Origin of the sequence: Kitasatospora sp. NPDC092948 (assembly GCF_044754805.1) — a bacterium.
Taxonomy (GTDB): Bacteria; Actinomycetota; Actinomycetes; order Streptomycetales; family Streptomycetaceae; genus Kitasatospora.
Genome location: NZ_JBIVPU010000002.1, coordinates 339,489 through 394,804, shown reverse-complemented (window position 1 = coordinate 394,804; position 55,316 = coordinate 339,489). Strand labels below are relative to the sequence as shown.

Sequence of the window (55,316 nt, the reverse complement as noted above, 5' to 3'; positions counted from 1 at the left end):
CCACGTGGAGGCTGCTGTTGGTGTCGATGCTCGGCATGGTCAGGTTGCTGCCGCCGAGGGTCACCTTGGTGTCGGCGCCGGCGGTCTGGCCGTCGAACACCGCAGTGGTGTGCAGCACGGCCGAGTTGCCGGCCTGGCCGCCGCCCTCGGGGGCGTACAGGTCGAACCCGATGTTCGACTGGCCGTTGTACATGGTCTGCTGGTCGCAGGTCAGCACCTGGCCGACGATCGTGCAACCGCCCAGCGGGAAGACCGAGGCGACGCCCTGCAACGGGGTCAGGTCGATCGTGACGCGGCCCGTGGCCGGCTCCGGGTGGTTGCTGAACGTCAGGTTCACCGGCACGTAGGTGTAGTTGGCACCGTGCTGGTTCGGGCTGGTGGAGGACGGGTCGACGGCGACGGCGGCCGGGGCCTCGACGGTCAGCGTGGCGTCGGCGGCGTGGGCCGGAATCGCTGCCGCACCGCCCAGGGCGAGTGCGGCAAGGGTCGTGGCCAGCCCGAGCGAACCGGGGCGTGAGATGCGCATGTTCCCCCCATGGGACTCGTGTGCATTCTGTGGAGTCTTGACGATAGGCGGTCAATGTGGCGGTCGGCCCGAGCGGAAGCGGACAGTTCGGGACAGGGCTGTTCGTATCGGTCCGACATCGTTACCCAAGCGTTGGTAAACCCACCTCCGTTGAGGAGCAAGGGAAGTGACGGACAGTCGACCGGGATGCGGATGCCGGCGGACGGCGAAAAGCCCCCTCCGGGGAGGGGGCTTCGCGGCGGCGGGCGGCCGTCAGCCGTCCGTGCCGGTGGCGAGTTCGGGGTGGTCGGTGTCGGCGGGGGGCTCGGGGGTGGGGCGGGGGCGGCGGCCGAAGAGTTCGGCGGGGGTGGGCATCCGGCGCTGGCGGGGGCGGTCGGCGGCGGCGGGGGACTGCGGGTGCTGGTCGCTCATCGGGAACCGTCCTCCAACTGGGATGGCGGGGTGGGGTTCTGGCGCGGGGTTCGGTACGGCGGCGAGGTGGCGCTGCCCGGAGCCGAGGGAGAGCCGCTCGCGGACCTCCGCCTCGGCGAGGGCGTGGCAGCGTCCGGCGAGGCGGGAGCGGCGGGCGTGCTCGTGCTGTCCGCAGGGCTGGCGGGACAGGGCGCGCAGGGCGGAGAGGTCCTCGGCGGTGGGCAGGTAGCCGTCGGTGACGGCCTCCTCCAGCCGTTCCAGGTAGCCGACCGCGCTGCCGGGCAGCGCGGAGCGGTAGCGACCCAGGTCGGCCAGCAGGAAGGAGCGCAGCCGCCCGCCCTCCTGAACCGCCTCGTCGATGGCCTCGGTGAGCCGAAGCGCGTCCTGGACGTCCTCGGCCCACAACTCGCCGGCGGCGGTGGGCAGCGGGAGCCGGTCGGGCGCGGCGGGATAGAGGGCTTGGGCGAGGGCACGGCGCAGCACCCGGACTTCGTCGGCGCTGAAGGCCATGCCGCCGCGCGATCCGTGTGGCGTTGGCATGGATCGACAGTACGTGGCGTACGTCCGACTTATGGCGATTGAGGACGTGTTTGTCCCGATTGGCCTATGAGATGGTGCATCTGACGCCCGGTCGGCGGTCAGCGGACGGCCGACCGGGCGTGAGCGGCCGTCAGGCGGTGGCGGGCCGGTTGCGTTCGAAGATCAGCCGCAGGCCGATCAGGGTCAGCCACGGCTCGTGCACGTCGATCGAGTCGGCCTCGCCCAGGACCAGCGGGGCGAGCCCGCCGGTGGCGATCACCTGGACGTCGTTGGGGTCCTTGGCCAGTTCCTTGGCCATCCGGTTGACCAGGCCGTCGACCTGCCCGGCGAAGCCGTACAGGATGCCCGACTGCATGCCCTCCACGGTGTTCTTGCCGATCACGTTCCGCGGGCGGGCCAGCTCGATCTTGCGGAGCATCGCGGTGCGGCCGCCCAGGGCGTCGACTGAGATCTCGATGCCCGGGGCGATCGCGCCGCCCACGTAGTCGCCGCGCGCGTTGATCGCGTCGAAGGTGGTGGCGGTGCCGAAGTCGACCACGATGCACGGCCCGCCGTACAGGTGGTTTGCGGCCAGCGCGTTGACGATCCGGTCCGCGCCGACCTCCTTCGGGTTGTCCATCAGCACGTGCACGCCGGTCTTCACGCCCGGCTCCACGATCACCGCCGGCACGTCCCCGTAGTACCGGCGGGTCACCTCGCGCAGCTCGTGCAGCACCGCCGGTACCGAGGAGCAGATCGCCAGGCCGGCCACCCGGTCGTCCGCCGAGACGATCGGGTGGGCGCCCATCAAGCCCTGGAGCAGCACCGCCATTTCGTCGGCGGTGCGGCGCGGGTCGGTGGAGATCCGCCAGTGCTCGACGATCTCCTCGCCGTCGAACAGGCCGAGCGTGGTCTGGGTGTTGCCGACGTCGATGGTGAGGAGCATGGGGCGCTTTCTGCTTGGAATGGTCAGGAACTGCGGAGGTCCAGGCCGATGTCCAGGATCGGCGAAGAGTGCGTCAGGGCGCCGACGGCCAGGAAGTCGACACCAGTCTCCGCGACCTCGCGCGCCGTGGCCAGGGTCAGACCGCCGGAAGCCTCCAGCTTCGCCCGGCCCGCGACCAGGGCGACCGCCTCGCGCAGCTGCTCGGTGCTGAAGTTGTCCAGCAGGATCAGGTCCGCGCCGGCCTCCAGGACCGGGGCGATCTGCTCGACGGTGTCGACCTCGACCTCGATCGGCAGCTCCGGGAACGCCTCCCGGACGGCGGTGAACGCCTCGGCGACGCCGCCGGCGGCGACCACGTGGTTGTCCTTCACCAGCGCCGCGTCGGAGAGCGCCATCCGGTGGTTGGCGCCGCCGCCCGCGCGGACCGCGAACTTCTCCAGCGCGCGCAGGCCCGGGGTGGTCTTGCGGGTGTCGCGGACCACCGCCTTGGTGCCCTCCAGGGCGTCCGCCCAGGCGCGGGTGGCGGTGGCGATGCCGGACAGGTGGCACAGCAGGTTCAGCGCCGAACGCTCGGCGGTGAGCAGGTCGCGGGTGCGGCTGCGCACCGAGAGCAGCACCTGGCCGGCCTCGACCGCGGCGCCGTCCTCGACGTGCCGCAGGACCTCGAACTCGTCCTCGCAGACCAGCGAGACGACCGCCTCGGCGACCCGCAGGCCCGCGACGACGCCCGCCTGACGGGCCGTGAAGTCCGCGGTCGCGACGGCCTCGGCGGGGACGGTCGCCACCGAGGTGACGTCCTCGCCGCCGGCCAGGTCCTCGGACAGGGCCATCATCGCCACGTCCTCGACCTCGACCGGGTCCAGGCCGGCCGCCTCCAGCAGCTCGGCCAGCGCCGGGTCGAGACCGGTCTCGTACACCTCGCCGTCGCCGCAGGCGCAGCCGTCGCCGCAACCGCCCTCGGCGGACTCGGCGTTGAGGAGAGGGAGTTCGTCGTGGGACATGGGTGAGGCTCCAAGGGGGTGCGGATCCGGGGCGGGGGTGGGCGTGAAACCGGGGGCGCCGGGAGGTACCGCCGGCGAAGCGAGGGGGCGGAACTGCGCGAGGTCGGAAGCGACGGTGGGTCGGATCCGGGATCGGCGGTGGCTCGGCTCCTCGGGCGGTGCAACTGGCTGTCGGGTCAAAGGTATTCGGTCGGTCGTCTTCCGCTTCGCGCGGTTCCCCGCGCCCCCTGCGGGGCGCGAAGAACGCGCGGGCGGAACGTCAGCCGCCGAGCGGGTGGGCGATGTGGCGCCGCCAGTGGGTGTCGTCGCGGTCGGGGAAGTCCTCGCGCCAGTGGCAGCCGCGGGTCTCCTCGCGGAGGGTCGCGGCGGCGGTGAGGGCGGTGGCGACCTGGTGGAGGTTGGTGGCTTCCCAGGTCTCGACGGACGGGGAGGCGGGGTCGGCCGGGTCGGCCAGGGCCGCCAGGCCCTTCCCGGTGGCGGACAGCGACTCCGCCGAGCGGATCACGCCCGCGCCGGTGGACATCAGGTGCTGGATCGCGCCGCGGCTCTCCGCGGGCAGCAGCGGCACCGGCACCGCGGCCCGGGCGGCGTCGGTGGTCACGGTGCGGGCGGGCAGCTGCCCGGCCTCGGCGAGCTCCGCCAGGTCGGCGGCGATCCGCTCGGCGAACACCAGGCCCTCCAGCAGCGAGTTGGAGGCCAGCCGGTTGGCGCCGTGCACGCCGGTGCAGGCGACCTCGCCGCAGGCGTACAGGCCGGGGACGGTGGTGCGGCCGTTCAGGTCGGTGCGGACGCCGCCGGAGGCGTAGTGCGCGGCGGGGGCGACCGGTATCGGCTCGGTGACCGGGTCGATGCCGTGGGCGCGGCAGGCGGCCAGGATGGTGGGGAAGCGGTGCTCCCACATCGCGGCGCCGAAGTGCCGCCCGTCCAGGTACATGTGCTCGGTGTCCTGGGCGTGCATCCGGCGGGTGATCGCCTTGGCGACGATGTCGCGCGGGGCGAGTTCGGCGAGCTCGTGCTGGCCGACCATGAAGCGCACGCCGTCGGCGTCGACCAGGTGCGCGCCCTCGCCGCGGACGGCCTCGGAGACCAGCGGCTGCTGGCCCTGCGCGTCCGCGCCGAGGAACAGCACGGTGGGGTGGAACTGGACGAACTCCAGGTCGGTGACCTCGGCGCCGGCCCGCAGGGCGAGCGCGACGCCGTCGCCGGTGGAGACCGCCGGGTTGGTGGTGGCGGAGAACACCTGTCCCATGCCGCCGGACGCCAGCACCACGGCGCGGGCCAGGATCGCGCCGACGCCGTCCCGCTGGCCCTCGCCCATCACGTGCAGGGTGACGCCGGAGGCGTGGCCGCCGGCGTCGGTGAGCAGGTCCAGCACCAGGGCGTGCTCGATGAGTTCGAGGCCCGGGTCGGCCTCGACGGCGGCGACCAGGGCGCGTTCGATCTCGGCGCCGGTGGCGTCGCCGCCGGCGTGCACGATCCGGTCCCGGTGGTGGCCGCCCTCGCGGGTGAGGACGATCTCGCCGTCCTCGTCGAGGTCGAACTCGGCGCCCACCTCGATGAGTCGGCGCACCGCGTCCGGGCCCTCGGTGACCAGCGTCCGGACGGCCTCCTCGTCGCACAGGCCGGCCCCGGCGACCAGGGTGTCCTGGAGGTGCTGCTCGGGGGTGTCGCCCTCGCCCAGGGCGGCGGCGACGCCGCCCTGGGCCCAGCGGGTGGAGCCGTCGTCGAGCATCGCCTTGGTGACCACCATGGCCCGCAGCCCGGCCTTGCGGATGTTGAGCGCGACAGTGAGCCCGGCCACGCCGGAGCCGACCACGACCACATCGGTGCTCGTGGTCCAGCCGGGGGCGGGGGCGGTCAGGCGATGCGGCATGACTTCTCCTTCAGTGCGCGGCGACGGCCGCGCCGTCGGCCCCACCGTACGCGGCGTCGCCGCGCAGCAGTCCGCTGCCCTCGGGGGCGTGCGCGGGGTCGCCGCCCAGGCCGGAGATCCGGTTGTGCTCGTCCACGAACACCACCTTCGGCAGGTAGGCCTTGGCCTCGGCGGTGTCCATCTGCCCGTAGGCGATCAGGATCACCAGGTCGCCGGGGTGGACCAGGCGGGCGGCGGCGCCGTTGATGCCGATGATGCCGGAGCCGCGCGGGCCGGCGATGGTGTAGGTCTCCAGCCGGGCGCCGTTGTCGATGTCGACGATGTGGACCAGCTCGCCGGGGAGCAGGTCCGCGGCGTCGAGCAGGTCCTCGTCGACCGTCACCGATCCCACGTAGTGCAGGTCGGCCTGGGTGACGGTGGCACGGTGGATCTTGGACTTGAGCATGGTGCGGAGCATGTGGTCACGCCTCTCTGAGTGCATGCCTCGGGCTACACGGCCCGTTATCGGACGATGATGCTCACGTTGTCGATCAGCCGGGTCGGACCGACCGCGGCCGCGAGCGCGAGCACCGCCTCGCCCTGGAAGTCGTCCGGCGCCTCGGTGAAGGACATCGGATCGATCAGGGCGAGGTAGTCGAGGGTGATGCCGTCCGCGCCGTCCGCGCCGTCCAGCACGGCGGCGGCCGCCTCGCGGACGGCCTTGGCGCCCTGGGCGCCGGCGTCGCGGCCGGCGAACAGCGCCCGGGAGAGCGCGAGCGCCCGGGTGCGCTCGTCGTCGGACAGGAAGCGGTTGCGGGAGGACAGCGCCAGGCCGTCCTCCTCGCGGACGGTCGGGACGCCGACGATCTCCACGTCGAAGTCCAGGTCCGCCACCATCCGGCGGATGATCGCCAGCTGCTGGGCGTCCTTCTCGCCGAAGACCGCGAAGTCCGGGTCGGTGATGTGCAGCAGCTTGGCGACGACGGTCAGCATGCCGTCGAAGTGGCCGGGGCGGGACGCGCCCTCGAAGCCCGCGCCCATCGGGCCCGCGGAGAGGCGCACCAGCGGCTCGCCGTTCGGGTACATCTCGTCGACGGACGGGGCGAACACCACGTCCGCGCCCATCTCCTCGGCGAGCGCGACGTCCGCGTCCAGGGAGCGCGGGTAGCGGTCCAGGTCCTCGCCGGCGCCGAACTGCAGCGGGTTCACGAACACCGTGACGGCCACCCGGCCGTCCTTGCCGACCTGCCGGCGGGCCTCCCGGACCAGCGCCGCGTGGCCCTGGTGCAGCGCGCCCATGGTCATCACCACGGCGTTGTCCACCGGCTGCTCGTCCGGCCAGAACGCCGCCTCGAACTCGTCCACGGTGCGGGTCAGCACCGCCTTGCGGACCTTCGCGGCCTTCGGGGCCTTCGCCGGGCGCCTGTCGCGTGCCATCAGTGCTTCTCCTCGTTCAGTACATCCAGCAGCGCCGCCGCCGGTTCCGGCTTCAACGATCCGTTGGCGACCGCCCGTTGCGCGGTCGCCTTCGCCATCGCCCGGTACGCCTGGCCGATGTCCGGGGTCACGGTGGCGAGTCGGTCGAGGTGCTTGCGCACCGTCCCCACGTCGCCCCGGGCGACCGGGCCGGTGAGGGCCAGGTCCCCGGAGCGCAGGGCGTTGTCCAGGGCCGCGCCGAGCAGCGGGCCGAGCATCTGGCCGGGCTCGGCGACGCCTGCGGTGCGCAGCAGCTCCATCGCCTGCGCGACCAGCGTGACCAGGTGGTTCGCGCCGTGCGCGAGGGCCGTGTGGTACAGCGGCCGGACGTCCTCGGGAATCCAGGACGGCTCGCCGCCCATCTCCACCACCAGCGCCTCGGCGACCGGACGCAGCTCCTCGGGCGCGGTCACCCCGAACGGGCAGCCGGCCAGCCGGGCCACGTCCACCGAGGTGCCGGTGAACGTCATCGCCGGGTGCAGCGCCAGCGGCAGCGCGCCCTTGCGGGTCGCGGGCTCCAGCACGGCCACGCCGTGCGCCCCCGAGGTGTGGACGAGCAGCTGGCCCGGACGGACGGCGTCGGTCGCGGCCAGCCCGCTCACCAGGTCCGGCAGGACGTCGTCCGGGACGGTCAGCAGCACCAGATCCGCCGCGGCCATCACCTGCGGCGGCGTCACCAGCCGGACGCCCGGCAGCAGGGTCTCGGCGCGACGCCGCGAGGCGGCGGACACACCGGACGCGGCAACCACCCGGTGCCCGGCCAACTGCAGGGCCGCACCCAGGGCAGGACCGACCCGGCCGGCCCCGACCACCCCGACAGCGAGCCGGGCCGGGCGGTTACCGGGGTCGGAGGGGTCTCCGAAGTCGTGCAGCACTCTTCCGTTCCAGTCCTCGGCGGGTACCAGACGTACCGCTCAATGGTACGGGCTGCGGGGGTGACCGTTACTGCGCCCGCCCACCCGTCCGCGACCCTCCGGCGCGAGGGGGACCGCCGGGGAGAGCACCGCCGGGGGCGCGGGGAACCGCGCGGGGCGGGCGGCGCCCGTCCGTGGGGTCGCGAGGCGGGCGCAGCGGGGTGTCAGGGGGTTTCGCCGGCTCGGACGAGGCCGTTCTCGTAGGCCAGGACGACGGCCTGGACGCGGTCGCGGAGGCCGAGCTTGGCGAGGATGCGGCCGACGTGGGTCTTGACGGTGGCTTCGGAGAGCACCAGGCGGGCGGCGATCTCGCCGTTGGAGAGGCCCTGGGCGACCAGCAGGAAGACCTCGCGTTCGCGTTCGGTGAGCGGGCCGACGACGGCGGAGCCGGGCGTCGCGGTGGGGGTGGGCAGCACCTCGGCGAAGCGGTCGATCATGCGGCGGGTGGTGGTGGGCGCGACCACCGCGTCGCCGCCGTGCACGGCGCGGATCGCGGCGACCAGCTCGGTCGGCGGCACGTCCTTGAGCAGGAAGCCGGACGCGCCGGCCTTGAGCGCGGCGAAGGCGTACTCGTCCAGGTCGAAGGTGGTGAGGATGAGCACCCGGGGCGCGCCCTCGATCGGGGTGCCGCGGTCGTCGAGGCAGATCCGGCGGGTGGCCTGGACGCCGTCGAGGCGGGGCATCCGGACGTCCATCAGGATCACGTCGACGTCGGCGGTGCGCAGTACCTCCAGTGCCTGCTGGCCGTCGCCGGCCTCCGCGGTGATCTCGATGTCGCCCTGCGACTGCAGCACCATCCGGAAGCCCGTGCGCAGCAGTTCCTGGTCGTCGACCAGCATGACGCGGATCGGCATCGGTCGGGTCTCCTTCATTTGGACACTTTGAGGGGCAGGACGGCCCTGATCCGGAAGCCGCCGCCGGGCCGGGGCCCGACGTCCAGGCTGCCGCTGACCATACCGACCCGTTCACGCATGCCGATCAGGCCGTGGCCGAGACCGTCGGTGCCGCCGGACAGCTGGTCGCGGGTGCTGCCGCGGCCGTCGTCCTCGACCAGGACCTCCAGGTCGCTGTCCCGGAAGTCGACGGAGACCTTGGCGTTGGCGTCCGGGCCGCCGTGCTTGCGGACGTTGGTGAGGGCCTCCTGGACGATCCGGTAGACCGTCAGCTCCAGGCCGCGGGGCAGGTCGCGGACCTCGCCGGTGGAGCTGAACTCGACCGGCAGGCCGGCGGTGCGGACCTGTTCGAGCAGGTCGGGGAGTTCCTCGACGCCGGGCTGCGGCACGTACTCGCCGGTGGTGTCGGCGGTGCGCAGCACGCCGAGCAGGCGGCGCATCTCGGCGAGCGCCTGGCGGCCGGTGGCGGCGATGGTGCCCAGCGCCTCCTTGGTCTGCTGCGGGGAGCTGTCCATCACGTAGGCGGCGCCGTCGGCCTGGACGATCATCACCGAGACGTTGTGCGCGACCACGTCGTGCAGTTCGCGGGCGATCCGGGCGCGTTCGGCGGCCACCGCGACCTGCGCCTGGGCGTCCCGTTCGCGTTCCAGCCGGGCCGCCCGGTCCTCCAGTTCGACCAGGTAGGCGCGGCGGACCCGGGTCAGCCGGCCCCACGCCCAGCACAGCACGAACGGGGTGGTCATCAGCGCGGCCAGGGCCACCCGCCTGGTGAGGGTGTCGTTCGTGCCATCGGGCGACGGAACCAGCCGCCACACGGTGAGCGACCCCGCCGAGAGGCTGGCGGCCAGTGCCAGCCTGGACGTCCAGGCCCGGCCGAAGGCCGCGCCGGTGTACGCGAACACCAGGTAGGCGGCGGAGGACACGCCGGGTTCGATCCGGCCGGCGACCTGGCTGAGGCCGAGCGCGACGGCCACCGCGGTGGTGAGGTCGGGCCGGCGCCGTCGGACCGCCATCATGAAGGGCAGGATCACCGCGATCGCCAGGCCCACCCACATCGCCGGCCCGGTGACCCGGTTCCCGTCGATGTCGGTCTGCTCCAGCGCCACCAACACGCCGAAGACCAGCACGATCAGTGCCCAGGCGGAGTCCACCACCACGGGATGTCGGCGTAGCCAGGCGTTGAGTCGATGCACGTGTCCAGCCTAGGGAATCGGACGGCATGTCCAGGTCCGTCGCAGGAGCGATCCCCGGCTACTCCCCAAGGTGGAGACCGCCTCCTACCGGTAACGTCGCCCGCTATGACATGGATGCGGTGGCGGCCCGCGATCGAACACGCGCTGTACCGGCCCGACGGCGGCTTCTACCGCGGTCCGGAGGGCCCGGCCGGGCACTTCCGCACCTCCGTGCACGCCTCCGCCCGGTTCGCCGGCGCGGTCGCCCGCCTGCTGGCCGGCGTCGACGCCGCGCTCGGCTCGCCGCCCCGGCTCGCCTTCGTCGACGTCGGCGCGGGCCGCGGCGAACTCACCGTCGCCGTCCGGGACGCACTGCCCGCCGGGCTGCGCGCCCGGGTCGCGTTCCACGCCGTCGAACTCGCCGACCGCCCGGCCGGCCTGCCGGGCAGCATCGCCTGGGGCCCCGAGCTGCCGTCCGGCGTCACCGGCCTGCTGTTCGCCAACGAGTGGCTCGACAACGTGCCGCTCGATGTCGCCGAACGCGACGAGAACGGGCGGCTGCGGTACGTCGAGGTCGCACCGGACGGCGGCGAACGGCTCGGCGAGCCGCTCGACGCGGACGACGCCGGGTGGGCCGAGCAGTGGTGGCCCGACGCCGAGCGGATCGAACTCGGCGCACCCCGGGACGCCGCCTGGGCCCGCGCGGTCGCCGCCCTGGACCACGGCCTCGCGGTGGCCGTCGACTACGCGCACACCCGTGACACCCGCCCGCCGTTCGGCACCCTCACCGGCTTCCGGGACGGCCGGCAGACCGCGCCCGTCCCCGACGGCAGCTGCGACCTCACCGCGCACGTCGCCCTCGACGCCGCCACCGCCCCCGGCCGGCCCGCCCTGCTCACCACCCAGCGCGCCGCGCTGCACGCCCTCGGCGTCAGCGGCGCCCGCCCGCCGCTCGCCCTCGCCGGCACCGACCCGGTCGGCTACCTGCGGGCGCTGGGCGGGGCCGGCGAGGCCGCCGAACTCACCGACCCGGCCGGACTCGGGGCGTTCCACTGGCTGGTCCAGGCCGTCCGCATGCCGGTACCGGAGGACCTCGCGGGCCTGCCGGGATGGCAGACTCTCCCCTCATGAAGGAGTCGACGGCCATGACGGAGACCACGGTCGGCATCGGCCCGGGCGCGCAGAACCTGCCCGGGGAGCCCGGCAGCACCGACATGGTGCTCAACATCGGTCCCCAGCACCCGTCCACGCACGGCGTGCTGCGCCTGAAGCTGGTCCTCGACGGGGAGCGGATCAGGTCCGCCGAACCCGTCATCGGGTACATGCACCGCGGCGCGGAGAAGCTCTTCGAGGCCCGTGACTACCGGCAGATCATCATGCTGGCCAACCGGCACGACTGGCTGTCCGCCTTCGCCAACGAACTCGGCGTGGTGCTCGCCGTCGAGCGGATGCTCGGCATGGAGGTCCCCGAGCGGGCGGTCTGGCTGCGGACCCTGCTCGCCGAACTCAACCGGGTGCTCAACCACCTGATGTTCCTCGGGTCCTACCCCCTGGAACTGGGCGGGATCACGCCGATCTTCCACTCCTTCAACGGCCGCGAGGAGCTCCAGCACGTCCTGGAGGAGGCCTCCGGCGGCCGCATGCACTACATGTTCAACCGGGTCGGCGGCCTGAAGGAGGACCTGCCGGCCGGCTGGCTCGGCCGGGTCCGGGCCGCGATCGGCGTGGTCCGCTCGCAGCTGCCGGTCTTCGAGGACCTGGTGCTCGGCAACGAGATCTTCCGCGGACGGACGGCCGGCATCGGCGTCCTCTCCCGCGAGCACGTCCACGCGTACGGCGTCAGCGGGCCGATCGCCCGGGCCAGCGGCGTCGACTTCGACCTGCGCCGCGACGAGCCGTACCTCGCGTACGGCGAACTCCAGGACGTCCTGCGGGTTCCCGTCCGGGAGGAGGGCGACTGCCTGGCGCGGTTCGAGTGCCTGCTCGAACAGACCGCGAACTCGCTCGACCTGGCCGACGCGTGCCTGGACCGGCTGGTGGAGATGCCCTCCGGGCCGATCAACCTGCGGCTGCCCAAGGTGCTCAAGGCTCCCGAGGGGGAGACGTACGCCTGGACCGAGAACCCGCTCGGGCTGAACGGGTACTACCTGGTGTCGCGCGGCGAGAAGACGCCTTGGCGGCTGAAGCTGCGGTCGGCGTCGTTCAACAACATCCAGGCGCTGACGGAGCTGCTGCCGGGGACGCTGGTGGCGGACATGGTGGCGATCCTGGGGTCGATGTTCTTCGTGGTCGGAGACATCGACAAATAGGAGGGAAGGCAGACGGGAGGCAGAACAGGGGCTCGGGGAACGGCGAGGTCCTGTTGCCGGCGGTCGAGGACAGCGGTTGGCCATGGCTGCGGCGGGCCTCAGGACGGGAACCGGAAACGGCGGAACGCAAAGCGCCCTGCTGGTCCTCCGCAGACATGGCCCCGCCGTTCCCCGAGCCCCTGGTGGTGACCCTTTACTGCCCGGCCGGGTGCGGGGCGTGGCGGGGGTTGTGGGACTTGCAGAGGGTGACGAGCGTCTCGTACGCCTCGGGGCCCATGAGTTCGACGAGTTCGGGGCGGTAGGAGACGTAGACCGGGTCGGGGGCGTTGTGGGCCTCGGGGGAGCCGGTGCACCACCAGTGGAGGTCGTGGCCGCCGGGGCCCCAGCCGCGGCGGTCGTACTCGCCGATGGTGACCTGGAGGTAGCGGGTGTCGTCGGGGCGGTCGATCCAGTCGTAGGTGCGGCGGATCGGGAGCTGCCAGCAGACGTCGGGCTTGGTTCGGAGCGGGTCGAGGCCCTCGCGGAGGGCGAGGACGTGCAGGGCGCAGCCGGCGCCGCCGGGGAAGCCGGGGCTGTTGAGGAAGAGGCAGGCGCCGTTGACGCGGCGGGTCTGGCGGTCGCCGTCCTCGTCGAACATGGTGATGCCGCCGTCGCGGCGGATCCGGCCCTTGGCGTCGGTGCCCTCGGCGTGGTTCTCCCAGATGTCCGGGGTGAGGCGGGCGGCGTGCTCGGCGACGCGCTGTTCGTCGTCCTTGTCGGAGTAGTGCGCGCCGAGGGTGCAGCAGCCGTCGGAGGCGCCGCGGCCGGGCTGGATGCCGTGACAGCCCTTGCCGAAGATGCAGCCCCAGTTGGAGGTGAGCCAGGTGAGGTCGCAGCGGAACACCTGGTCGTCGTCGGCGGGGTCGTTGAACTCGACCCAGGCGCGCGGGAAGTCGAGGGCGACTTCGCGGACGGTGGGCATCGCCAGGTCGACGACCGGGCCCTTGGCGGGCTTGGGGTCCTTGCCGGACTTCTTGGACTTCTTGCTCTTCGCGCTCTCAGCTGGTGCCACCCGGCAAGGGTATGGCCTCGGCCCCGGCGGCCGTGGTGCGGCGGCGTGGCTTTTGGGACGGTCTGTCGGGGTTGGGTGGTTTTTCGGGGGGCCCGGCGGGCGGTGTAGGTGAAACGGCTGTGAAAAGGGCCGCAGCCCGGGCGGCGGTGGCCGTGCGCGGCCCTAGGATGGCCCAGCCGGGGGTAGGTCGGGCGCACGGGCGCCCTTGCACGGGGGAGTGCACATGGGCGACAAGGTCGTCATCCGGTCGTGGGAACTCCACGGCGAGGGACGGGAGTTCGAGACCGTCTCGACGGAGTTCGGCAGTGCGGCGAAGCAGTTGGAGAGCGGGCTGGCGGCGCTGGGCGCGCCGTGGGGCGGTGACGCCCCGGGCCAGCCGTTCGGCGTCGCGTACGGCGAGGCCCGGGAGGGCGTGCTGGCCGGTCTGCAGGGCCTGGCGGAGCGGCTCGGCCGGATCGGTCAGGGCCTGCACACGATGGCGGACAGCGTCGAGCGCACCGACAGCGAGATCAGCGCGGACTTCAACGCGCCGTCGCTGAACCACCCGACCGCAACCGGCCGGGCCTGAACCGCAGTCAGAGCACGCGGCGGGCGGCTGTGCACGCCGAACCGCACCACCCGAAGGGGGAGCACGTGTCCAGGAACCTGCCGGAGGAACTCGCCCCCGCGCTGGCACGGACCGGCCACGCGTGGCCGCAGGCGGACGAGGACGGGCTGCGTCGGGCGGCCGCCCTGTGGCGGGAGTTCGGCTCGGAGGCGGAGGCCCTGGTGCGCCGCGGCAACACCTCCGCGCAGCGGGTGTCGGGGGAGAACTCCGGCCCCGCGGTGGAGGCGTTCAGCGCGCACTGGCAGCAGTTCAGCGGCGGCGGGCGCGGCCAGCTGGACGACGCCTCCGCGGCGGCCGGCCTGGTGGCCGCCGCGCTGGACAAGGCGGCGGGCGTGGTCGACCACAGCAAGGTCGACATCATCGCGGTGCTCCAGGAGCTGACCGAGAAGATCCGGGCGGCGGACGCGGCCGAGGCGAAGGCGAAGGCGCAGATCGCGCAGGCCGGCAAGGAGATCACCTCCGGGGTCGGCGGCGTGCTCTCCGGGCTGGCGTCCGGCGCGGTCGCGGTGGTGAAGGAGGGCGTGGCCGAGGCCGAGGAGCTGGCCGCGGTCGCGGACGCCAAGCGGAAGATCGGCCAGCTGCTGGAGCAGCTGGAACGGGACATGGCGGAGGCGGCGAAGTCGCTCGCCAAGGAGCCGCCGCTGGTCGCCCTGGAGCGGATCGCCCAGACGGACGGCCGCGGCCTGCACGGCGAGAAGCGCGAGGGTTCGATGGCCGCCCGCTCCGGGCAGGTCACCGGCGTGCTGGCGAGCGTCGGCGTGGCCCGCTCGGTGGACGTCGCCGGCGTGGCCGGCGTGCACGCCGAGCTGAAGGCCGACGGCACCGTCAAGACCGACCGGAACGGCAACCCGGTGCTGGTCGGCGACGACGGCCAGCGGGTCAAGGGCGTCGAAGGCGTGAAGGTCGCCCAGGGCGCCGACGGCACCCAGCAGTTGGTCGGCCCGGACGGCAAGCCGGTCAGCGGTGTGGCGATGGGCGAGGACGGCAAGCCGCTGCTCGGCAAGGACGGCAAGCCGGTGCTGGTCGGCCTGACCGGCGCGCTGGTCGGCACCGGCATCACGCTGGCCCTCGGCCTGGACGGCCACCCCAAGCTCGACGGCGACGGCCACCCGGTGATGATGGCCGCCAACGGCACCCCGGTCTCCGGCCTGGTCGCCGACCAGAAGGGCCACCTGCTGATGGGCGGCGACGGCCAGGCCGTCACCGTGAACGCCGCCATGCAGGCGGTCGGCCCGAACGGGCAGATCGTCCAGTTCGGCGCCGACGGCCGCCCGCTCGACCTGATCGGCCCGGACGGGAAGCCCGTCCCGATCGCCGACAGCCAGAACAACGGCGCGTTCGGGAACCCGCACGGCAACCACGGCGGCGGCCACGGCGACCAGAGCAACGGCAACGGCCCGCTGGGCAACGGCCCGAACGGCCGCGGCGGGCCGAACGGCAACGGCAGCGGCCCGCTGGGCAACGGCCCGCTGAGCGGCCTGCCGGGCACGGCCGACGCCGTGCTCGACCCGCTGGGCGGCAGCGACCCGGGCCACGTGCAGTCCGCCCCGGCGGCCGGCGGGCACCGCGGCGGCGCCGGCAGCTCGGGCAACTCCGGCTACCAGAACAACCCGGCTCCCGTGTACGGCAGTTCGCACAGCGCCCCGGCCGGTGGCGGCGGTTCGTACGGCGGCGGCGGTTCGTACGGCGGCGGTGGCGGCGGCTGGGCCCCGGACGTCCCCTCGCCCGCGCCGTCGCACGGGCCGGTGACGGTGCACGTCGACTCGGTGCTGACGCCGCCCGCGCCGAACCTCCCGCCGACGGTGGACGGCGGCGACATCTGGTCGTCCAACGGCGGCGCCGGCGGTGGCGGCGGCGGGATCCACCGCGGCGGCGACTCCGGGTCGGTGTTCGGCGGCGGCGGTTCGTCCGGCGGCGGCTCCTCGATCCAGCTCGGCCCGGTCGGCGGCGGCGCCCCGGCCGCCGGCGGCGGTCTGCCGGTCGGCGGCGGTGCGCTCGGCGGTGGGCCGGTGGCCGGTGCCGGCCCGGTCGGCGGCGGTGCGCCCGTCGGCACGCCCGGTGCGGCCGGCGCTCCCGGCGCCCCGGGTGCGGCGGCCGGTGCGCCCGGCGCCTCCGGTGCGGCGGCCGGTGCCGCGGCGGGCGCCCCCGGTGCGCCCGGCGCTGCCGCCGGTGCGGCTCCCGGCGCCCCCGGCGCGGGCGGGCAGGGCGGCTCGGCAGCGGCGGTGGTCGGTGTCGGCCAGCACGCGGCGGACGGCCGCCCGGTGGCGGCCCGGCCGGTGGCCGGCCCCGTCCCGCCCGCGGGCGGCGGCGGCATCGGCCAGCACGCCCCCGGCGGCCCCGTCCGGCACGACCCGCTGCCGGACGTCCGGCGGTCCGGCTCCGTCGACGAGTCCGGTGCGTCGGTGCACCAGGCGTCCGCGGCCTGGCTGGTGATGACCAGCGGCGGCCCCGGCGGCCCGGTGCGGCCCGGCTCCGTCGAGCAGCCGGTGCGCACCCTCGCCGACAGCCGCCCGTACGGGCTGCCCGGCGGGCTCGGCCCGGTCGATCCCGCGCACCGGGCCGAGGTGGTGCGCCGCACCCCCGCGCCGTACCCGGACCCGATGATCGGCGAGTGGATCGAGGTCCTCAACGGCGGCGGCCCGGCCGAGAGCGGACGCGCCAACAACTGCGTGGACGTCGCCCTGTCGGCCGTCGACACCCTCGGCGCCGCGCCGACCTGCGCCGCGCCCCGGCTGCCCGACGGCCCGGCCGGCGAGCGCGGCGGACGCGACCGCGCCGAGCTGGAACTCGGCACCCGCTTCCTCGACCTGGGCAGCGGCGACGACGCGCACGGCAAGCTCGGCCAGGCGCTGCTCGCGCACGGCACCGGCACCCGCGCGGTGCTGCTGACCGTCGACGGCTTCGGCCGCTCGCACACCTGGAACGCGGTCAACCACAAGGGCGTGCTCAGCTACCTCGACCACCAGACCGGCTACGCCGCGCCCAGCCCGCTCTACCCGGCCGACCACGGCCTGTGGGCGATCGCGGTGGACGCCGCCGACCGGCCGATCGACCTGTCCGCGCCGCTGCCGGCCACCGTCGCCGTCCCCGCCGGGGCCGTCGCCGCGGCGGCCGAGCAGGTGCCGGTCACCGTCGGCGCGCCCGCCGACGAGCCGGCCGCGGACGTCCGGCCCGCGGCAGCGCCGCCGCGCTCCCGGCTCACCATCCACCGCACCACCGGGAGCACCAGCCGATGATCACCCGTGAACAGGCCCTCGCCACCGCCCACCGCTGGGTCAACGGCGACCTCCCCCAGGAGGGTTCACGGCCTGTCAGGTGCCACGAGTTCGACCTCGGCTGGGTGCTCTGGCCGGAGCCCGCGCCGATCCTCACCGACCCGCTCACCGGCGCGCGCCGCGCGCCCGAGGAGATCGGCGCGGCCTGCGCCGTGGTCGACCGGGTCAGCGGCGAGCTCACCGTCTTCCCGTCCGTCCCGGTGCCCGTGGTGGAGCGGCTCTACCGCGACCGCCTCGGCGCCGGCAGCCACAACCCGGCGCTGCCGCCCGTCACCGGCCCCGGCACCCGGGCCGTGATCGGCTACCGGGACGACAAGGGCGTCACCCGGTCGCTGACCGTGCACTCCGCGCACGGCCGCCCGCACCCCGCGCTGCGCGCCTGGCAGCAGCTGTCCGCGCAGGGCGTCGCGCTCGACGACCTGGTCGCGCTCCGCACCGACCTGCGGCTGTCGATGCTCCCCGGCGGCTACTGGGAGCACGTCATCGCGGCCCGGCTGCCCGGCGTCCGGATCGAGTTCGAGCAGCCGTACGGGCCGCGCCACGACCACCGGGCGGCCGCCGTCCGGTCCCTGGTCGCCCGCACCGGCCGGATTTACAACCGGGTGCCGTTCCCGCTCGCCGTGCCGCCCGCCCAGCCCGAGGACGAGAAGGGCCTCGGGCAGCGGCTGGCCGCACTGTTCGGCGAGGACGGCACGCACCGCTTCGAGCAGGTCGAGGTGCTCGCCGCCGACCTGCCCGAGCCCGCCGCCCGCGCCCTGCAGCGCACCGGTCTGCCGCGGGTGGTGCCCGGCTTCTTCACCCTCCACCTGCCGGAGAGCGACGGCATCGCCGAGCAGGCCGCGCCCGTCCTGCCGGACTTCGCCGAGTACCTCGGCGCGCTCGGCCGCGGCCGGCGGGCCACCGCGGCGGCCCGCGCCGCGCTGCTCGGGCAGCGGCTGCTCGGCACCGACGGCTGGGCGCTGTTCACCGTCGACACCGCGCAGGGCCGGGTCCGCGCCGTCGACCCGGACACCTGCGAGGCCCGCTACTGCAACACCGACCTGACCGCCTTCACCCGCTGTCTGGCGCTGCTCGCCGAGCGCTACCCACGCCTGCGCGACCTGCCGCCCGAGCAGGCCGGCCCCGCCGTCGCCGAGTTCCAGTGGGCGCTGTCCGCGCTCGACCGGACCGCCCTGCGCGACCCGGAGAACTGGTGGGCGGTCATCGTCGAACAGCTCTGGGACGGCCTGCTGTGACCCCACCGACACCCCGGGCGGTCACCGATCTGGGCTAGGTTGGACGGTCATGCGACTCGGTGTGCTCGACGTAGGCTCCAACACCGTCCACTTCCTCGTGGTGGACGCCCACCCCGGTGCGGCCCCCCTGCCCGCGTACTCGCACAAGGCGGACCTGCGCCTGGCCGAACTGCTGGACTCGGACGGGGCGATCAGCCCGATCGGCGTCGACCGGCTGGTCTCGATGGTCGCGTCCTCGCTGCGGGTCGCCGAGGACAAGGGCGTCGTCGACCTGCTGCCGTTCGCCACCTCCGCCGTCCGGGAGGCCGCCAACGGCGAGGAGGTGCTGCGCCGGGTCGAGGACGAGACCGGCGTCGCCCTCACCGTGCTGTCCGGCCAGGACGAGGCCCGGCTGACCTTCCTGGCCGTCCGCCGCTGGTTCGGCTGGTCCTCCGGCCGGCTGCTCAACCTCGACATCGGCGGCGGCTCGCTGGAGATCGCCTGCGGCCTGGACGAGCAGCCCGACGTCGCCACCTCCCTGCCGCTCGGCGCCGGCCGCCTCACCTCGCGCCTGCCGGGCGACGTCGCCGACCCCGGCGACATCCGCGAACTGCGGCGGCACATCCGCGCCGAGATCGCCGGCACGGTCGGCGACATCGCCCGCCTCGGCGCGCCCGACCACTCGGTGGCCACCTCCAAGACCTTCAAGCAGCTCGCCCGGATGACCGGCGCCGCCCCCGAGGGCGCCGGCGTCCGCGTCCCCCGCAAGCTCACCCGGGCCGGCCTGTCCGCCTGGCTGCCCCGGCTCGCCGCCATGACGCCCGCCGAACGCGCCCGGATCCCCGGCGTCTCCCTCGGCCGGGCCCGCCAGCTGCTGGCCGGCGCACTGGTCGCCGACGCCGCGATGGACCTGTTCGGCCTGGAGGAGCTGGACATCTGCCCGTGGGCGCTGCGCGAGGGCATCATCCTGCGCCGCCTCGACACCCTGGACGGCCAGGACGGCCGGATCGCGATCGAGGCGTGATCGGCCGGCAGCCGCCCCCTCGCCGGCCGGGCCGCTGTCGAAGGAAGGACTCGCGCCCCACCGGGACGGCGTCCCCCCGCCCGGCCGTCGGCCCGGGGCGCCCACGGTGATCGCCGGGTCGCCGTAGGGCACCGCGTGCCGTATCGCACACCGGCCGGGCCGCGGGTTGCGCTTAACCTGGTTCGCGTGGCGGATTCAGCGGATCAGCGAAAGCCGAGGCGCGGCCCCCTGCCGTTGAAGGCGGCGCGGGCGGCCCGTGCGGCGCGCCGGAAGCTGGATCGTCCGCCGCTGCTGCGCACCACCGACCGGCTGGTGCTGCCGCCGCATCCGGCGCTGCACGTCCCGGACACCAAGGTGGCGCTGTCGACGGCGTCGGTGTACCCGTCGACCACCGAGACGGCGTTCGAGCTGGCCTCCCGGCTGGGCTACGACGGCGTCGAGGTGATGGTCTGGAACGACCCGGTCAGCCAGGACATCGAGGCGCTGCGGCGGCTGTCCGACACCTACGAGGTGGCGATCCTCGCGGTGCACGCCCCCTGCCTGCTGATCACCCAGCGGGTCTGGAGCACCGACCCGTGGACCAAGCTGGTGCGGGCCCGGAAGGCCGCCGAGCGGCTGGGCGCGGACACCGTGGTGGTGCATCCGCCGTTCCGCTGGCAGCGGCAGTACGCCAAGGAGTTCGTGGCGGGCATCGACCGGATGGCGGGGGAGACCCCGGTCCGGTTCGCGGTGGAGAACATGTACCCGTGGCGCTACCGGGACCGCGAGATGCTGGCGTACGCGCCCGGCTGGGACGTCACCGAGGAGGACTACCGGCACTTCACCGTCGACCTGTCGCACGCGGCGACCTCGCGGGTGGACGCGCTGGGCCTGGTCGGCCGGATGGGCGAGCGGCTGGCGCACGTGCACCTGGCGGACGGCTCCGGGTCCGGCAAGGACGAGCACCTGATCCCGGGGCGAGGCAAGCAGCCGTGCGCGGAGCTGCTGGAGCGCCTCGCCCGGACCGGCTTCGACGGGCACGTGGTGCTGGAGGTCAACACCCGCAAGTCCGGCACCCCGGCCGACCGCGAGGCCGACCTCGCGGAGGCACTGGCCTTCACCCGCCTGCACCTGGCGGCGGTCCGGCCCGCGTCCTGACGCCGCATCAATTCGGGAACCGGCGGACAGGCCCGCAGGCCCGCGCCTACAGTCGAACGCATGATCACGAACCGACCGGCGGGCCCCGCGTGATCGGCCCCGACACCCATGTCCGACTGGCCCGCCCCAGTCGCGACCTGGCGGCGGCCGAACGCTTCTACGTCCAGTGCCTTGGCCTGTCCGTGCTGTGGCGCACCGCCGAGCGGGTCTCCGGGCAGCACGATCTGCTGATGGTCGGATTCCCGGACGGCGCCTGGCACTTCGAGCCGGCCGTCGACCCCGAGCACCCGGTCGAGCCGTCCCCCACCGTCGAGGACCTGTTCGTGCTGTACCTCGGCGAGCCCGTGGCGGAGGCACTGGTCGAGCGCCTGGTCGCGGCGGGCGGCCGCCGGGTGCCCGCGCACAACCCCTACTGGGACGAGTGCGGGGTGACGGTGCTGGACCCCGACGGGTACGGCCTGGTGCTGTGCTCCCGCAACCGGACATGAGAAGAGGACGAATCCGATGAGTGACCTCCAGGCCCACGCGGGCTCCTTCGGCGCGGTCGCCGCCGAGTACAACGCGGCCCGGCCGTCCTACCCGGCCGCGCTCTTCGACGAACTGGAACGGCTGTCCGGCCGCCCGCTGAACGGCGCGGACGTGCTGGACGTCGGCGCCGGCACCGGCATCGCCACCCGGCTGCTGGTCGAGCGCGGCGCCCGGGTGGTGGCGGTCGAACCCAGCGACGGCATGGCCGCGGTGCTCCGCGAGGTCAGCCCCGGACTGCCGGTGGTCAAGGCCGGTGGCGACGAACTGCCGTTCCACGACGCCTCGGTGGACTTCGTCGCCTACGCGCAGGCGTTCCACTGGACCGACCCGCAGCGGTCGATCCCGGAGGCGCTGCGGGTGCTGCGCCCGGGCGGGGCGCTGGCCGTCTGGTGGAACATCAAGGACTACGCGACCCCGTGGCTGGCCGCCCACCAGGAACGGATGGCCGCCACCCTGCCCGGCTACCACTACTACGGCGGAGTGATCGCCGGGCACGAGAAGTTGACCGAGGCGGGCCTGGAGGTGCGCACGGCCACGGTCCGCTGGGAACGGCAGGTGACGGTCGACCAGGTGATCACCGACCTGACCTCCCGCTCGTACGTCGCGGTGCTGGACCCGGAGCGGCGGGCCCCGATCCTGGCCGCCGAACGGGAGGCGCTGCTCGCCGAGTTCCCGGACGGGCAGCTGGTCGAGCCGTACCGGCTGGAGCTGTACGTCGCCCCGAGGCCGTAGCCCCGGCCGCCGCCCGCGCTGACCGCATCGCGGACACCTGGTCCGGATCGGGTCGGCGCGGGCGTAGGCTCGACGGACCCCCAAAGTCTCCGAAGGAGCGGCTCCGATGCCCCAGCTGAGGTCCAACACGGTCACCCAAGGTCGCAACATGGCGGGCGCGCGCGCCCTTCTGCGCGCCGCGGGCGTAGCCCGCGAGGACTTCGGCAAGCCGATCATCGCGGTCGCCAACTCCTTCACCGAGTTCGTCCCCGGCCACACCCACCTCCAGCCGGTCGGCCGGATCGTCTCCGAGGCGATCAAGCAGGCGGGCGGCATCCCGCGCGAGTTCAACACCATCGCGGTCGACGACGGCATCGCCATGGGCCACGACGGCATGCTGTACTCGCTGCCCTCGCGCGACCTGATCGCCGACTCGGTCGAGTACATGGTCAACGCGCACTGCGCGGACGCGCTGATCTGCATCTCCAACTGCGACAAGATCACCCCGGGCATGCTGATGGCCGCGCTGCGCCTCAACATCCCCACCGTGTTCGTCTCCGGCGGCCCGATGGAGGCCGGCCAGGCCACCCTGGTCGACGGCACCGTCCGCAAGCTCGACCTGGTGGACGCGATCTCCCAGGCGGTGAACGAGAACGTCTCCGACGCGGACATCTCGATCATCGAGGAGAACGCCTGCCCGACCTGCGGCTCCTGCTCCGGCATGTTCACCGCCAACTCGATGAACTGCCTGACCGAGGCGATCGGCCTGTCGCTGCCCGGCAACGGCTCGGTGCTGGCCACCCACACCGCCCGCCGCGCCCTGTACGAGCAGGCCGGCCGCACGGTCGTGGACATCACCAACCGCTACTACGGCGGCGACGACGCCACCGTCCTGCCGCGCAACATCGCCACCCGCGCCGCGTTCGAGAACGCGATGGCGCTGGACATCGCGATGGGCGGCTCCACCAACACGATCCTGCACCTGCTGGCCGCCGCCCAGGAGGCGAAGGTCGACTTCGACATGCGGGCCATCGACGCGATCTCGCGCAAGGTGCCGTGCCTGTCCAAGGTCGCCCCGAACGGCAAGTACTACATGGAGGACGTGCACCGGGCCGGCGGCATCCCCGCCATCCTCGGCGAGCTGTACCGCGGCGGGCTGCTCAACGAGGAGGTGCACACCGTGCACTCCGACTCGCTCGCCGAGTGGCTCAAGACCTGGGACGTGCGCGGCGGTTCGCCCTCCGCCGAGGCCGTCGAGCTGTGGCACGCCGCCCCGGGCTGCGTCCGCTCCGCCGAGGCGTTCAGCCAGTCCGAGCGCTGGGACACCCTGGACACCGACGCGGCCGGCGGCTGCATCCGCAGCGTCGAGCACGCCTACTCGGTCGAGGGCGGCCTGGCCGTGCTGTACGGCAACATCGCCGAGGACGGCTGCGTGGTGAAGACCGCCGGCGTGGACGAGTCGATCTGGCGCTTCAGCGGCAAGGCCGTGGTCTGCGAGTCCCAGGACGAGGCGGTGGAGAAGATCCTCGCCAAGCAGGTCGCCGAGGGCGACGTGGTGGTCATCCGCTACGAGGGCCCCAAGGGCGGCCCGGGCATGCAGGAGATGCTCTACCCGACGTCCTTCCTGAAGGGCCGGGGCCTCGGCAAGGCCTGCGCGCTGATCACCGACGGCCGGTTCTCCGGCGGCACCTCCGGCCTGTCCATCGGTCACGTCTCCCCGGAGGCGGCGTCCGGCGGCGCCATCGCCCTGGTCGAGGACGGCGACCCGATCACCATCGACATCCCGGCCCGCACCATCAACCTGGACGTCTCCTTCGAGGAGCTGCACGAGCGCCGCCTCAAGCTGGAGGAGGGCAACGGCTACCGCCCGAAGACCCGCGACCGGCAGGTCTCGGCCGCCCTCAAGGCGTATGCGGCGATGGCCACCTCCGCCGACAAGGGCGCCGTCCGGGACGTCTCCAAGCTCGGCTGACGCCCCCGCGTGGTGCCCGGGGCGGGCAGCCCGGCGTGGTGATAATCGGACTCGTGAGGACGACCACCACCGCCGACGGCGCGCCCGCTCCCGAGCCGATCCGCTTCTTCGGCACCACCTGGGTCGACCGCGGCGCCGCCTACTGGCTGCGCCGCGCCCTGGTTTCGCTCGGCGCCCTGGCGGCCACCGCCGCCGGGGCGCTGCTGCTGCGCCTGGGCGTCTCCGGCGTCCGGATCTCCGGCGCCGCGCCGCTCACCGCCCTGCTGACCCTCGCCATCGGCGTCTGCACCGCCCTCGCGGGCCTGCGCACCTGGAAGATCCTCACCGAGGGCCGGGCCTCGCTCACCGGCTGGATGGCCGAGGACAAGTCCCTGGCCGGCGTCTGGCTGGTCGGCTTCACCGGATCCCTCGTCGCCTACTTCCTGCGCAGCCTGGCCGAGGCCCCCGGCGAGGGCCTCAAGCGCGCCGTCCACGACCAGGAGACCGCCACCTGGCAGCGCCGTCGGGCCGCCCGTGCGGAGCGCGACGCCCGCAAGGCGGCCCGGCGGCGGGCCTGAGCCGTCGTCAGCTGCGGCTGGCCGTCCCGCACTCGCCGCCCTCGGTCATCGGCCGCTGCACGTCGTACGGGTCGGTGGTCGGCCCGCTGCGCGGCGAGGCGCCCCCGGCGGGCTGGTCGGCGCGGAACGACGGCCGCAGGTAGCCGCCGTTGAAACCGCAGAGCGTGTTCGCCCGCTCGCTGTCCCAGCGGGCGACCGACACCTTGTCCTTCTTCACCTGGAAGCGCGCCGGATCGGCGAACCGGAAGTCGATCTTGCGGCGGACGACCTCCCGCTGGACCTCCACCGCACCCGGCTCGGCCCGGATCAGGCCCACCGACTTCACGCCCGCGCTGCCGCCGGTCGGCTGCGACCCGCCGTCCTGGCTCGGCGGCGGCGGCGTCGACGGCACGGCCCTGCCGACCTGCGGGCCCGGCTTCAGCGCGTACACATAGGTGACGTCGGTGTGCACCATCAGGCCCTGATCGCCGTCGTCCTCGAAGGTGATCAGGGCGTGCACCTTCACCTCGTCGGTGACCGGCACCGCCCAGGCCGGGTCGAAGCGGCTCACCCAGGTCGCCGGGTCGTTCTCCTTGCTCGGGTTGGCCAGGTCGGAGGCCATCCGGTCGGCGCTGATCCGGTTCGTCAGGTCGATGGCGTCCTGCGGGTACCCGCCCGCCATCACCTTCGGGTCCAGGTTGGTCGCGACCAGATAGGCCTTCGCCAGCTCCAGGTCCTTGGCCACCCGGTCCTGGTCGAACACGCCGACCGCGGTGGCCTGCGGCAGCGCCAGCGCGTCCGGGCCGGACGGCCACGCCTCGGCGGGCGAACCCGCCCACGGCCGCTCCGCCGTCGGCGTCTCCGGGGCCACCTGCGACGGCAGGCTGCTCGGCGTGGCGGTCGCCACCTGGGACGGCAGGCCGCTCGGTGTGGCGGTCGCCGGACCCACCGACGGAAGCTCCGAGGACGACGCCTGCGGCTTCCCCTTCGGGTTGCCCGTCGCGACCATCACCCCCAGCAGGCCCAGCGGCACCAGCAGCACCAGCAGCGCGTTGCGCACCGGGTGCGGCTTCTTGACCTTCGGAGCCCCGGCGGGCTCCGTGGGAGGCCGCCAGGGATCGTTCTCCGGCGGCGGATTCTCCTTCCAACGGGCCGTCAGCATCCGGGCCCGGCCGGATGCTTCGGTGTTCTCCGCCCCCCGGACGAACTCCTCGTCCAGCACCAACCCCTCGAAGGGGTCCCCCTCGTGTCCGGGCTTGCCGTCGTCCGGCCCCGGCCCCTCTGTTCTCGGCACGGCCGGAAGTATGCCGACAGCCTCCGACACGCCCGACACCGGGGGGCGGAAGCGCTACCCCTTGCGGGCCGCCTTCACGGAGCCGACCACACCCGCCACGCCCAGCAGCAGACCTGCGGGCAACAGCGAGGTGAACAGCGCCCCGAGCAGGCCCTCGTCGCCCAGCAGCCACAGGTTCAGGGTGCTCGCCAGCCACAGCGCCGCCGACGCCGGAATTGCCGACTGCCACGGGTGCTCGCCCGCCCAGCGCTGCAAACGCCGGTCGCCGCCCTTGCGCAGCCGGCCGCCGACCGTGCCCACCAGGAAGAAGAAGAACAGCCCGAGGCCCACCGGCCCCGCCAGGATGTTCGTCGCCCAGTGCCCGGTCACCACGTCCACCGCGAGTGCGGCGCCGCCGACCACCGCGCCCACCGCCGTCGCCGTCCGCCACGGCCCGAGCGTCGCGGCGGCGACGGCGACCTGGCGGTTCTCACGTCCTGACAACTCTCCGTGTCCCATGTCTCCACGGTGCTCCACGGCCGCCCGGGAATCCAGCATCCGAACCCCTGAGATTCCCCCTACGGGCCGATGCCCCGCGGGCACCGCTGTCGGTCCGACAGCGCAGACTGGCCCGATGACTTCGACCGCGAGCGACTACGCCTGGATCACCCACTCCCAGTGGTTCGGACGCTGTGACCAGGACGGCTACTCCCTCACCCTGGTGCACGGCCGCGACCCGCAGCAGGTGCTGGAGGCGATCGGCGCCGTCCCGCAGGGCTTCGGCGACGGCTTCGACGACCTGCTCGACTGCCACGAGGAACTGCTCGAGTACGTCGACGACTACCAGGACGGCTCGTTCGCCGTCGCCGCCGCCACCGTCCCGGGCACGGGCGGCGACTGGACGCTGCTGCTCGCCCTCGACTCCGGCGTGGGCATCAGCGGCCACCTGCCGGCGCTCTCCGCGGGCGGCGTCACCGTCACCCACGACAGCAACGCCGGCAAGCCCATGCAGTACTTCACCCACTACCTGGACGGCGAACTGATCACCACCTTCGAGGAGCCCGCGTGGGCCCAGGGCAGCGACCCGGGGGCGCTCGAACCGCTGCTGCGCGAGGTCGGCTACGACGAGTCCGGCAAGCAGGCGGCGTTCTTCGCGCTGGCCGAGCGGCTCACCGGCGTCCGGATCGCCGACGAGACCGTCCGTGACGCCGAGTTCCTGCTCGGCGTGGTGGCCGACGAGGACACGGACTGATCCCGACCGCAGGGTGGACGCCTGCCCCGGAGCGAGGGCGTTCCGGGGCAAGATGGCGGCCAGGAACCGCAGCGCACGGAGGGCCCCCATGAGCAACACCACCACCGCCGGCCAGAAGATCGCCTTCCTCGGCACCGGAAAGATCGGCGAGGCCCTGCTCTCCGGCCTGCTGCGGGCCGGCGCCGACCCGGCCGACGTCCTGGTCACCGCCCGCCGGCCCGAGCGGGCCACCGAACTCGCCGACCGCTACGGCGTCGTCACCGTCACCAACGCCGAGGCCGCCAAGCTCGCCGACACCCTGATCCTGGCCGTCAAGCCGCAGGACATGGGCGCCCTGCTCGACGAACTCGCCGAGCACGTCGCCGCCGACAAGCTGATCGTCTCCGCCGCCGCCGGCATCCCCACCGCCTGGTTCGAGGAGCGCCTCGCCCCCGGCACCCCCGTGGTCCGCGTCATGCCCAACACCCCGGTGCTGGTCGACGAGGGCATGAGCGTCATCTCCGGCGGCTCGCACGCCGCCGAGGCCCACCTGGAGCGCACCGAGGCGATCTTCCGCTCGGTCGGCAAGGCACTGCGCGTCCCCGAGAGCCAGCAGGACGCCGCCACCGCGCTGTCCGGCTCCGGGCCCGCCTACTTCTACTTCCTGGTCGAGGCGATGATCGACGCCGGCATCCTGCTCGGCCTGCCCCGCCAGGTCGCCCACGAGCTGATCGTGCAGTCCGCGATCGGCGCCTCGGTGATGCTCCGCGACTCCGGCGAACACCCCGTCAAGCTGCGCGAGGCCGTCACCTCCCCGGCCGGCACCACCATCGCCGCCGTCCGCGAACTGGAGAACCACGGCGTCCGGGCCGCCCTGCTCGGCGCCCTCGAAGCCGCCCGGGACCGCTCCCGGGAACTCGCCACCGGCGGAAAGTAGGCTGGACCGACGTGAGCTACGACCTGCTGATCCTCGACAACGACGGCGTGCTGGTGGACAGCGAGCCGATAGCCAACCGGGTGCTCGCCGAGTACCTCACCGAACTCGGCTTCCCCACCACCGTCGAGGACTCCTACCGCGACTTCATGGGCACCGCCGCGCACCACGTCCACGACGTGGTCGCGCAGCGGTACGGGGCGACCCTCCCCGAGGGCTTCGACGACCTGTTCCACGACCGGGTGTTCGCCGCCTTCGAGTCCGAACTCCGGCCCGTGCACGGCGCGGAGAAGTTCCTGACCCGCCTCCGGGAGACCGGCGTCCGCTACTGCGTCGCCTCTTCCGCCCACCACTCCTGGATCCGCACCGCGCACCGACTCACCGGCCTGTCCGGGTACTTCGCCGACGAGCTGCTGTTCTCCGCGCAGGACGTCGGCATCGGCAAGCCCGCCCCCGACCTCTTCCTGCACGCCGCCCGCACCATGGGCGCGGATCCCACCCGCTGCCTGGTCCTGGAGGACAGCGCCAACGGCGTCCTGGCCGCCCGCGCCGCCGGAATGGACGTGTACGGGTACACCGCGCTCACCGATCCCGAGAAGCTCGACGCCGCCGGGGCTACCGGTCTCTACGCCGACCTGGAGCGGGCGATCGACCTCCTGAACTGATCGCGCGCGACCCCTCCCGCCGACGCCGCCCACCGCCTACGCTCTGGCCAACATCCTTCGTACCGGCCGGTAGCGTCGGTGGTGAGCGAGGTTCCGATGCAGGTCACGGCCACGGCCGAAGCAACCCCGCGACTCCGGCAGGCACGCGCCGCGCTCGCCCTCTCCTTCCTCCTCCAGGGCACCACCTTCGCCCTGCTGGTCACCTGCATACCCGAGATCCAGAAGCGCTACGGCCTCAGCGACTCCCTGCTGCCGGTCTTCCTGGCCGCCGTCCCGATCCTGGCCGGCGCCGGCTCGATCGCCTCCGAGACCCTGGTCAAACGCACCACCGCCCGCGGCGTCCTGCGGGTCGTCCAACCCGCCATCTGCCTCACCCTCGGACTCACCGGCCTCGGCGACCGGCTCTGGCAACTCGCCATCGCCCTCGGACTGTTCGGCCTGCTGGTCGGCGCCCTCGACGCCTCGATGAACATGCTCGGCGTCGGCCTCCAGCACCGCTACGGCCGCAGCATCATGATCGGCTTCCACGCCGCGTTCAGCCTCGGCGGCATCGCCGGCGCCGCGATCGCCGGCCTCGGCGCCCACTACGACGCCGGACTGCCCACGATCTTCGGCTGGGCCGCGCTCGTCCTCGCCCCCGCCGCCCTGGTGGTCGGCCGCCGGTTCGCCGGCCCCGCCGAACTCGGCGACGCCGTCCGCGAAGCCGCCGAACTCGCCGCCCGCCGCATCCCCTGGCGCCCGCTGCTGCCGCTGTGCGCCGCGATGGCCTTCGCCTACATCGCCGACGCCTCGGTCTCCAACTACAGCGTCAAGTACCTCACCGACGGCCTCGGCAGCCGCGAGGACCTCGCCAAACTCTCCTACCTCGGCTACATGGTCGCCATGCTCCTCGGCCGCACCGTCGGCGACCGCGCCGTCCAGCGCTTCGGCGCCGTCCCCGTCGTCCGCACCGGCGCGAGCCTGGCCGGCGCCGGCTTCCTGATCGCCGCCACCGCCCCCGGCACCTGGGTCGGCATCCTCGGCTTCACCCTGCTCGGCTTCGGCATCTGCGCGATCATCCCCCAGGTCTTCGCCGCCGGCGGCCGCCTCCTCCCGCACGCGAGCGACGCCGCCGTCGCCCGCCTCAACCTCTTCAACTACGTCGGCTTCCTCATCGGCTCCCCCCTGGTCGGCACCCTCGCCGAACTCTCCTCCTACCGCTGGGCCTTCGGCGCCCCGATGCTCCTGATCCTGGGGATCATCCCGCTCGCCCGACACTTCGCTCCCGGAACCGGGCAGAAGGACGAGCGGACAGGGGCGCGGGGAACTGCGCGAGTCGGAAGCTGACCGGGGGAAAGATCGCGACACGAACACTGACCTGCACGCGGGTGCGCCCAGCAGACGGGCGCACCCTCGCAGCGCGCCCCTGCCCGATACCGTGGGCCCATGGCAGATACTTGCGGACTGCACCTCTACTGGGACGAGGCCGAAACCGACTACGACTTCGGCCCGGGCCACCCCATGGACCCGACCCGTCTCGCCCTGACGATGCGTCTGATCGAGTCCCTCGGCCTCACCCGCCACCCCACCGTCCAGCTCCGCTCCGCCCCGCCCGCCGGCGACTCGACGCTCCGCCTGGTGCACACCGCCGACTACCTCGCCGCCGTCAAGCGCGCCGCCGCCGACCCGAGCGCCACCGACCCCGTGCACGGTCTCGGCACCGACGACAACTGGTCCTTCCCCGCCCTGCACACCGCCTCCGCGCTGATCGCCGGCCAGTCCGTCGCCGCCGCCGAGGCGGTGTGGCGCGGACAGACCCCGCACGCCGTCAACTTCGCGGGCGGGCTGCACCACGCGATGCCCGGCCAGGCGTCCGGCTTCTGCGTCTACAACGACCCGGCCCTCGCCATCGCCCGCCTGCTGGAGCTGGGCGCGGAACGCGTCGCCTACGTCGACGTGGACGTCCACCACGGCGACGGCGTCCAGCAGGCGTTCTGGAACGACCCCCGGGTGCTCACCGTGTCCCTGCACGAGAGCCCCAGCACCCTGTTCCCGCAGACCGGTTGGGCCACCGAGACCGGCGGCCCGGACGCCGAGGGCACCGCCGCCAACCTGGCGCTGCCCGCCGGCACCGGCGACGCCGGCTGGCTGCGCGCCTTCCACGCCCTCGTCCCCGAGCTGCTGGCCGCGTTCCGCCCGCAGGTGATCGTCAGCCAGCACGGCGCGGACACCCACATCGAGGACCCGCTCGCCCACCTCGCCGTCACCGTCGACGCCCAGCGCCTGATCGCCGAGTCGATGCACCGCCTCGCCCACCAGCACGCCGACGGCCGCTGGGTGGCCACCGGCGGCGGCGGGTACGCGGTGGTCGACGTGGTGCCCCGCACCTGGACCCACCTGGTGGCCACCGCCGCCGGCCACCCCGTCGACCCGGCCACCGAGACCCCCGAGGAGTGGCGCGCCGAGGTCTACCGGCTGACCCGCCGCCCCGCGCCGCTGCGGATGACCGACGGCGCCACCCCGGACTGGAAGGACTTCCACGACGGCGGCTACGACCCCGCCGACCGCCTCGACCAGGCGATCCTGGCCACCCGCCGCGCCGTCCTCCCGCACCACGGACTGCTCCCGTGACCGGGGCCGCAGCCGCAGCCGCAGCCGCGACCGCCCGCGACGACCTCCGCGCCCACCTGCTGAAACACCGCCTGGCCGGCCCCGACGTGCCCACCCCCCGGCAGAACAACCTGCGGCACTACCGGCTGTTCGCCCAGGGCGACGCCAAGGCGCTGATGGGCCTCGCCCCGGAGCCCCGCCGCGACCAGGACGCGGTGCTGCGGCTGATGGCCGAACGGGTCGGCGTGCACCCCGACCCCCGGTACACCGAGGGCCCCGACACCATCGACCCCGAACGCACCCTGGCCGCACTGGACCGCCTCGCCGCCCTGCTGCGCCGTACCGCCGACCGCCGCGGCAGCGTGCTGGCGGGCACCGGGCACCCGACCAGGCTGGCCGGCTTCCACGGGGCGCTCGTACGGGCGCTCGAAGCGGCCGGGTGCTCCGTGCACACCCCTGCGCTGGGCGCGCGCTTCCGTGAGCCCACCCCGGACGGTGACCGCCCCCGTTACCTCGACGTGGTCGACCGGGTGCTGGTGGTGCGCGCCCCGGGCGGCCTTCAGGGCCCCGGCCGCCCGGGCCCGGACGACCTCGCCCACACCCACTCCCCGCTGCCGGTCCGGCTGGCCCTGACCGCCCTCGCCGACGCCGGGCACCGCCCTCCTGACCTGGTCCTGGGCGACCACGGCTGGCTGTGCGGCGCCGGCCTGCTCGGCATCCCGGCCGGCGGGATCGCCGACTGCAACGACGTCGCCCCGTTCGCCGCCGAGGCGGACGGCCTGGTCGAGGTGGTCGTCCCGCTGGAGGACGGTTCGGCCCCGTCCTGCTACCGGGCGCTGAGTGACTACGTACTGCAACGGGCGGATCTCGCACCGTACAACCGTTGACGGCCACCCTCTTCCCACCCGTACCACCCATAACTACTCTGGGGATACACGTGTGCCGGTGGAGTCACCGGAGGGGAAGCCGGTGCCTTGCACACGGGTAAGGGTCGGGTGAGGGTCATGAGCGAGCGTCCCCTGCAGGATGTGGTCTTCCTGACGGTCGCCGAGGTCGCCTCGGTGATGCGGGTCTCGAAGATGACGGTCTACCGCCTCGTGCACAGCGGCGAACTTCCGGCCATCAGGGTCGGACGCTCGTTCCGGGTGCCCGAGCAGAAGGTGCACGAGTACCTCCAGGAGTCCTACGTGCGCCTGCAGAGCGCGTAGTCCGCAACCGCCACGGGACACCGATTACGGCAAACGCGAGGTGGACGGTAGGCTAGGCCCTCCGTCAGTCGTATGGACTCCCGTTCCTCACGGGCGCGGGTCCGAGTGAGCGAGGAATGTTCCGTGGGCTCTGTCATCAAGAAGCGTCGCAAGCGTATGGCCAAGAAGAAGCACCGCAAGCTTCTGAAGCGCACTCGCGTGCAGCGTCGCAACAAGAAGTAACACCGCCTGCGGTCGCCTCGCGCCGCCAGGTTTCACCACTGCCCGCCCCCGGATGATTTCCGGAGGCGGGCAGTGGCGTTTCCGCTCCCGCCGCCGCGGCGCGGTACGGTGCAGCCGAGGGGGAAGGCAGCCCCGGCAGCCAGGGAGGTCGCGGCAACGTGGGCAAGGTCGTGCTCGTCACCGGCGTGGCGCACCGGCTCGGTGCGCGCTTCGCCGGGCTGATCGCCGAACAGCCCGGCGTGGACCGGGTGGTGGGCGTGGACGCCGGCCCGCCGCCGGCCGCACTGCCGTTCGGCGTGGAGTACGCGCAGGTCGACCTGCGCCGGCCGGCGATCGCCCGGGTGATCGCCGAGCACGAGGTCGACACCGTGGTGCACCTGCACGTCACCGCGCTCGGCCACGGCGGCCGGGCGCTGGTGAAGGAGACCAACGTCATCGGCACCATGCAGCTGCTCGGGGCCTGCCAGAAGGCCCCCGGGGTGCGCCGCCTGGTGGTGAAGTCCACCACCGCCGTCTACGGCTCCGCGCCGCGCGACCCGGCGGTGTTCGGCGAGCGGATGCAGCCCAAGGCGCTGCCGGCCGGCGGCTTCGCCCGGGACGCCGCCGAAGTGGAGGGCTACGTCCGGGGGTTCGCCCGCCGCCGCCCCGACGTCGCGGTCACCGTGCTGCGGTTCGCCAACATCCTCGGCCCGCACGGCGACACCCCGCTGACCGCGTACTTCCGGCTGCCGCTGCTGCCGACCGCGCTCGGCCACGACCCGCGCCTGCAGTTCGTCCACGAGGACGACGCGCTGGAGGTGCTGCGGCTGGCCGCGCTGGCCGCGCCGACCGGCACCTACAACGTGGCGGGCGACGGCGTGCTGCTGCTCTCCCAGTGCGCCCGCCGGCTGGGCCGGCCCACCGTGCCGATGCTGCGGCCCGCACTCGGCCTGGTCGGCCGGCTGGCCCGGCAGCTGACCGCCCCCGCGGACCGCGCCTTCTCCCAGGAGCAGCTCCAACTGCTCACCCACGGACGGGTGGTGGACACTTCGCTGCTGCGCGGCACGTTCGGCTTCACGCCGCGCTGGAGCACCGCCGAGGCGTTCGCCGACTTCGCCGCGCACGTGGCGCCCGGCCCGCTGCCGCCGGCCCGGCTGACCGCCGTCACCGACCGGCTCACCGATCTGCTAGCCGACCACCGCCCCACCGAGCCCGAGGAGTTGAGGCCGCGATGACAGCCGCCCGGGAGCCCGCCGACCCGGCGGCCAAGGTCATCCCGATCGAGTCCGCGCCGAGCTGGTCCGGCTCCGAGCCGCGCCCGGCGCTGGCCGACCGGCTGGCCGACAGCGTCGGCGCGGCGCTCTCCGGCCGACTCGGCGCGACCGCGACCCAGCTGTTCGGCAAGGGCTGGGAGGAACGCGCCGCCGGCGGACTCGGCTTCCTGCGCCGCCGGCTGACGGGTGACTACGAGGTCGACGACTTCGGCTTCGACCGGGAGCTCACCGAGGAGGTGTTCCTCGCGCTGCTGCGGCCGCTGGCGGAGAAGTACTTCCGGATCGAGGTCCGCGGCGCCGAGCACATTCCGGCCGAGGGCGGGGTGCTGATCGTCGCCAACCACTCCGGCACCGTCCCGCTGGACGCGCTGATGACCCAGGTCGCGGTGCACGACCACGCCGACCGGCACCTGCGGATGCTCGCCGCCGACCTGGTGTTCGTGCTGCCGGTGGTCAACGAGCTGGCCCGCAAGGCCGGGCACACGCTGGCCTGCAACGAGGACGCGCAGACGCTGCTGGAGCGCGGCGAGGTGGTCGGGGTCTGGCCGGAGGGCTTCAAGGGCATCGGCAAGCCGTTCGCCGACCGGTACAAGCTCCAACGGTTCGGCCGCGGCGGCTTCGTGGCGTCCGCGCTGCGGGCCGGGGTGCCGATCGTGCCGTGTTCGATCGTCGGGGCGGAGGAGACCTATCCGATGATCGGCAACTTCAAGTCGCTGGCCCGGCTGCTCGGCCTGCCGTACGTGCCGATCACGCCGACCTTCCCGTGGCTGGGCCCGCTCGGCGCGATCCCGCTGCCGACCAAGTGGACCATCCAGTTCGGCGAGCCGATCCCGACGGACAGCTACGCGAAGGACGCCGCCGACGACCCGATGCTGGTGTTCAACCTGACCGACCAGGTGCGCGAGACGATCCAGCACACGCTGTACAAGCTGCTGGTGCAGCGCCGCTCGGTCTTCGGCTGACGGGCCGCCGCCCCGCCGGGAGTGCCGCCACCCCGTCGGGCGGGGTGGCGGCACGGCGGCTCAGCTCAGACTGAGCCCGGGCAGCAGCCCCGGCAGGAGCGGCGGCAGGTTGAGGCCCTGGTTGCCGCCCGCGGGCGCGGCGGGGGACGCCGACGGGGCCGGGGCGCCGCCGCCCTGGGCCGGCGGGGCGGCCGGCGAGGGCGTGGCACCGGTGAGGCCGCCCAGCAGCTCGCCCAGGCCGGGCTTGGCGGACGGGCTGGGCGACGGGGTGGCCTGCCCGGACGACCCGGCGGCCGGTCCGTGCCCGGCGCCGCTGCCGGCGCTCGCGCTGCCGTCGGACGGCCGAGCCGCCCCGGAGCCGCCGGTGCTGCCGTCGGCCCCGCTGCCGTCGCTGCCCTCGCCGGCGGTCGTCACCAGCCGCAGGGGCGCGACGTCCTCGCTTATGTCGCTGAACAGGCGGTCCACCTTGTCGGCCTGGCCGGCCAGGCCGGACGGCAGCCGGGACTGCAGGGCCGACCAGCGCTCGTCCTGCCCGGCGAAGCCGGCGAGTTGGCGCATCGGGGCGAGCGAGCCGTTGGAGCGGTAGACCGCGCGCAGCAGGTCGCGGCCGCGCAGCGCCTCGGCGTGCATGTCGTCGAGGGCGCGGCGGACCTGGTCGACCGTGGCGGGGCTGAGCGTGCTGCCCGGGTCGGTGCGGCCGAGCAGGGACTGCGCCTCGTCGAGCCGGGTGGAGGCCTGCTGGAGGAGCAGGGCGCCGCGCTCGGAGTCGTTGTCGGCCCAGTCCAGGCGCAGCCCTTCGAGGCCGCGCTTCATGCCGTAGAGGGCATCCCCCGGGAGGGCGCCGGTGGAGGCGGCGGCGGCCCCGGCGAAGGAGCCGACGGCGACGCCGGCGACCAGTCCGCCGATGGCCAGCCGGCGGCCCCAGCGGGTGCGCCGGGCGCGCCGGTCGCGCTGGACGGGGATGACCGCCGTGGGAGCGCCGTCGGCCCACTGCTGCTCGAACGCGGCCATCAGCCGGGTGCGTTGGACCGTCCGCGTCTCCGCGGCGAGCCCGGGGGCGGGGAGCGAGCCGAGGGCGTCGGCCATGGCGAGCAGCTCGGTCATGGCGGCGGAGCCGGCCCGGTGCGCGCCGCTGCTCCGGTGGTCACTCTGGTGGGCCTCCAGCGCCTCGGCGAAGGACTTCGCCCGCCGGTGCTCCAGCATGTTTGCCGTCACGGGCCACACCTCCCTTCGTCGTTTTCGACACCGTGGCCTGCAGGTTGGTTGTCCCGGCAGGCCGACACCACACCATCGGGTGACAGTTCGAGATCTCTCTTGACTGAGGGCCCGACGGCGGATTGCACGCTGGCCAACGAGCGGTGTCGGGAGTCGGTTACGCACGACCCCCCTGGCGTATTAAGCAGAGCAGATGACCGCTCTCTCACCCGGACGGGCAAGCGTCCGGCGCGGGTTGACGGCGCATCGGCTGCGAGGTGCGCCGTCGGCGGGCGCACCGGGCCGGGGTGCGCCGCCAACGTGCCTGCCGGGGAAGGGGGATGGGCCGAGGGTCTGCCGGGTGTCGCGTCCACGGGCGGCGGATCACCGGGCGTCGGGCGGCAGCAGGCGGGCCAGCGTGCGCACCGCCCGGTACTGCAGGGTTTTGATGGCGCCCTCGTTCTTGCCCATGATCCGGGCCGTCTCGGCGACCGAAAGCCCTTGCAGGAAGCGCAGCGTGACGCACTCCTGCTGCTGCGGGTTGAGCCGGCGCACCGCGTCCAGCAGGGCGGCGTTGGAGAGCGACTCCAGCACCGACTCCTCGGGACTGCGCTCGCACTCGTTGGAGTCGAGCATCTCGCCGGTGGTGACCTCCAGCCGGAACCGGCTGGACTTGAAATGGTCGGCGACCAGGTTGCGGGCGATGGTGACCAGCCAGGCCCCGAAGTCGCGGCCCTGCCAGGTGAAGGTGCCGATCCGGCGCAGCGCGCGCAGGAACGTCTCGCTGGTGAGGTCCTCGGCGGTGGCCCGGCTGCCGACCCGGTAGTAGATGTACCGGTAGACGGTGTCGGCGTAGTGGTCGTAGAGCCGGCCGAAGGCCTCGCTCTCGCCGTTCTGGGCACGTTCGACCAGGTCGACGACGGGGTTGTGCTCGGTGTCGTAGCCGGGTCCGGCGGGGGCGGAGCGCGAGCGGCCGCGGGCGCCGGGGGAGGGGACGGTCCGGCTGCGCGCGGCGGCGGGGGAGCCGGCGGCGGTGGAGCGCAGCAGGGGGGCGGCGAACGCGGCGGGGGCGGCTGCGGCCGGGACGGGGCCGGCCACCGCGAGTTGGGGGGCCAGCAGTTCGAACTCGCGGATCGCGGCCCACAGTCGCTCCAGGCGCACACCGCGGCGCAGGCCGGGGGTCGACGGGCGGGAGGTGGCTGGCGCGTCGTTCCGGACGGGTGGGTACACGGGACTCCCAGAGGCAGAACTGTGGACGGATCACCTCCGCCTGTGCGGAGAGCACGCCGCATTGACCACCCGTCACGGGGACGTTCGGGGTGGCGTGCATCCAGGAGAGAATAACGCTTTGTGCAATGACAGCTACACCCCGTGGTCGAAGTGGTCGAACAAGGTCCACTTGTTGTGCATATTCACCTGCGGGTGACCGGAGTTGACGTCATTTCTCCGACTCAATGCGACCAGTTGTGTGCACCCGGTGACCGATCGGTGATGGAAGGCCGGGCTTTCCCCGGTCGGGGCGGTTCCAACCCACGACTTTGGCCGACTGTCGAACGATCAGTTCCGATCACGGCACGGAGGCCAGCTCAGCCGGGTCGGGCGGGTGGCGCGGGGCGCGACGGGACCACCCGTCAGGGGGCGTGTCGGCGGCGACGGATTGACGCCCGGTCAAGGGCGGTGCGGGTGACGCCGGTTCAGGCCTGCCGGCGGCGGCGCATCGCCACCGCGGTCGCCGCCGCCCCGGCCGCGACGCCGAGCGCCGCCGCCGCGGGGATGCCGATCCGGGCGGCCTTCCGCCCGGTGCGGAAGTCCCGCACCCGCCAGCCCATCGCCCGGGCGTGCCGGCGCAGCGCCGCGTCCGGGTTGATCACGTACGGGTGGCCGACCAGGCTGAGCATCGGGATGTCGTTGGCGGAATCGCTGAACGCGGCGCAGCGGGCCAGGTCGAGGTGTTCGCGGCGGGCCAGCGCCTGCACGGCGGCGGCCTTGGCGTCGCCGTGCAGCATGCCGCCGACCAGTCGGCCGGTGTACTCGCCGTCGCGGGTCTCGGCGACGGTGCCGAGGGCGCCGGTCATGCCGAGCCGGCGGGCGATCAGCCGGGCGACCTCCTGCGGGGCGGCGGTGACCAGCCAGACCCGCTGCCCGGCGTCCAGGTGCATCTGGACCAGGGCGCGGGTGCCGGGCCAGACCTTCTCGGCCAGGACGGGTTCGAAGATCTCCTCGCAGATCCGCTCCAGGTCGGCGGTGCGCTTGCCGGCGACCAGGCCGAGCGCGCTGTCCCGGGCGTCGGCGATGTGGTCGGGGTTCTCGGCGCCGCGCAGCCGGAACGCGGCCTGCTGCCAGGCGAACCGGGCCAGGTCGCGGCGGGTGAAGAAGCGCCGCCGGTACAGGCCGACGCCGAGGTAGAAGATCGCCGCGCCGCGCAGGATGGTGTTGTCGCAGTCGAAGAACGCGGCGGCCCGGACGTCCCCGGGCACGGGGGTGTGGTCGCCCTCGGGGGCCCTGGGGCGGTCGGGCTCCGCGTCGTCGGAGGTGAGCTGTTCCCGGGCGGCGTCGGCCGCGGCCTCGCCCGCCAGGGCGGTCCGTTCGTCGGTGGAACGCCTCGACCGGGTGAGCCTTCGCAGCGCTGCCATGGGTCGAGCATAGTCAGCCGGGCCGTCGGCCCCCGTGTCCGAGGAGTGCCGCACCGGTGAACGGGGGGCGTCCGGGCCCGCGCCGTGAGCGCCTGCACAATGGCTGGCGTGAGCCTGCTGCGACGTGCGAAGAAGAACCCGGCCGACATCACGGTGACGCTGATCGGCAAGCCCGGCTGCCACCTGTGCGAGGACGCCCGGGCGGTGATCCTCAAGGTGGTGGGCGAACTCGGCGTCGGCTTCGAGGAGAAGGACATCCTGCAGGACGCGGCGCTGTACGAGCAGTACGCCGAGCAGATCCCGGTGACCTTGATCGACGGCCGCCAGCACGACTTCTGGCGGGTGGACGAGCAGCGGCTGCGCAAGGCGCTGGCCTGACCGTCCGACCGGTCGGGCCTGCTCGCACCGGCCCGCCGGGGCGGTCCTTCGTGGACGTTCGACGGCCACGGCTCTAGGAGTTCCGCCGGCTTCCGGCATACCATCGAACGTCTTTCCGTGTCCGCCGGGGGCCGTGCAAGAGGAGGGCGCGATGAACGGCTATGCCGTCGTCGACGTCGAGGCCACCGGCCGCAGCCCCTGGCGCCACCGGGTGGTCGAGGTGGCCGTGGTGCAGTTGGACGCCGCCCTGGGCACCGAGCGGGAGTTCGCCACGCTGCTCGATCCGGCCGGGCCGGTCGGGCCGACGCACGTGCACCGAATAGCGCAGGAGGACGTGGTCGGCGCGCCCCGGTTCCGGCAGATCGCGCCGTGGCTGCTGGAGCTGCTGGCCGGCCGGGTGCTGGTCGGGCACCACGTGACCTGCGACCGGGCGTTCCTGGAGCGGGAGTTCGCGCGGATCGGGGTGGTGCTGCCGGCGGTGCCGACGCTGTGCACGATGCGGCTGGCCCGCCGTCTGCTGCCGCAGGCGGGCGGTTTCGGGCTGTCGGCGTGCGTGGAGGCGGCCGGGCTCGGCCGGTTCCCGGCGCACACCGCGCTCGGCGACGCCCGGGCCACCGTGGAGCTGCTGCGGCACTGCCTGCGGGCCGGCGGTCCGGCCGACGAGCCCGTTCCGGCCGTCGCCGCGGTGCCGTGGCCGCGGCTGGCGGCGGCCCGTTCGACCGGCTCCCGGGAGCCGGTCCGGCTGCTGCGCCGGTGGGCTCCGCCGGGTCCGTGGCCGGCCGGGGCGGAGGGGTCGCGGCCCTCGGTCGACGCGGCGGGTTACGAGTGATGCGTGTCACTGTTCGGGGACAAATCGGACACCATCTTTGTGCACACGTTCACAAACGCATAGCCTGGCGGTCCAAGCCCAGCTTCACCCACAGGAGCAACGTGGCAATCGGCCGACCCTCCCCCAGCAGTTCGCAGACGCCCGACCCGGGCGCCGCGCGCCGGACCTCGCGTGCGCGGGGCATTCCGGAGGCGACCGTGGCCCGTCTCCCGCTCTACCTGCGGGCGCTGACCGCGCTGTCCGAGCGTTCCGTGCCGACCGTCTCCTCCGAGGAGCTGGCCGCCGCGGCCGGCGTGAACTCCGCCAAGCTCCGCAAGGACTTCTCCTACCTCGGGTCGTACGGCACCCGCGGCGTCGGCTACGACGTGGAGTACCTCGTCTACCAGATCTCCCGGGAGCTCGGCCTCACCCAGGACTGGCCGGTCGTCATCGTCGGCATCGGAAACCTCGGCCACGCGCTCGCCAACTACGGCGGCTTCGCCTCCCGCGGCTTCCGGGTGGCCGCACTGCTGGACGCCGACCCCAACGTGGTCGGCAGCACCGCCGCCGGCCTGCCGGTGCGGCACATGGACGAGCTGGAGGAGATCGTGGTCTCCCAGCACGTCTCCATCGGCGTCATCACCACCCCGCCCGGCGCCGCCCAACTGGTCTGCGACCGCCTGGTCGAGGCCGGCGTCACCAGCATCCTGAACTTCGCCCCCACCGTGCTGACCGTCCCGGACGGCGTGGACGTGCGCAAGGTCGACCTCTCGATCGAGCTGCAGATCCTCGCCTTCCACGAGCAGCGCAAGGCCGGCGACGAGCCCACCGGCGACTCGGTGCTCGACCGCGCCCCCGGGCCGGTCCGCGCCGCCGCCGCCAAGCTGCGCCGCGCCGCCGGCGGCGGCAAGTCGGCCGAGCCGGCGAAGAACGCCGCGGCCGCCAAGGGCGCCAAGGGCGGCCCCGAGGACGACCTGTCCGCGGTGATGCCGGCGTGAGCACGAACATCCGTCACGACGAGGTGGGGGCATGAGTCTTCTGGTAGTCGGTCTGAGCCACCGGACCGCACCGGTCGGCGTGCTGGAGCGCGCCGCGCTCACCGGCGACAGCCCGACCCGGCTGCTGCACGACGCCGCCGCTTCGGCGACCGTCGCCGAAGCCGCGCTGGTCAACACCTGCAACCGGATCGAGCTGTACGCCGACGTGGACAAGTTCCACGCGGGCGTCGCCGAGCTGTCCCAACTGCTCTCCGGGCACAGCGGCGTCGACCTCGACGAGCTCACCCCGCACCTGTACGTGCACTACGAGGACCGCGCCGTCCACCACCTGTTCTCGGTGGCCTGCGGCCTGGACTCGATGGTCGTCGGCGAGGGCCAGATCCTCGGCCAGCTCCGCGATGCCCTGGCCAAGGCCCAGGACGAGCACACCGCGGGCCGCGGCCTGAACGAGCTGTTCCAGCAGGCCCTGCGGGTCGGCAAGCGGGCGCACAGCGAGACCGGCATCGACAAGGCCGGCCAGTCCCTGGTCACCTTCGGCCTGGAGCAGGTCGCCGCCGGCGCCGGCCCGATCGCCGGCAAGCGCGCCCTGGTGGTCGGCGCGGGCTCGATGAGCTCGCTGGCCGCCGCCACCCTGCTCCGGTCCGGCATCACCGACCTGCAGATCGCCAACCGCACCCCGGCCCGCGCCGAGCGCCTGGTGGAGATCCTCGGCGACGCCGCCCGCACCCTGGACTTCGCCGACGTCCCGCAGGCCCTCGCCGACGTCGACCTGGTGATCTCCTGCACCGGCGCGGCCGGCACCGTGATCGACGCCGCCCAGGTGGCCGCCGCGGTCACCGCCCGCAGCGCCGAGCAGCCGCTCGCCTTCCTCGACCTCGCCATGCCGCGGGACGTCGACCACGCCGTGCACCGGCTCGACGGCGCCCTGCTGGTCGACCTGGAGAGCCTCTCCCACGCGCACGCCGCCACCCCCGGCGCGGGCGACGTGGACGCCGTCTCCACCATCGTCGGCGACGAGGTCACCGCCTTCGGCCAGGCACAGCGCGCCGCCCGGATCGCCCCCACCGTGGTCGCCCTGCGCGCCATGGCCTCCGAGGTGGTCCGCAGCGAACTCGCCCGGCTCACCTCCCGGCTGCCCGGCCTGGACGAGCGCTCCAGCGCGGAGATCTCGCAGACCGTGCGCCGGGTGGTCGAAAAACTGCTGCACGCCCCGACCGTCAAGGTCAAGCAGCTCGCCGGCGAACCCGGCGGGGCCTCCTACGCGGAAGCCCTGCGCGAACTGTTCGACTTGGACCCGGCGGCAGTGCACGCTGTCTCCGGCACCCCGGTCGGCGACCGGGCCGGGTCCTCGATCCCGGCCGGTGGCATCCCCGCCGCCCAGGCCGCCGTCGCCCCGCCCGCCGGAGCCCCCAGATGAACACCCCGTCAGCCCCCCAGCACGACCAGGACGATCGCCTCATGAATGGTCCAGAGACAGTGACGCCGCTGCGCCTCGGCACCCGCCGCAGCGCCCTCGCCATGGCCCAGTCGGGCATGGTCGCCGAGGAGGTGGCCCAGATCACCGGCCGCCGGGTGGAGCTGGTCGAGATCACCACCTACGGGGACGTCTCCCGGGAGTCGCTGGCGCAGATCGGCGGCACCGGTGTATTCGTCTCCGCACTGCGCGACGCCCTGCTGGAAGGCCGCATCGACCTGGCCGTCCACTCGCTCAAGGACCTGCCCACCACCGCCCCCGCCGGGCTGCTGCTGGCCGCCGTCCCCGAGCGCGAGGACGTCCGGGACGCCCTGGTCGCCCGCGACGGCCTCACCCTGGCCGAGCTGGTCGGCAAGGCCGAGGGCCGCACCGTCCGGATAGGCACCGGCTCCCCGCGCCGGATGGCGCAGCTCAACGCCTGGGCCCGGGCCCGGGGCGCGGACCTGGAGACCGTCGCGATCCGCGGCAACGTCGACACCCGCATCAACTACGTCACCTCCGGCGAACTCGACGCCGTGGTGCTGGCCACCGCCGGCCTGAACCGGCTCGGCCGCCACGCCGAGATCACCGAGCACCTCGACACCGCGCTGATGCTGCCCGCCCCCGGGCAGGGCGCGCTGGCCGTCGAGTGCGTCGACCCGACCCTGGCCGCCGTGCTGTCCCGGCTCGACCACGCCCCCACCCGGGCCGCCGTGGTCGCCGAGCGCGCCCTGCTGGCCACCCTGGAGGCCGGCTGCTCCGCGCCGGTCGCCGCGCTGGCCACCTGGGCCGGCACCGAACTGCGCCTGGACGGCGTGGTCGGCACCACCGATGGCGCCGAACTGCTCAAGATGTCCGCCAACGGCCCGCTCGTCCCCGACGAGACCGCCGAGGAGCAGGCCGCGGCCCTGGGCCGCGCCCTGGCGACCCGGCTGCTCGACACCGGAGCGGCCAACCTGATGGGGGAGCGCGCCCGATGACCGCCGCCGGATTCCACCCGCCCGCAGGGCGCTGCACTTTCCTCGGCGCCGGCCCCGGCGACCCCGGACTGCTGACCCTGCGCGCCGTCGACGTGCTCGGCACCGCCGACGTGCTGGTCGCCGACCCGCTGACCGCCGCCGCGGTGCGCACCCACTGCCCCAGCGGCGTGCAGGTGATCGACCCGACCGAGGCCGGCAAGGAGCTGTGCGACCTGGCCGCCGACGCCGTCAAGGCCGGCCGCCACCTGGTCCGCACCGTGGACGGCGACCCGGGCCTGGACGGCTGCGCCGCCCAGGAGATGCTGCGCTGCGCCAAGGCCGGCGTCCCGTTCGAGGTCATTCCCGGCGTCGCCCAGTCGGTGGGCGTGCCCGCCTACGCGGGTGTGCCGCTCCGCGGCGACCAGGGCGCGGACGTCCGCTTCGTGGACGCCGAGGCGCTGCTGGCCGGCCAGGTCGTCGACCTCGGCGCGCCGGAGACCACCCTGGTGGTGCGCACCACCCTGGGCCAGCTGCCGACCACCGCGAACGCCCTGGTGGCGCACGGCCGCAAGCCCGACGCGGCGCTGTCCGCGACGCTGTCCGGCACCACCACCCGGCAACGCACCTTCACCTCCACGCTGGCCGCCATCGCCGCCGACCTGAAGGCGGCCCGGGTGCTGCCCTCGCCGGTCTCCGCCCCGGTGGACCCGGCGACCTCGGTGATAGCGGTGGTGGGCGAGCAGGTCGCCCACCGCGCCTCGCACTCGTGGTTCGAGACCAAGCCGCTGTTCGGCTGGAACGTCCTCGTGCCGCGCACCAAGGAGCAGGCGCACGGCCTGTCCGAGCAGCTGCGCTCGTACGGCGCGGTGCCGCAGGAGGTGCCGACCATCGCGGTCGAGCCGCCGCGCACCCCGCAGCAGATGGAGCGGGCCATCAAGGGCCTGGTCACCGGCCGCTACGAGTGGATCGCGTTCACCTCGGTGAACGCCGTCAAGGCGGTCCGGGAGAAGTTCGAGGAGTACGGCCTGGACGCCCGGGCGTTCGCCGGCATCAAGGTCGCGGCGGTCGGCGAGACCACCGCGCAGGCGCTGGTCGACTTCGGCGTGAAGCCCGACCTGGTGCCGTCCGGCGAGCAGTCCGCCGCCGGTCTGCTGGAGGACTGGCCGCCGTACGACCCGGTGTTCGACCCGATCGACCGGGTGCTGCTGCCGCGTGCCGACATCGCCACCGAGACCCTGGTGGCCGGTCTGGTCGAGCTCGGCTGGGAGGTCGACGACGTGACGGCGTACCGGACGGTGCGCGCCTCGCCGCCGCCGGCCGAGACCCGCGAGGCGATCAAGGGCGGCGGTTTCGACGCGGTGCTGTTCACCTCGTCCTCGACCGTCCGGAACCTGGTCGGCATCGCCGGCAAGCCGCACAACGTGACCGTCATCGCCTGCATCGGCCCGGCCACCGCCAAGACGGCGGAGGAGCACGGCCTGCGGGTCGACGTGATGGCCCCGGCCCCGTCCGCGTCCGCGCTCGCCCAGGCGCTGGCCGACTTCGGGGCCAACCGCCGGGACGCCGCCACCGCGGCGGGCGAGCCGGTCTACCGGCCGAGCGAACGCCGCCCCGGTTCGCGCCGCAAGGCGCGTTGACCCTCCGTCAGGGGGAGGCTCACCCGGCCTCCCCCTGACGTCTTTCCGCGACTCAGGGAGCCTTCGAAGTGTCCGCCGAATTCCCGTCCGTCCGCCCGCGCCGCCTGCGCTCCACCCCCGCGATGCGTCGCCTGGTCGCCGAGACCCGGCTCCACCCGGCCGAGCTGATCCTGCCCGCGTTCGTCCGGGAGGGCATCGCCGAGCCGAGGCCGATCACCGCCATGCCGGGCGTCGTCCAGCACACCCGCGACACCCTGCGCCGGGCTGCCGTCGAGGCCGCCGAGGCCGGGGTCGGCGGCATCATGCTGTTCGGCGTCCCCGAGGTGCAGGACGCGATCGGCTCCGAGGGCACCAGCCCCGAGGGCATCCTCCAGCTCGCCATCCGCGACGTGGTCTCCGAGGTCGGCGACGCCCTGGTGGTGATGTCCGACCTGTGCCTGGACGAGTACACCGACCACGGCCACTGCGGCGTGCTGGCGGCGGACGGCTCGGTCGACAACGACGCCACCCTGGAGCGCTACGCCGAGATGGCCGTGGTGCAGGCCGACGCGGGCGTCCACCTGGTCGGCCCGTCCGGGATGATGGACGGTCAGGTCGCGGTGATCCGGCGGGCGCTGGACGACGCCGGCCACCAGGGCGTCGGCATCCTCGCCTACACAGCGAAGTACGCCTCGGCGTTCTTCGGCCCGTTCCGGGAGGCCGTCGGCTCCTCGCTGAAGGGCGACCGCAAGACCTACCAGCAGGACCCGGCCAACGCCCGCGAGTCGCTGCGCGAGCTGGAGCAGGACCTCGCCGAGGGCGCCGACATGGTGATGGTGAAGCCCGCGATGGCCTACCTGGACATCCTGCGCCAGATCGCCGACGTCTCCCCGGTGCCGGTCTCCGCCTACCAGGTGTCCGGCGAGTACTCGATGGTCGAGGCCGCCGCCGCGAACGGCTGGATCGACCGCGAGCGGACCATCCTGGAGACCCTGACCTCGATCCGCCGGGCCGGCGCCGAGCAGATCCTCACCTACTGGGCCACCGAAGCGGCACGCCTGGTGCGCTGACCCCGCCCGCCCGGTGCGCGACCCCGGCCGGTGCGCCGACCCCGGCCGGCCCGGGCGCGGCCGGGCCGGTTCGCGCGGAGCATGGGGAGCGCGACCGGAAGGAAGGCAGGGCCATGAACGAGTACCTGGTCGAGATCAGCACGACCGTCCCCGAGGGCACCGCCCCCGAGGAGGTCGACCGCCGTCGGGCCGCCGAGGCCGTCCGGGCCCGCGAACTGGCTGCCGCCGGGCATCTGCTCCGGCTCTGGCGGCCGGTCGGCGAGCTGCGCAGCATCGGCATCTGGTGCGCCGACGACGAGCGTGACCTGTTCGCGCGGGTGCTCGACACCCTGCCGCTGCGCCCCTGGATGACCATCGCCGTGACCCCGCTCGAACCGCACCCCAACGACCCGGGCCGGGCCTGATCCCGGGTCCACGACAGACCGAAGGGCGCGGCCGCCGGTCACCGGCAGCCGCGCCCTTCGGGGCGACGCGGGGTCAGCCGATGGCGGCGACGCCGCCGCCGCCCCCGCCGAGGGTGGTGGAGGTGGCCCAGCCGCCACCGCCGCCCAGGGTGAAGAGGTGGTCGGTCCCGGCGAAGCCGCCGCCACCGCCCGCGATGAAGGGCTCGTGGGCGGTGATGACGCCCTCCTCGCCGCCGCCGGCGACGACGGTCGCGTGGGCGGGGGCGGCCATGGCGGCCAGGGCGAGTGCGGCGGCAGTGGTGACGACGGCCCTGCCCAGCTTGCTCTTCATGGAGAGTTCCTCTCTGCGTCGATGCTGTCTCTACGTCAACACGGGAGTGCGGCGGGACGGGCGCTGCACGCGCCCGCAGGTGCTCCGATCACCCGATCGCGCCGCGGACGAACGGGTGGGTGCGGCCGGAGACACGGAACCGCCGGGCCCGGGGCTGGCCCCGGACCCGGCGGTCGGCTGTGACCGGGGAGATCAGCCGATCAGGTGGCTGACGCCACCGTCGCCGCTGCCCACGGTGTTCTGGCCCACGTCGCAGGTCTGGGTCGGGTGGTTGTCCAGGACGTCGGCCTTGACCGGGACGACGATGCCGATGAGGGCGCCGACGCCGATGTTGTCGATCTCCGGCAGGCAGAGGTTCGCGTTGTCCAGCACGTGGTTGTTCGGGCTGTGGTTGCCCTGGGTGCCGGTGGCGTTGGTGCCGCCGTTGCCCTGGAGCGAGGTGGCGGAGCCGTCCGCGTCGCCGATGGCCATCGCGGGGGTGGCGGTCATGGCGAAACCGGCGGCGACGACGCCGACGGCGGCGAGAGCCTTCTTGATCATGGGGTCATTCCTTTTCGGATCTGATGGAGTGGAGCAGCGACCCTTGCGCGTGGCTCGCGCCGGGCCCACCGCCCGGCCGGGGGAACGGACCGGGCGGGTCGTGGGACGCGGAACCGGGGCTCCGCGCCGGGGCAGTGACGGTGCGTCAGCCGACCAGGTGGGAGACGCCGCCGTCGCCGCTTCCGACGGTGCCCTGGCCGACCACGCAGGTCTGCTTGGGCTCGTTGTTGAGCGCGTCGACCTCGACCGGGACGGCCACGCCCAGCACTGCCACGCCGATGTTGTGGATCTCCGGCAGGCAGAGGTTCGGGTTGTCGAAGAAGTGGAAGTTCGGGCTGTGGTTGCCCCAGGTGCCGCTGGAGTTGGTGCCGCCGTTGCCCTGGATGGTGGCGGCGGAACCGTCGGCGTCGCCGATCGCGACGGCGGGGGTGGACACCGCGGCCAGCGCGGCGGCGGCCAGGCCGACGGTGGCCAAAGACTTCTTGAGCATGGTCGAGATACCTCTCTGAAATACCGTTCGAGGGGTGCTGCCCCGTCGTCGTCGGGATCAAAGAATGGCGAACAGGAAAGTTACGGGGGCGGAGAAAATTCGTCGAGGATCACCGGTTTCCCTGCGTGCCGGTCTGATTATTACGCCGTACGGCTTAACTGCCGCTATCCGCGGGGGAGCTGACTCGTTCGCCAAGGTGTGTGCGGCGCACCCGAATTACCCCCGGGGTCGACGACGCCACGAGAAGTCATACGGAATGACCGACGTACCGAATGACCGACCTACCGAATTACCGGATATCGAACGAACGGCGGACACCATGAAGCTCTCCAAGCGGGCCACGGGCGCCCTGCTGCTGGCGGTCGGCGCCGGCGTCGCGGCGGCACAGGGCGTGGCCCAGGCGGCTCCGAAGACCCCGACCGAGGTGGCCGCGCTGGAGGACGGGCTGGCCACCAAGGAGGTGCCGTTCAGCATTCCGCTCAGCACCGCGACGTCGCCGCTGCCGCTGCTCGCGGACGGCGGCGAGATCCACGGCGGCATCCCGACCTCGCCGCTGCTGCCGCCCGCCGACACCGGCCAGAGCCCGACCCGGCCGATCCCGGACCACATCCTGCCGTCCGTCAACGGGGGCAAGATCGGGCCGTCGCTGGCCGCCACCCTGCCGCTGCCGGAGGCGGACCGGGGCGCGAAGCTCGGCACCCTGGACCTGGACGCCCCGGCCGCCCCGCTGAACCTGGCGAGCCCGGCGGTGGGCCTCGGCCAGCCGGTCACCTTCGTTCAGGGCGAGAGCGGTCGGCTGACCGACGCCGCACTGTCCCTGGACAAGGTGGACCCGCACCTGGTGACCGCCCCCGTGCAGGCCGTGCCGGGCGCCAAGGCCTCGCTCGGCGGCGAGCAGGACCAGATCTCCGTCACCGACTCGGTGAAGACGCTGGCCGCCACCACCACGGCCACCGCCGGCGAGATGCTGAACCAGGCCGGCCCGGCGCAGACCCTCACCGGCGCGCTGGACCAGTCGCAGATGTGACGCCGAGCAGGTGTGACGTCGAACGGATATGACTGCGCGTCAGAACGGCGGTACGGCCCGGCTGCTCCTCGCGGAGGCCGGGCCGTACGGCTGCCGGGCGGGCGTCAGATCGGCAGCGCGGTGAGCAGCGGGCCGGCCAGCGGGAGGTTCTTGGCGCCGCCGCCCGCGGACAGCGGGCCGGTGACCGTGCCGGTGCCGACCGGGCCGACCCCGTTGTCGGGGACCACCGAGACGCCGTTGTTGAGCAGGTCCGCGGAGGAGTTGGCCCACGGGTCGAGCCGTAGGTCCTTGACCGGGGCGACCGCGTAGCCGAGCCCGGCGGTGGTGCCGCCGAGCGCCTGCTTGGCGTCGGTGGGCTGGAGGTGGGTGGTGGGCAGCGGGAGACCGCCCGGCTGTTCGGTCTCGGCGTGCGCGGCCTGGGCGGTGGCGCCGCCGATCAGCAGGGCGGTGCCGAGCGCGGCCAGCGCGCCGGTGGTGGTCCGGGACATCGGCCATTCCTTCGGTGGTGGGAGGGGCGGGGACGCGCACTGCCCCCCGGCCGGTGGCCGAGGGGCAGTCTGCACGGGCTGGTGATCGGCCGGGGCCGGATCAGTCGCAGTCCTCGACCGGCTCGTGGTGGTGGTGCGGGTGGTGGGGGTGCTCGTGCTCGACCGGCGGCTGCTGGGGCTCGGTCTCGACCGGGGTCGTGACGGGCGCGGGAGCGACACCGGTGTCGCCGTTGACGCAGGTGTTGCCGAAGGCCGGGTTCAGCAGACCGATCACGTTGATCGAGTTGCCGCACAGGTTGATCGGGACGTGGACCGGGACCTGGATCTGGTTGCCGGAGAGCACACCGGGGGAGTTGGCGGCGACGCCCTCGGCCTCGGCGGAGGCGCTGGCCAGACCGGCCGAGCCGAGAACCAGACCGGCGGCGGCGACGGTCAGTACCGCGGCCTTCTTGAAGTTGCGCATGAGGGTTCGATCTCCTAGATCACAACGGGGAGTTGGTGCGCCGCGCCGAACGGGCGCGGCGCGGCGTCAGGCGGTTCAGCCGCCGTTGACGCAGGTGTTGCCGAAGGCCGGGTTCAGCAGGCCGATGATGTCGATCGAGTTGCCGCACAGGTTGACCGGGATGTGGATCGGGACCTGGATCTGGTTGCCGGAGATGACGCCGGGGGAGTTGGCGGCGACGCCCTCGGCCTCGGAGGAGGCGTTGGCCAGGCCGGCCGAGCCGAGCATCAGGCCGGTGGCGGCGACGGTCAGGACCGCGGCCTTCTTGAAGTTGCGCATGACTTTCTCTTCCTCACGTTCTGCCCGACTTGGAAGGTCGGGGTCGGGCGATCGCATCATCGCCCGCTGTTTTCGGGATGCGGCGGGAATGTCACTCACGCGGCCCAAGGCCCGCGTGTCGCCCAGGGCTTGGGCGGTGGGTGCGACGACGGGGCTGCCGCAGGGGGCTGTTGGACGGTTCAGCCGCCGTTGGCGCAGGTGTTGCCGAAGGCCGGGTTCAGCAGACCGACGATGTTGATCGAGTTGCCGCAGACGTTGACCGGGACGTGCACCGGGACCTGGATCTGGTTGCCGGAGACGACGCCGGCCGAGTTGGCGGCGACACCCTCGGCGTCGCTGCTGGCCATGGCCGCACCGCCGGTGCCGAGCAGCAGGGTCGCGGCGGCAGCGGAGCCGAAAGCGCCGTAGGCGAGCTTGCGCATGATGACGTCTCATTTCTTGCGGGTGGATCGGGTTCGCCAGGAAGAACGAACCAGTACGGCGGGGGAAACGGGCGAGTTCGCCGATCCTCCGGGCCGTTCACCCGAATGCTGCCGTTACGCCGGACGGGTGATTGTGCGAAGAACAGCGAAACTGACCTGGCGGGGTCTCGTTGGCTGAGGTGCACGTCCCGTGTGCTTCCTTCCGGTAGCCCCGGCGCGGCAATTGGAAGATCTGATTTAAAGAGGAGACTCAAATGAGCATCAAGAAGGCTGCCGCGGTCGGCGCCGCTGTCGCGGGCATCGTCGCCGCCGGTGCGGGCACCGCCATGGCGAGCAGCGGCGCCGAGGGCGTCGCCGCCAACTCCCCCGGCGTCATCTCCGGCAACCAGATCCAGGTCCCGGTGCACGTCCCGGTCAACCTGTGCGGCAACTCGATCGACATCATCGGTCTGCTGAACCCGGCGTTCGGCAACAACTGCGTCAACGGCGGCTGATCCCGGCCCCCCTGGCGAGTCCGAGCCGCCGTCCGCGCCCCTTCGGGGGGTGCGGGCGGCGGCTCAACTGCGTTTTCGTGACGCTCTTTCGAGGTGTCGTCGCGGTCCTCCCGGCCGTATCGCGCCGCGAGTCTTGTTGTGTTACCTGTCAGTACCTAGCATGTGAGCCTGCCTCATGTTCGCCGGGTCCCAGCCCGGTTCCCCATGCTCCGCGCCGCCCGGCACCCGCCGGGCGTACCCCCACCCTCGCAAGGAGTCATGAGTGTCCAGGACACCCACGGTCCGCCGCAGGTCCCCCGCCCTGCTCGCCACCGCCGCCCTGCTGGCCGCCCTCGGCCTCGGCTCCGGCCTCGGCACCGCGGCCACCGCCCAGGCCGCCTCGCCCAGCGCGGGCAAGCCCGCCGCGATCGTCGCCCTCGGCGACAGCGCGATCTCCGGCGAGGGCGCCGGCACCGACACCAACGACAACTACGTCCCCGGGACCGACACCCCCACCAACTACTGCCACCGCTCCACCAAGTCGGAGATCTTCACCACCCAGCTCCCCGGCGTCACCCCGATCGACCTGGCCTGCTCCGGCGCCCAGACCGGCGACCTGGTCAGTGACCCCGACCTGGCGAAGATCACCGGACCGGGCAGCGGCGACTTCGGCGAGGCCAAGCAGGACGTCCAACTGGCCGCCACCGCAGCCAACTACGACGTCAAGATGGTCGTCGTGACGATCGGCGCGAACGACGACTTCGAGTTCGCCAACATCATGATGTCCTGCCTCGCCCAGTACTTCCCGATCCCGCAGTCCCAGGGCTGCCGGGACACCATCGGCAGCGCCGAGATCACCAAGCGGGCCGCCGGGGTCAAGCCCAAGGTGACGGCCGCGCTGACCAACATCCGCAACACCATGCGGAAGGCCGGCTACTCCGACGACTCCTACCAGCTGGTCTACCAGTCGTACTTCAACCCGATCACGCCCGACATCCGGCGCAACGACTACGTCGGCAAGGTCGCGGACGGCTGCCCGGCCTTCCCCGAGGACCTCGCCTGGGGCCACAACTGGGTCGTCCCCACCCTGAGCGACGCGCTCCGCGAGGCCGCCTCCGGCGTGCCGGGCGTGCGCTACCTCGACCAGCGGCGGGTCGCCTTCGGCCACGAGGTCTGCGCGGAGTGGACCAGCTCGCCGTACGAGTACACCAACGGCGACGTGATCGACCTGTCGGAGAGCACCCGCAACGGCTGCGACAGCCCGATCTCCATCCCGGGCCTGTGCATGAACAACGTCCGCCAGTCGTACCACCTGCGGGTCGCCGGGTACGCCGCCGAGGCGGCCTGCCTGCGGCAGTTCTACCAGCAGTCCGGGCTCGCCCAGGCGTTCTGCTCGCTCAACCAGCAGGACGGCACCTCGATCACCGCCCTCACCCCCGGCAAGCCCTTCCCGGACACCCCCGAGGACGGCGCCTGGTACCAGCTCACCAACCAGGCCAACGGCAAGGTCCTCGACCTGTCCGGCGGCGGCACCTACGGTGACTCCACCAACGGCCGCACCGCGATCACCTATCCGGCCACCGGCGGCCTGAACCAGTCGTTCGTGTTCGAGATCAAGGCCGGCGGCTCCTTCGAACTCGACTTCAGCGGCAACCGCAACATGTGCCTGGACGTCGCCGGCGCCTCCACCGCGCCCGGCGCCAAGATCGAGCAGTGGGGCTGCAACGGCGGCGGCAACCAGCACTGGCTGCTCCAGCCGGTCGGCGACGGCACCTACAAGCTCGCCGACTCCCAGGACGCCACCAAGCTCGCCACCGCCACCACCCAGACCGACGCCCAGGGCAACCAGCTGGTCCAGCTCGCCGCCGACAACGGCTCCGCCGCGCAGCACTGGCAGCTCACCAAGCTCGGCATCGTCTACCTGCACGGCTGACCGACCGGCCCGGCGGAGCGTCACCTCGCGACGCTCCGTCAGGCCGCACCCAGCCGGACGGCCGCACCCGGCGGCATCGGGTACGGCCGCTCCGGCGGCAGCAGCGCGGCATCCCTGGTGGCGTGCAACTCCCGTGCCAGCGGCGTCAGATCCTCGATCCGCACCAGCCACTCCCCGGCGTAGCCCCGCACCAGCTCCCCGCTCAGCCCCAGCTGCAACGACCGGTGCGCCAGTGGCCGGAGGTCCGGATCCCGCTCCGGATCCCACTGCGCCCGCGCCGGGCTGCGCCGCAACGCCCGTCGCCACTCGGCCTTCGAGGCGTGCACCCCCGGCCGGTAGCTGCTCAGCACCGCCGCCTCCAGAGCGGCGTCGAAGCCCTGACGGGTGATCACCACGCCGAGGATCCGCTCCTGGCCCGGGCTCCGCGCCCAGTTGCTGCGGTGCATCAGCCGGCGGAAGGACGGCTTGATCCACGTCATCCGGTCCCGCGAGAACGCCTCCGGCCACCGGCCGTCGGCGACCGCCGGTTCCGCGATCTCGGGGCGGAACGCCTGGTAGACCGTCACCGTCCGGTCGTCGTACCGGGCTCTGATCTGCCTCGTCGGTGTCTCGTCCATCGGGCCATCCTGCTCCGGCCGGGCTCCACCCGCCGCGAATTTCGTGCGGCGGGTGCGCCGTACTGGTCTAGTCCTGTCGTTGACAGCGGCGGCAGACCGGCCCGACCATGTGAGCCGTCCCACAGTGCCCTGCCTGGAGGTTCCCGTGACCAGCCCCTCTGCGGTCGATTTCGTCGCCGCCGCCCGTGCGGCCATCGACCGGGTCAGCAGCTCGCAGGTCGAGGAGGTCGCGAGGGCCGCCGAGCTGATCGCCGATGCGCTGGCCGCGGACGGCATCGTGCAGGCCTTCGGGACCGGGCACTCCGAGGCGTTCGCGATGGAGATCGCCGGGCGGGCCGGCGGGCTGGTCCCCAGCAATCGGATCGCGCTGCGTGACGTGGTGCTGTTCGGTGGGCGGCCGGTGGAGATCCTGGCCGGGTCGGAACTGGAGCGCGGGACCGAATCCGCCGCGATGCTCTGGGAGTTGACCGACCCGCACCCGGCGGACGTGTTCATCCTGGCGTCCAACTCCGGCGTCAACGGCTGCGTGGTCGAACTCGCCCGGCTGGCCAAGGAGAACGGCCACCCGCTGATCGTCGTCACCTCCGCCGAGCACACCGCGGGCGTCCGGCCCAAGCACCCGTCCGGCCTGCGGCTGCGCGACTACGCGGACGTGGTGCTGGACAACGGTGCGCCGTTCGGCGACGCCGTCCTGCCGATGGCGGGCGGCGGCCGGGCGTGCGGCATCTCGTCGATCACCGCGGCGCTGCTCGGCCAGCAGATCGTCGCCGAGGTGATCCGCCGGATCGAGGAGAGCGGCGGCGTCCCGCCCGTCTACCTGTCGGCGAACATCCCCGGCGGCGACGAGCACAACAACAGGCTCGAAGCGCTGTACGCCGGCCGCATCCGCCGCACCGCATGACGGCCGCTCACATGCTCGCGGACGACGCGCTGGTGCTCGGCCTCGACGTGGGCGGCACCAGCACCCGCGCGCTGGTCGCCACCCTGGACGGCCGGATCCTCGGCACCGCGCACGGCACCGGGGGCAACCCGGTCGCGCACGGTGCGGAGGTCGCCGTCCGGGAGATCGGCGGGGCCGTCCGTGCCGCGCTGGCCGGGCTCGACCCGGCCCGGGTGGCCGCGGGCGTGATCGGCCTCGCGGGCGGCTCGCTCGCCCCGCCGGAGGTACTCGCGCTCTGGCCCGCCACCGGACTGACCGTCACCCCGCGGCTGATCGCCGACGCCGAACTCGCCCACGCCGCCGGGACCGCCGCCGCCGACGGAACCCTGCTGCTCAGCGGCACCGGTGCGATCGCCGCGGAGATCCGCGACCACACGCTGCACCGCACCGCCGACGGTCACGGCTGGTTGCTGGGCGACCGCGGCTCCGGCTGCTGGCTCGGCCGCGAGGCGGTCTCCGCCGCGCTCACCGCCGTGGACCGCGCGCTGCCGTTCGACGGACCGTCACTTCGGCTGCCCGGCCTGGCCGGGGCGATCGCCGACGCGCTGGTCGGGCCGGGCGGCCTGGGGAGTGAACCGCGCTCGGCGCTGATCGCCGCCGCCCACGCCGAGGCTCCGGCCCGGCTGGCCCGGTTCGCGCCGATCGTCCTCGACCGCGCGGCGGCCGGCGATCCCGTCGCGGCCGCGCTGGTCGAGCGTGCCGCCGACCACCTGATCGACACCCTCGCGCTGGTCCGCGACCCCGGCTCGCCGCTCCCGCTGGTGCTGGCCGGCGGCCTGCTCGCCTCCGCGACGCCGCTGGCCGCGCACCTGCGCCCGCGGCTGGCCGCCCGCTGGCCGGACGCGGTGGTGTCCACCGCCCGCAACGGCGCCGGCGCCGCCGCCTGGCTCGCCGCCCGGGACCTGGGCCGCGGGACGGAGGAGCTGCACCGCCGACTGACGGCGTGACACGTGTGCGGGAGCGGGGGAGACCCGCTCGGGCGAAGGGCTTCCAGGCCGTGCACCTTGAGGGGTGCACGGCCTGCTGTCCGAAGTCGGACTGGCCGATTGGAGCCACCCGGAACCCCTTCCGAGCGGGTTCCCGAGCGGCGAGAGTAGAGATCGCCGCCAGGGAGAACGGGCCGGGCGGCGGCCGGAAGAGAGTCGACCGCGGGACTTCTCGACCGGACCGACCGCTCCACTCCCACACCGTCGAAGGGTGACCACCATGACCAGCACCCGCACCACCGAGGCCGCCGCGGTGCGCGCCGCCCCGCCCGGCCGGCCGCGCCTCGCCCGGGTCGGCCCGCCCACCGACGCCGGCGGTGCCCACGGCCGGTCCGACCGACCGAACGGCGCACGGTCCGCCGCA

At 73.7% G+C, this 55,316-nt stretch carries 59 protein-coding genes (2 of these 59 cut by a window edge); 35 read left to right on the top strand and 24 right to left on the bottom strand.

Features of this window, described 5'->3' with window-relative positions:
- From ACIQF6_RS06530 to ACIQF6_RS06485, 10 genes are all read right to left on the bottom strand, one after another.
- Positions 1-526 carry the 5' portion of a hypothetical protein gene (locus tag ACIQF6_RS06530; RefSeq protein WP_400890836.1) on the bottom strand. 848 nt of this gene lie to the left of the window's left edge, so the window shows 526 of its 1,374 coding nt (coding positions 1-526); it begins with the start codon at positions 524-526; the stop codon falls past the left edge of the window.
- 252 nt (positions 527-778) lie between these two features.
- A complete protein-coding gene (locus ACIQF6_RS06525) occupies positions 779-1,477 on the bottom strand; it encodes a hypothetical protein (RefSeq protein ID WP_400890833.1) in 699 nt (232 codons plus the stop codon).
- A 130-nt stretch (positions 1,478-1,607) separates the two neighbouring features.
- On the bottom strand, positions 1,608-2,402 hold the full coding sequence (locus ACIQF6_RS06520; RefSeq protein ID WP_035863765.1) for a type III pantothenate kinase: 795 nt from the start codon (positions 2,400-2,402) through the stop codon (positions 1,608-1,610).
- Positions 2,403-2,425: 23 nt separating this feature from the next.
- The gene (gene nadC / locus ACIQF6_RS06515) at positions 2,426-3,403 is read right to left on the bottom strand and encodes a carboxylating nicotinate-nucleotide diphosphorylase (protein ID WP_400890829.1); all 978 of its coding nucleotides are present in this window, start codon (positions 3,401-3,403) and stop codon (positions 2,426-2,428) included.
- A gap of 259 nt (positions 3,404-3,662) precedes the next feature.
- Positions 3,663-5,276 carry an L-aspartate oxidase gene (locus tag ACIQF6_RS06510; protein WP_400890826.1) on the bottom strand — a complete coding sequence of 538 codons (1,614 nt, stop codon included), beginning with the start codon at positions 5,274-5,276 and terminating at the stop codon, positions 3,663-3,665.
- Between the two features lie 10 nt (positions 5,277-5,286).
- Positions 5,287-5,733, bottom strand: coding sequence for an aspartate 1-decarboxylase (panD, locus tag ACIQF6_RS06505; protein WP_400890823.1), 447 nt, complete (start codon positions 5,731-5,733; stop codon positions 5,287-5,289).
- 44 nt (positions 5,734-5,777) lie between these two features.
- On the bottom strand, positions 5,778-6,692 hold the full coding sequence (gene panC / locus ACIQF6_RS06500; protein WP_400890820.1) for a pantoate--beta-alanine ligase: 915 nt from the start codon (positions 6,690-6,692) through the stop codon (positions 5,778-5,780).
- Positions 6,692-7,606, bottom strand: coding sequence for a Rossmann-like and DUF2520 domain-containing protein (locus ACIQF6_RS06495; protein WP_400890817.1), 915 nt, complete (start codon positions 7,604-7,606; stop codon positions 6,692-6,694). The genes panC and ACIQF6_RS06495 overlap by 1 nt, the downstream gene beginning before the upstream one ends.
- A 203-nt stretch (positions 7,607-7,809) precedes the next feature.
- Positions 7,810-8,499, bottom strand: a complete 690-nt coding sequence (locus ACIQF6_RS06490; RefSeq protein ID WP_400892154.1) for a response regulator — start codon at positions 8,497-8,499, stop codon at positions 7,810-7,812.
- A 14-nt stretch (positions 8,500-8,513) separates the two neighbouring features.
- A complete protein-coding gene (locus tag ACIQF6_RS06485; RefSeq protein WP_400890814.1) occupies positions 8,514-9,731 on the bottom strand; it encodes a sensor histidine kinase in 1,218 nt (405 codons plus the stop codon).
- 105 nt (positions 9,732-9,836) lie between these two features.
- Between ACIQF6_RS06485 and ACIQF6_RS06480 the strand changes: the two genes are divergently transcribed.
- Positions 9,837-10,841: an SAM-dependent methyltransferase gene (locus ACIQF6_RS06480; protein ID WP_400890811.1), complete on the top strand. Its 1,005-nt coding sequence runs from the start codon at positions 9,837-9,839 to the stop codon at positions 10,839-10,841.
- Between the two features lie 14 nt (positions 10,842-10,855).
- Positions 10,856-12,019 carry an NADH-quinone oxidoreductase subunit D gene (locus ACIQF6_RS06475; protein WP_400890808.1) on the top strand — a complete coding sequence of 388 codons (1,164 nt, stop codon included), beginning with the start codon at positions 10,856-10,858 and terminating at the stop codon, positions 12,017-12,019.
- Between the two features lie 193 nt (positions 12,020-12,212).
- Here ACIQF6_RS06475 and ACIQF6_RS06470 read toward each other — a convergent pair whose 3' ends face one another.
- Positions 12,213-13,070, bottom strand: a complete 858-nt coding sequence (locus ACIQF6_RS06470; RefSeq protein ID WP_400890805.1) for a hypothetical protein — start codon at positions 13,068-13,070, stop codon at positions 12,213-12,215.
- A 223-nt stretch (positions 13,071-13,293) separates the two neighbouring features.
- Here ACIQF6_RS06470 and ACIQF6_RS06465 point away from each other — a divergent pair, with 223 nt between their 5' ends.
- From ACIQF6_RS06465 to ACIQF6_RS06425, 9 genes are all read left to right on the top strand, one after another.
- Entirely contained in the window at positions 13,294-13,638 is a 345-nt protein-coding gene (locus ACIQF6_RS06465; RefSeq protein WP_400890802.1) for a WXG100 family type VII secretion target, read from the top strand.
- A 65-nt stretch (positions 13,639-13,703) separates the two neighbouring features.
- Positions 13,704-16,913, top strand: a complete 3,210-nt coding sequence (locus ACIQF6_RS06460; protein WP_400890799.1) for a toxin glutamine deamidase domain-containing protein — start codon at positions 13,704-13,706, stop codon at positions 16,911-16,913.
- On the top strand, positions 16,910-18,187 hold the full coding sequence (locus ACIQF6_RS06455; RefSeq protein WP_400890796.1) for an SUKH-4 family immunity protein: 1,278 nt from the start codon (positions 16,910-16,912) through the stop codon (positions 18,185-18,187). The genes ACIQF6_RS06460 and ACIQF6_RS06455 overlap by 4 nt, the downstream gene beginning before the upstream one ends.
- Positions 18,188-18,236: 49 nt before the next feature.
- Complete coding sequence (locus ACIQF6_RS06450; RefSeq protein ID WP_400890793.1) at positions 18,237-19,190, top strand: Ppx/GppA family phosphatase; 954 nt, start codon at positions 18,237-18,239, stop codon at positions 19,188-19,190.
- Between the two features lie 333 nt (positions 19,191-19,523).
- Positions 19,524-20,327: a sugar phosphate isomerase/epimerase family protein gene (locus ACIQF6_RS06445; RefSeq protein WP_400892152.1), complete on the top strand. Its 804-nt coding sequence runs from the start codon at positions 19,524-19,526 to the stop codon at positions 20,325-20,327.
- 89 nt (positions 20,328-20,416) lie between these two features.
- Positions 20,417-20,815: a VOC family protein gene (locus ACIQF6_RS06440; RefSeq protein WP_400890790.1), complete on the top strand. Its 399-nt coding sequence runs from the start codon at positions 20,417-20,419 to the stop codon at positions 20,813-20,815.
- A 16-nt stretch (positions 20,816-20,831) separates the two neighbouring features.
- A complete protein-coding gene (locus ACIQF6_RS06435) occupies positions 20,832-21,587 on the top strand; it encodes a class I SAM-dependent methyltransferase (protein WP_400890787.1) in 756 nt (251 codons plus the stop codon).
- 106 nt (positions 21,588-21,693) lie between these two features.
- Positions 21,694-23,538, top strand: coding sequence for a dihydroxy-acid dehydratase (ilvD, locus tag ACIQF6_RS06430; RefSeq protein WP_400890784.1), 1,845 nt, complete (start codon positions 21,694-21,696; stop codon positions 23,536-23,538).
- 53 nt (positions 23,539-23,591) lie between these two features.
- On the top strand, positions 23,592-24,095 hold the full coding sequence (locus tag ACIQF6_RS06425; RefSeq protein ID WP_400890781.1) for a hypothetical protein: 504 nt from the start codon (positions 23,592-23,594) through the stop codon (positions 24,093-24,095).
- Between the two features lie 7 nt (positions 24,096-24,102).
- Here ACIQF6_RS06425 and ACIQF6_RS06420 read toward each other — a convergent pair whose 3' ends face one another.
- The gene (locus ACIQF6_RS06420; protein WP_400890778.1) at positions 24,103-25,368 is read right to left on the bottom strand and encodes a hypothetical protein; all 1,266 of its coding nucleotides are present in this window, start codon (positions 25,366-25,368) and stop codon (positions 24,103-24,105) included.
- 54 nt (positions 25,369-25,422) lie between these two features.
- Positions 25,423-25,866, bottom strand: coding sequence for a hypothetical protein (locus ACIQF6_RS06415; RefSeq protein WP_400890775.1), 444 nt, complete (start codon positions 25,864-25,866; stop codon positions 25,423-25,425).
- A 115-nt stretch (positions 25,867-25,981) separates the two neighbouring features.
- Here ACIQF6_RS06415 and ACIQF6_RS06410 point away from each other — a divergent pair, with 115 nt between their 5' ends.
- The 10 genes from ACIQF6_RS06410 (at position 25,982) to ACIQF6_RS06365 (ending at position 34,411) form a co-directional block, all read left to right on the top strand.
- Positions 25,982-26,599 (top strand): DUF6461 domain-containing protein, encoded by a 618-nt coding sequence (locus ACIQF6_RS06410; protein ID WP_400890772.1) that lies wholly within the window; start codon positions 25,982-25,984, stop codon positions 26,597-26,599.
- A gap of 88 nt (positions 26,600-26,687) precedes the next feature.
- Positions 26,688-27,515: a pyrroline-5-carboxylate reductase gene (gene proC / locus ACIQF6_RS06405; RefSeq protein WP_400890769.1), complete on the top strand. Its 828-nt coding sequence runs from the start codon at positions 26,688-26,690 to the stop codon at positions 27,513-27,515.
- An 11-nt stretch (positions 27,516-27,526) separates the two neighbouring features.
- Complete coding sequence (locus tag ACIQF6_RS06400; RefSeq protein ID WP_400890766.1) at positions 27,527-28,177, top strand: HAD family hydrolase; 651 nt, start codon at positions 27,527-27,529, stop codon at positions 28,175-28,177.
- Positions 28,178-28,273: 96 nt separating this feature from the next.
- A complete protein-coding gene (locus ACIQF6_RS06395; protein ID WP_400892149.1) occupies positions 28,274-29,503 on the top strand; it encodes an MFS transporter in 1,230 nt (409 codons plus the stop codon).
- Positions 29,504-29,602: 99 nt separating this feature from the next.
- Positions 29,603-30,787 (top strand): acetoin utilization protein AcuC, encoded by a 1,185-nt coding sequence (locus tag ACIQF6_RS06390; RefSeq protein WP_400890763.1) that lies wholly within the window; start codon positions 29,603-29,605, stop codon positions 30,785-30,787.
- Positions 30,784-31,653, top strand: a complete 870-nt coding sequence (locus ACIQF6_RS06385) for a phosphatase (RefSeq protein WP_400890761.1) — start codon at positions 30,784-30,786, stop codon at positions 31,651-31,653. The genes ACIQF6_RS06390 and ACIQF6_RS06385 overlap by 4 nt, the downstream gene beginning before the upstream one ends.
- 117 nt (positions 31,654-31,770) lie before the next feature.
- Complete coding sequence (locus tag ACIQF6_RS06380) at positions 31,771-31,974, top strand: helix-turn-helix domain-containing protein (RefSeq protein WP_035863710.1); 204 nt, start codon at positions 31,771-31,773, stop codon at positions 31,972-31,974.
- A gap of 123 nt (positions 31,975-32,097) precedes the next feature.
- Entirely contained in the window at positions 32,098-32,196 is a 99-nt protein-coding gene (locus tag ACIQF6_RS06375) for a 30S ribosomal protein bS22 (protein WP_003948845.1), read from the top strand.
- 158 nt (positions 32,197-32,354) lie between these two features.
- Positions 32,355-33,410 carry an NAD-dependent epimerase/dehydratase family protein gene (locus ACIQF6_RS06370; RefSeq protein WP_400890758.1) on the top strand — a complete coding sequence of 352 codons (1,056 nt, stop codon included), beginning with the start codon at positions 32,355-32,357 and terminating at the stop codon, positions 33,408-33,410.
- On the top strand, positions 33,407-34,411 hold the full coding sequence (locus ACIQF6_RS06365; RefSeq protein WP_400890755.1) for a lysophospholipid acyltransferase family protein: 1,005 nt from the start codon (positions 33,407-33,409) through the stop codon (positions 34,409-34,411). The genes ACIQF6_RS06370 and ACIQF6_RS06365 overlap by 4 nt, the downstream gene beginning before the upstream one ends.
- Positions 34,412-34,471: 60 nt before the next feature.
- Here the strand turns inward: ACIQF6_RS06365 and ACIQF6_RS06360 are convergent, their stop codons facing one another.
- The 3 genes from ACIQF6_RS06360 to ACIQF6_RS06350 all read right to left on the bottom strand — a co-directional run bounded on the left by ACIQF6_RS06360 (position 34,472) and on the right by ACIQF6_RS06350 (position 38,238).
- A complete protein-coding gene (locus tag ACIQF6_RS06360) occupies positions 34,472-35,626 on the bottom strand; it encodes a DUF5667 domain-containing protein (protein ID WP_400890753.1) in 1,155 nt (384 codons plus the stop codon).
- A gap of 363 nt (positions 35,627-35,989) precedes the next feature.
- Positions 35,990-36,724, bottom strand: a complete 735-nt coding sequence (locus ACIQF6_RS06355; RefSeq protein WP_400892147.1) for an ECF subfamily RNA polymerase sigma factor, BldN family — start codon at positions 36,722-36,724, stop codon at positions 35,990-35,992.
- A gap of 575 nt (positions 36,725-37,299) precedes the next feature.
- On the bottom strand, positions 37,300-38,238 hold the full coding sequence (locus ACIQF6_RS06350; protein ID WP_400890751.1) for an HAD family hydrolase: 939 nt from the start codon (positions 38,236-38,238) through the stop codon (positions 37,300-37,302).
- A gap of 99 nt (positions 38,239-38,337) precedes the next feature.
- Between ACIQF6_RS06350 and ACIQF6_RS06345 the strand changes: the two genes are divergently transcribed.
- From ACIQF6_RS06345 to ACIQF6_RS06310, 8 genes are all read left to right on the top strand, one after another.
- Complete coding sequence (locus ACIQF6_RS06345; RefSeq protein ID WP_400890749.1) at positions 38,338-38,616, top strand: glutaredoxin family protein; 279 nt, start codon at positions 38,338-38,340, stop codon at positions 38,614-38,616.
- Between the two features lie 151 nt (positions 38,617-38,767).
- Positions 38,768-39,445, top strand: a complete 678-nt coding sequence (locus ACIQF6_RS06340; protein ID WP_400890747.1) for an exonuclease domain-containing protein — start codon at positions 38,768-38,770, stop codon at positions 39,443-39,445.
- A 101-nt stretch (positions 39,446-39,546) separates the two neighbouring features.
- Positions 39,547-40,422, top strand: coding sequence for a redox-sensing transcriptional repressor Rex (locus ACIQF6_RS06335; protein ID WP_400890744.1), 876 nt, complete (start codon positions 39,547-39,549; stop codon positions 40,420-40,422).
- Between the two features lie 31 nt (positions 40,423-40,453).
- Positions 40,454-41,839: a glutamyl-tRNA reductase gene (locus ACIQF6_RS06330; RefSeq protein ID WP_400890742.1), complete on the top strand. Its 1,386-nt coding sequence runs from the start codon at positions 40,454-40,456 to the stop codon at positions 41,837-41,839.
- A 41-nt stretch (positions 41,840-41,880) separates the two neighbouring features.
- The gene (gene hemC / locus ACIQF6_RS06325; RefSeq protein ID WP_400890740.1) at positions 41,881-42,855 is read left to right on the top strand and encodes a hydroxymethylbilane synthase; all 975 of its coding nucleotides are present in this window, start codon (positions 41,881-41,883) and stop codon (positions 42,853-42,855) included.
- Entirely contained in the window at positions 42,852-44,471 is a 1,620-nt protein-coding gene (locus tag ACIQF6_RS06320) for a uroporphyrinogen-III synthase (protein ID WP_400890737.1), read from the top strand. Before hemC ends, ACIQF6_RS06320 begins: the two co-directional genes overlap by 4 nt.
- Before the next feature lie 68 nt (positions 44,472-44,539).
- Positions 44,540-45,520: a porphobilinogen synthase gene (gene hemB, locus ACIQF6_RS06315; RefSeq protein WP_400890735.1), complete on the top strand. Its 981-nt coding sequence runs from the start codon at positions 44,540-44,542 to the stop codon at positions 45,518-45,520.
- A gap of 113 nt (positions 45,521-45,633) precedes the next feature.
- The gene (locus tag ACIQF6_RS06310) at positions 45,634-45,924 is read left to right on the top strand and encodes a muconolactone Delta-isomerase family protein (protein WP_400890733.1); all 291 of its coding nucleotides are present in this window, start codon (positions 45,634-45,636) and stop codon (positions 45,922-45,924) included.
- Between the two features lie 73 nt (positions 45,925-45,997).
- Here ACIQF6_RS06310 and ACIQF6_RS06305 read toward each other — a convergent pair whose 3' ends face one another.
- From ACIQF6_RS06305 to ACIQF6_RS06295, 3 genes are all read right to left on the bottom strand, one after another.
- Entirely contained in the window at positions 45,998-46,255 is a 258-nt protein-coding gene (locus ACIQF6_RS06305) for a hypothetical protein (protein WP_400890730.1), read from the bottom strand.
- Positions 46,256-46,447: 192 nt separating this feature from the next.
- Entirely contained in the window at positions 46,448-46,795 is a 348-nt protein-coding gene (locus ACIQF6_RS06300; protein ID WP_400890728.1) for a rodlet layer protein, read from the bottom strand.
- Positions 46,796-46,940: 145 nt separating this feature from the next.
- On the bottom strand, positions 46,941-47,285 hold the full coding sequence (locus ACIQF6_RS06295; protein ID WP_400890726.1) for a rodlet layer protein: 345 nt from the start codon (positions 47,283-47,285) through the stop codon (positions 46,941-46,943).
- A 319-nt stretch (positions 47,286-47,604) separates the two neighbouring features.
- Here ACIQF6_RS06295 and ACIQF6_RS06290 point away from each other — a divergent pair, with 319 nt between their 5' ends.
- Positions 47,605-48,312, top strand: a complete 708-nt coding sequence (locus ACIQF6_RS06290; protein ID WP_400890724.1) for a hypothetical protein — start codon at positions 47,605-47,607, stop codon at positions 48,310-48,312.
- A gap of 104 nt (positions 48,313-48,416) precedes the next feature.
- On the opposite strand, the gene ACIQF6_RS06285 is transcribed toward ACIQF6_RS06290, so the two are convergent.
- The 4 genes from ACIQF6_RS06285 to ACIQF6_RS06270 form a co-directional block, all read right to left on the bottom strand.
- Positions 48,417-48,800 (bottom strand): hypothetical protein, encoded by a 384-nt coding sequence (locus ACIQF6_RS06285; RefSeq protein WP_400890722.1) that lies wholly within the window; start codon positions 48,798-48,800, stop codon positions 48,417-48,419.
- 100 nt (positions 48,801-48,900) lie between these two features.
- A complete protein-coding gene (locus ACIQF6_RS06280) occupies positions 48,901-49,263 on the bottom strand; it encodes a chaplin (protein WP_400890720.1) in 363 nt (120 codons plus the stop codon).
- A gap of 75 nt (positions 49,264-49,338) precedes the next feature.
- Positions 49,339-49,581 carry a chaplin gene (locus ACIQF6_RS06275; RefSeq protein ID WP_400890717.1) on the bottom strand — a complete coding sequence of 81 codons (243 nt, stop codon included), beginning with the start codon at positions 49,579-49,581 and terminating at the stop codon, positions 49,339-49,341.
- 179 nt (positions 49,582-49,760) lie between these two features.
- A complete protein-coding gene (locus tag ACIQF6_RS06270; protein ID WP_400890714.1) occupies positions 49,761-50,003 on the bottom strand; it encodes a chaplin in 243 nt (80 codons plus the stop codon).
- A gap of 254 nt (positions 50,004-50,257) precedes the next feature.
- Here ACIQF6_RS06270 and ACIQF6_RS06265 point away from each other — a divergent pair, with 254 nt between their 5' ends.
- On the top strand, positions 50,258-50,497 hold the full coding sequence (locus ACIQF6_RS06265; protein ID WP_400890711.1) for a chaplin: 240 nt from the start codon (positions 50,258-50,260) through the stop codon (positions 50,495-50,497).
- Positions 50,498-50,759: 262 nt separating this feature from the next.
- Entirely contained in the window at positions 50,760-52,409 is a 1,650-nt protein-coding gene (locus ACIQF6_RS06260) for an RICIN domain-containing protein (protein WP_400890708.1), read from the top strand.
- A 38-nt stretch (positions 52,410-52,447) separates the two neighbouring features.
- On the opposite strand, the gene ACIQF6_RS06255 is transcribed toward ACIQF6_RS06260, so the two are convergent.
- On the bottom strand, positions 52,448-53,026 hold the full coding sequence (locus tag ACIQF6_RS06255; protein WP_400890705.1) for a DUF4291 domain-containing protein: 579 nt from the start codon (positions 53,024-53,026) through the stop codon (positions 52,448-52,450).
- Positions 53,027-53,171: 145 nt separating this feature from the next.
- Between ACIQF6_RS06255 and ACIQF6_RS06250 the strand changes: the two genes are divergently transcribed.
- The 3 genes from ACIQF6_RS06250 to ACIQF6_RS06240 form a co-directional block, all read left to right on the top strand.
- A complete protein-coding gene (locus ACIQF6_RS06250; protein ID WP_400890703.1) occupies positions 53,172-53,927 on the top strand; it encodes a sugar isomerase domain-containing protein in 756 nt (251 codons plus the stop codon).
- A complete protein-coding gene (locus ACIQF6_RS06245; RefSeq protein ID WP_400890701.1) occupies positions 53,924-54,913 on the top strand; it encodes an N-acetylglucosamine kinase in 990 nt (329 codons plus the stop codon). Before ACIQF6_RS06250 ends, ACIQF6_RS06245 begins: the two co-directional genes overlap by 4 nt.
- A gap of 259 nt (positions 54,914-55,172) precedes the next feature.
- Positions 55,173-55,316 carry the 5' portion of a hypothetical protein gene (locus ACIQF6_RS06240; RefSeq protein WP_400890698.1) on the top strand. 6 nt of this gene lie beyond the right edge of the window, so the window shows 144 of its 150 coding nt (coding positions 1-144); its start codon is at positions 55,173-55,175; its stop codon lies beyond the right edge, outside the window.

What these genes read in the sequence shown, in the direction of transcription:
- ACIQF6_RS06525 (WP_400890833.1), bottom strand. Translation starts at nt 1,477, where the DNA reads ATGCCAACGCCACACGGATCGCGCGGCGGCATGGCCTTCAGCGCCGAC.
- ACIQF6_RS06520 (WP_035863765.1), bottom strand. Translation starts at nt 2,402, where the DNA reads ATGCTCCTCACCATCGACGTCGGCAACACCCAGACCACGCTCGGCCTG.
- nadC (WP_400890829.1), bottom strand. Translation starts at nt 3,403, where the DNA reads ATGTCCCACGACGAACTCCCTCTCCTCAACGCCGAGTCCGCCGAGGGC.
- ACIQF6_RS06510 (WP_400890826.1), bottom strand. Translation starts at nt 5,276, where the DNA reads ATGCCGCATCGCCTGACCGCCCCCGCCCCCGGCTGGACCACGAGCACC.
- panD (WP_400890823.1), bottom strand. Translation starts at nt 5,733, where the DNA reads ATGCTCCGCACCATGCTCAAGTCCAAGATCCACCGTGCCACCGTCACC.
- panC (WP_400890820.1), bottom strand. Translation starts at nt 6,692, where the DNA reads ATGGCACGCGACAGGCGCCCGGCGAAGGCCCCGAAGGCCGCGAAGGTC.
- ACIQF6_RS06490 (WP_400892154.1), bottom strand. Translation starts at nt 8,499, where the DNA reads ATGCCGATCCGCGTCATGCTGGTCGACGACCAGGAACTGCTGCGCACG.
- ACIQF6_RS06480 (WP_400890811.1), top strand. Translation starts at nt 9,837, where the DNA reads ATGACATGGATGCGGTGGCGGCCCGCGATCGAACACGCGCTGTACCGG.
- ACIQF6_RS06475 (WP_400890808.1), top strand. Translation starts at nt 10,856, where the DNA reads ATGACGGAGACCACGGTCGGCATCGGCCCGGGCGCGCAGAACCTGCCC.
- ACIQF6_RS06465 (WP_400890802.1), top strand. Translation starts at nt 13,294, where the DNA reads ATGGGCGACAAGGTCGTCATCCGGTCGTGGGAACTCCACGGCGAGGGA.
- ACIQF6_RS06455 (WP_400890796.1), top strand. Translation starts at nt 16,910, where the DNA reads ATGATCACCCGTGAACAGGCCCTCGCCACCGCCCACCGCTGGGTCAAC.
- ACIQF6_RS06450 (WP_400890793.1), top strand. Translation starts at nt 18,237, where the DNA reads ATGCGACTCGGTGTGCTCGACGTAGGCTCCAACACCGTCCACTTCCTC.
- ACIQF6_RS06435 (WP_400890787.1), top strand. Translation starts at nt 20,832, where the DNA reads ATGAGTGACCTCCAGGCCCACGCGGGCTCCTTCGGCGCGGTCGCCGCC.
- ilvD (WP_400890784.1), top strand. Translation starts at nt 21,694, where the DNA reads ATGCCCCAGCTGAGGTCCAACACGGTCACCCAAGGTCGCAACATGGCG.
- ACIQF6_RS06415 (WP_400890775.1), bottom strand. Translation starts at nt 25,866, where the DNA reads ATGGGACACGGAGAGTTGTCAGGACGTGAGAACCGCCAGGTCGCCGTC.
- ACIQF6_RS06410 (WP_400890772.1), top strand. Translation starts at nt 25,982, where the DNA reads ATGACTTCGACCGCGAGCGACTACGCCTGGATCACCCACTCCCAGTGG.
- proC (WP_400890769.1), top strand. Translation starts at nt 26,688, where the DNA reads ATGAGCAACACCACCACCGCCGGCCAGAAGATCGCCTTCCTCGGCACC.
- ACIQF6_RS06395 (WP_400892149.1), top strand. Translation starts at nt 28,274, where the DNA reads ATGCAGGTCACGGCCACGGCCGAAGCAACCCCGCGACTCCGGCAGGCA.
- ACIQF6_RS06390 (WP_400890763.1), top strand. Translation starts at nt 29,603, where the DNA reads ATGGCAGATACTTGCGGACTGCACCTCTACTGGGACGAGGCCGAAACC.
- ACIQF6_RS06380 (WP_035863710.1), top strand. Translation starts at nt 31,771, where the DNA reads ATGAGCGAGCGTCCCCTGCAGGATGTGGTCTTCCTGACGGTCGCCGAG.
- ACIQF6_RS06365 (WP_400890755.1), top strand. Translation starts at nt 33,407, where the DNA reads ATGACAGCCGCCCGGGAGCCCGCCGACCCGGCGGCCAAGGTCATCCCG.
- ACIQF6_RS06350 (WP_400890751.1), bottom strand. Translation starts at nt 38,238, where the DNA reads ATGGCAGCGCTGCGAAGGCTCACCCGGTCGAGGCGTTCCACCGACGAA.
- ACIQF6_RS06345 (WP_400890749.1), top strand. Translation starts at nt 38,338, where the DNA reads ATGGCTGGCGTGAGCCTGCTGCGACGTGCGAAGAAGAACCCGGCCGAC.
- ACIQF6_RS06340 (WP_400890747.1), top strand. Translation starts at nt 38,768, where the DNA reads ATGAACGGCTATGCCGTCGTCGACGTCGAGGCCACCGGCCGCAGCCCC.
- ACIQF6_RS06330 (WP_400890742.1), top strand. Translation starts at nt 40,454, where the DNA reads ATGAGTCTTCTGGTAGTCGGTCTGAGCCACCGGACCGCACCGGTCGGC.
- hemC (WP_400890740.1), top strand. Translation starts at nt 41,881, where the DNA reads ATGAATGGTCCAGAGACAGTGACGCCGCTGCGCCTCGGCACCCGCCGC.
- ACIQF6_RS06320 (WP_400890737.1), top strand. Translation starts at nt 42,852, where the DNA reads ATGACCGCCGCCGGATTCCACCCGCCCGCAGGGCGCTGCACTTTCCTC.
- ACIQF6_RS06310 (WP_400890733.1), top strand. Translation starts at nt 45,634, where the DNA reads ATGAACGAGTACCTGGTCGAGATCAGCACGACCGTCCCCGAGGGCACC.
- ACIQF6_RS06305 (WP_400890730.1), bottom strand. Translation starts at nt 46,255, where the DNA reads ATGAAGAGCAAGCTGGGCAGGGCCGTCGTCACCACTGCCGCCGCACTC.
- ACIQF6_RS06300 (WP_400890728.1), bottom strand. Translation starts at nt 46,795, where the DNA reads ATGATCAAGAAGGCTCTCGCCGCCGTCGGCGTCGTCGCCGCCGGTTTC.
- ACIQF6_RS06295 (WP_400890726.1), bottom strand. Translation starts at nt 47,285, where the DNA reads ATGCTCAAGAAGTCTTTGGCCACCGTCGGCCTGGCCGCCGCCGCGCTG.
- ACIQF6_RS06290 (WP_400890724.1), top strand. Translation starts at nt 47,605, where the DNA reads ATGAAGCTCTCCAAGCGGGCCACGGGCGCCCTGCTGCTGGCGGTCGGC.
- ACIQF6_RS06285 (WP_400890722.1), bottom strand. Translation starts at nt 48,800, where the DNA reads ATGTCCCGGACCACCACCGGCGCGCTGGCCGCGCTCGGCACCGCCCTG.
- ACIQF6_RS06280 (WP_400890720.1), bottom strand. Translation starts at nt 49,263, where the DNA reads ATGCGCAACTTCAAGAAGGCCGCGGTACTGACCGTCGCCGCCGCCGGT.
- ACIQF6_RS06275 (WP_400890717.1), bottom strand. Translation starts at nt 49,581, where the DNA reads ATGCGCAACTTCAAGAAGGCCGCGGTCCTGACCGTCGCCGCCACCGGC.
- ACIQF6_RS06270 (WP_400890714.1), bottom strand. Translation starts at nt 50,003, where the DNA reads ATGCGCAAGCTCGCCTACGGCGCTTTCGGCTCCGCTGCCGCCGCGACC.
- ACIQF6_RS06265 (WP_400890711.1), top strand. Translation starts at nt 50,258, where the DNA reads ATGAGCATCAAGAAGGCTGCCGCGGTCGGCGCCGCTGTCGCGGGCATC.
- ACIQF6_RS06255 (WP_400890705.1), bottom strand. Translation starts at nt 53,026, where the DNA reads ATGGACGAGACACCGACGAGGCAGATCAGAGCCCGGTACGACGACCGG.
- ACIQF6_RS06245 (WP_400890701.1), top strand. Translation starts at nt 53,924, where the DNA reads ATGACGGCCGCTCACATGCTCGCGGACGACGCGCTGGTGCTCGGCCTC.